Raw genomic sequence first — 54,751 nt, forward strand, 5'->3', positions numbered from 1 at the left:
GCTCCACTCGACCCTTGGCTACCACGCGCCGAGGGAGATCGAGAAAATCGCGGAAGCAGCTTAATAAAAGTGTCCGCTACGACTTGACCAGAACAGAATGGCCCCACGAAGAGACATCCGCCGCCCCTGCCATTTGCCAGCGGTTCGGGCTGCCGCTAACATCGGCCGGCCAGGCATGCTGCTGGCATGCCCCCGATACGCTCGATGCAGCGCAACGCAACTGGAGAATCACATGGCCAACAACGTCGATGTCACCAACGCCAACTTCGAGCAGGAAGTCCTCAAGGCCGACACCCCGGTACTGCTCAAGTTCTGGGCCCCCTGGTGTGGTCCGTGCAAGGTGATGGCACCGGTGGTCGACGAGGTCGCCGAGGAGCGCAGCGGCAACCTCAAGGTCGTCAGCATCAACGTGGACGACGCCCCCGAGATCGCCGCCGAGCAGGGCGTGCGCGGCGTCCCCACCGTGATGCTGTTCAAGTCCGGCAGCAAGGTTGCCTCCCTGGTGGGCGCCCAGTCCAAGTCCCAGCTGTCGCAGTTCATCGACCAGAACGCCTGATTGCCTGGCGCGTCGATCCGATGATCGCCCCGGCCCCGGCCGGGGCGATCGCGCTTCGGGGTCAGGGACCCGCCCCGTCGCCCTCGTCGCCGTCCCGCTCCGAGAGCGGGCGATCCGCTTCCTCCAGCGGCTGGTCATACCCCGGGCCCAGCAGGTGCGCGATCCAGCGGGTCTGGGGGTGGCTGTCCAGGGCGATCTTGAGCGTCATGGTCAACACCACCGACAGCAGCATCCCGGCGGCCCCGAAGACCCACCCCCACACCACCAGCGACAGGAAGGCGATGAAGGTGGAGAGGCCCAGGGCCCGCCCCATCCAGCGGGGCTCCACGATGTTGCCGAGCACGAAGTTGATGCCCAGGTAGGCACCGGACAGCAGCAGGGCATCGACCAGCCCACCCCCGGGCGACACCAGCAGCAGCAGCACCGGGGGAATGGCCGCGATGGCCGAACCGATATTGGGAATGTAGTTCAGGGCAAAGGCCAGCACGGCCCACAGCAGCGGGAAGTCGACCCCCACCAGCAGGCAGGCGACCCACACCAGCGCCCCGGTCACCAGGCTGATCAGGGTCTTCACCGCCAGGTAGCGCTTGAGGGTCAGGCTGAACTCGTTGAAGCGCTCCAGGCTGGGCGCCGGATTGCGCAGCGCCCGGGAGATCTTGTCGCGAAAGTTCAGGGTCTCGAAGAGCATGAAGACCACCAGCAGGCCCACCACCACGCTCTGCATCAGCAGGTTGCCCAGCTCCCCCAGCAGTCCCGGCACCGCACTGCCCAGCTGCTCCACATCCAGCAGTTCGGCGAGCCGGTCGGTGTCGATGGCCAACCCCATCCTCGCCAGGCCATCCAGCATGCCCAGGTAGTAGTCGTAGAGCTTCTCCTCGATGCCGGGCAGGGCCTCGACGAAGGTGCCGAAGCTGTTGACCAGCAGCAGGCCGAGCAGCGACAGCAGCCCGCCGATCACCACCAGGGTGAGCCAGACGGCCAGGCGCAGGCTCAGTCCCAGGCGGTTGAGCCACTGTATCGGGGCGGTGCAGACCACGGCGATGAAGACCGCCAGCAGCAGTGGCACCAGCAGGCTCGAGCCGGCCTTCATGCCCGACACGATCACCACCAGCGCCGCCAGCGCCAGCGTCAGGTTGAGGGGGATGATGCTCGGGGCATCATCGTCGGACAGCGACATCGAGAGAATCCTTGCGTCCCGGTAAGGCCACCATCATGCCCCCTGACCGCTTCGGCAACAATCACCCGGGCCGGGGCGTCGGTAGACTGACCGCGTCCATCGGCAGGCCCCCCGTCGATGGCAGGGGGCCTGAAGGCGATCGTGATCGAGTGGCGGTGATCAGCCGTTGATGGCCTCCACACCGCCCATGTAGGGGCGCAGCGCCTCGGGCACGTGGATCGAGCCGTCGGCCTGCTGGTGGTTCTCCATCACCGCCAGCAGGCAGCGCCCCACCGCCAGGCCGGAGCCGTTGAGGGTATGGAGCAGCTGCGGCTTCTTCTGTTCGGGGTGGCGGAAGCGCGCCTGCATGCGCCGCGCCTGGAATGCCTCGCAGTTGGAGACCGACGAGATCTCGCGGTAGGTGTCCTGGCTGGGCAGCCACACCTCGAGGTCATAGGTCTTGGCCGCGCCGAAGCCCATGTCGCCGGTACACAGCGTCACCACGCGATAGGGCAGTTCCAGCGCCTGGAGGATCGCCTCGGCGTGGCCGCGCATCTCCTCCAGGGCCTCGTAGCTGGTCGTCGGGTCGACCAGCTGCACCATCTCGACCTTGTCGAACTGGTGCTGACGGATCATCCCGCGGGTGTCGCGGCCGTGGGAGCCCGCCTCGCTGCGGAAGCACGGCGTGTGGGCGGTGAGCTTCACCGGCAGCGCCCGGTGGTCGAGGATCTCGTCGCGGGCGAAGTTGGTCAGCGGCACCTCGGCGGTGGGAATCAGGTGGTAGCCGCGCTCGTCGTCGAGGCGGAACAGGTCCTCGCCGAACTTGGGCAGCTGGCCGGTGCCGTGCAGCGACGCCTCGTTGACCATGTAGGGGACATAGCACTCCTCGTAGCCATGCTCGAGGGTCTGCTTGTCGAGCATGAACTGGGTCAGCGCCCGATGCAGCCGCGCGATGGGGCCCCGCATCACCGCGAAGCGCGCCCCGGTCAGCTTGGCCGCCAGGTCGAAGTCCAGGTGACCCCGGAGCGCCCCCAGGTCGACGTGGTCGCGCACCGTGAAGTCGAACTCGCGGGGCGTGCCCCAGCGAAGGAGCTCGACGTTGTCCTCCTCGCTCTCGCCCACCGGCACGCTCTCGTGGGGCAGGTTGGGCAGGCCGCTGACCACCTCGTCCCACTCGGCCTGCACCTCGGCCAGGCGTATCTTGGCGGCATCGAGGCGCTCCCCGAGGTCGGAGACCTCGTCGAGCAGCGGCTGGATGTCCTCGCCCTGGGCCTTGGCCTTGCCGATCGCCTTGGAGCGGGTGTTGCGCTCGTTCTGCAGGGACTCGGTCTCGGCCTGGAGCTCGCGACGCCGGGACTCCAGCGCCTCGAGACGGTCGGTATCGAGGGCGAAGCCTCGCTTGGCCAGTCGTTGGGCGACCATATCGAGGTCGCTGCGCAGCAGTTTGGGGTCGAGCATGGAATCCGGTCCGTTGCAGTCGGTGATGGAGAATGAAGAAGACAGGGGCAAACAGGCCGCCCATTGTAGGCAAAAGGCATCAGGGGCGCCACGCGCCGCCGCCAGGCGAGCCGACAGGGGCCGCCCGCGGGATGCGCGGCACCCGCCTGTCGCGGTAAAGTAGGAGCATTCCCCGCTTCCCCATGAAAGAGTGCCATGATCGCACGACTGGACACCGCTGACGCCAGCACCACGCCGGGGCTGGCCGCCCCCTACCTGCGTTTCCTGGAGGCCCTGCGCGACGCCGGCTTCGAGGGCGAGATCGCCCCGGACTATGCCGCCCGCACGGTGCTCGCCACCGACAACTCCATCTACCAGCGCCTGCCCCAGGCGGTGCTCTATCCGAAGCATGGCGAGGACCTGGCGCGCATCGCCCACCTGGCCGGCCAGGTGGAGCACCGCCAGGTGGCGCTCACGCCCCGGGGCGGCGGCACCGGCACCAACGGTCAGTCGCTCACCGACGGCCTGGTGGTGGACGTCTCCCGGCACATGAACCGGATCCTGGAGATCGACATGGAGGCCCGCCGGGTGCGGGTGCAGGCCGGGGTGGTCAAGGACCAGCTCAACGCGGCGCTCAAGCCCCATGGGCTCTTCTTCGCGCCGGATCTCTCCACCTCCAATCGCGCCACCATCGGCGGCATGATCGCAACCGACGCCAGCGGCCAGGGCAGCTGCGAGTACGGCAAGACCCGCAATCACGTGCTCGAGCTCGAGGTGCTGCTGCTGGGCGGCGAGCGGCTCGTCAGCCGCCCGGTGGAGGAGGCCGAGCTCGAGACGCTCTGCGCCCGCCAGGACGCCACCGGCCGCGCCTTCCGCACCGCCCGGGAGATCATCGACACCCAGGGCGAGCTGATCGCCGAGAAGTTCCCGCCGCTCAACCGCTGCCTGACCGGCTATGACCTGGCGCACCTGAGGGACGACCGGGGCCGGCTCGACATGAACAGCCTGCTGTGCGGGGCCGAGGGCTCGCTGGGCTTTCTCGACGAGGCGGTCCTCAACGTGCTGCCGATCCCGAAGCACTCGACCCTGGTCAACGTGCGCTACGCCGGCTTCATGGATGCCCTGCGCGACGCCAAGGCGCTCATGGCAAGTTCGGCCGGGCCCACCTCCATCGAGACGGTGGACGACAAGGTGCTGATGCTGGCCATGGAGGACTTCGTCTGGGACAGCGTGGCGGAGTTCTTCCCCGCTGGCGAAACCCCGGTGCGCGGCATCAACCTGGTGGAGTTCAACGACGACGACCCCGACCGCCTCGCCGAGCGCGTGGCCGCCTTCTGCCTCCACCTGGAAGCAGACGTGAGCGTCGCGCGCCTGGGCTTCACGTTGGCCTCCGGCCGTGCCGCCATCCAGCGCGTCTACGCCATGCGCAAGCGCGCCGTGGGCCTGCTGGGCAATGCCAGGGGCGAGAAGCGCCCGATCCCCTTCGTGGAGGACACCGCGGTGCCCCCGGAGCACCTGGCCGACTTCATTGCCGAATTCCGCGCAGCCCTGGACGCCCGGGGCCTCGAGTACGGCATGTTCGGCCACGTGGATGCCGGGGTGCTGCACGTGCGTCCCGCCATCGACATGAAGGACCCGGCGCAGGAGCGGCTGATCCGCGAGGTCTCCGACGAGGTGGCCGAGCTGACGAAGAAGTACGGCGGCCTGCTGTGGGGCGAGCACGGCAAGGGGGTGCGCTCGGAGTATGCGCCCCGATTCTTCGGCGAGCTCTACCCCAGCCTGCAGCGGGTCAAGGCGGCCTTCGACCCCCACAACCAGCTCAATCCGGGCAAGATCGCCACGCCGCTCTATATCCCGCCCGACGCCGCGGGTCCTGCTTCTATCCCGCCCGACGCCGCGGGTACTGCTTCTATCCCGCCCGACGCCGCTGGCAAGGCGTCTGACACCACTGCCACCATCCCGGCGGAGGCGGTCAAGCTGGTTGATCCCGGCCTGCTGACCATCGACGGCGTGACCACCCGCGGCCAGCTCGACCGCACCATCGATGAGCGGGTCTGGCAGGCCCACGCCGCCACCGTCTACTGCAACGGCAATGGCGCCTGCTACGACTACGACCCCGATGACGCCATGTGCCCCTCCTGGAAGGCGACCCGGGACCGGGTACACTCCCCCAAGGGGCGCGCCAGCCTGGTCCGCGAGTGGCTGCGCCTGCAGGGCGAGGCCGGCGTCGATCTGGTCGAGGCGGGGCGCCAGCAGCGGGTCGAGGGCGCCTGGGGCTTCGTGAAGCGCTTGCCGACGCGCACCCTCAATACCCTGCGCCGCAAGCGCGAGCAAGACTTCTCCCACGAGGTCTATGACGCCATGGCGGGGTGTCTCGCCTGCAAGTCCTGCGCCGGCCAGTGCCCGATCAAGGTCAACGTGCCCGACTCCCGCGCGCAGTTCCTGGAGGCCTATCATGGCCGCTACCTGCGGCCAGTGCGCGACTACCTGGTCGGCACCACCGAGTTCCTGCTGCCCACGCTCTCGCGCATGACGCCCGCCTACAACGCCCTGATCGGCAGCCGCCTGGTGGACCGCCTGCTGGCCGGTCCCGTCGGCCTGGTGGACAGCCCGCGGCTCTCCCGGGCCAGCCTGAGGAAGACCCTGGCCGCCTGGGGCGTGGCCGAGGCGACACCCACCTCCCTGGGCCGGCTCACCGAGGCCCAGAAGGCCCGCAGCGTGGTGATCGTCCAGGACGCCTTCACCAGCCACTTCGAAGCGACGCTGGTGCTGGACATCGTCGAGCTGCTCGGCCGGCTGGATATCCGGGTCTTCGTGGCGCCCTTCTCTGCCAACGGCAAGCCGCTGCACGTGCAGGGCTTCCTGGGCGCCTTCGAGCGCACCGCCGGGAAGCAGGCCCGTCGGCTGCGCACCCTGGCCGAGTTCGGCGTGCCGCTGGTGGGCATCGACCCGGCCATGACCCTCACCTACCGCCAGGAGTACGTGAAGGCCCTGGGGCCGGAGGCCGTGCCCGAGGTGCTGATGCTCCAGGAGTGGCTGGTGGCTCAGTCGCCCACTTTGGCCAGCTACCTCTCTTCCAGCGGCCGGACCCTGGACGACCCCGGCTACCGGCTGCTCTCCCACTGCACCGAGAAGACCAACGCCCCGGGCAGCCCCAGGGCGTGGCAGCAGGTGTTCGCCGCCTTCGGCCTCAAGCTCGAACAGGTGGCCACCGGCTGCTGCGGCATGTCCGGCACCTACGGCCACGAGGCGCGCAACCTCGAGACCTCCAGGACCATCTATGCCCAGTCCTGGCAGCCGGTGGTGGAGGAAGAAGCCAACGCCGGGAAACTGCTGGCCACCGGCTACTCCTGCCGCAGCCAGGTGAAGCGCTTCTCCGACACCGCCCTGCCCCACCCGCTGCAGGGGCTGCTGGAGGTACTGCGCCGGGCCGGCTGAACCGACAAGGCAGGCGCCCGCCGGGGAGAATTTCCGGTGGGCGTACACTCCAGCGCCCTGGCACTCACCTGACAGGAGGCGAAGTCATGAACCGCACCCTGATCCTGATCGGCCTGATCATCGTCGCCGTGGGCCTGCTCTGGCCCTGGCTGTCGCGGCTGCCGCTGGGGCAGCTGCCCGGCGATATCGTCATTCGCCGCGAGAACGCCTCGTTCTTCTTCCCCCTAACCACCATGATCCTGGCCAGCCTGGCACTGTCGGCGCTCCTCTGGCTGCTCAACCGATAGCAAGAATCTATCGCCCTGTCTCACTGCAAGCTCCTAGTCTGATACGTGGCATTCCGCTTACAACAAGATCAGAATCAGGAGCCTTGCCATGCCCCCTGCATGCCTGAAACGCCTCACCCTCGCAGTTTCCGTCGCCGGCCTGGCCGCCGCCGGCAGCCTGACAGCGGCCCTGGCCGATAACCACCAGCCCGCCTGGGCCCAGGGGAGGTCCGCCGAGATGGCCGACTCCCCGCTGGCCCCGCACGCCACGCCGCTGACCGTCACCGCCCGCGAGGACATCCCCCTCGACCACCTGCGCCTGCCGGACGGATTCAGCGCGGAGATCTGGGCCCACGGCATGCCCGGAGCCAGGATGATGGCCCGCGGCGACGAGGGCACCCTGTTCATCGGCACCCGCGGCATCGGCCGTGTCTATGCGGTGCTCGACAACGGCGGCGACGAACGCGAGCACAGGATCATCGCCGAGGGCCTGACCCAGCCCAACGGGGTCGCCTTCAAGGACGGCAGCCTCTACGTGGCGGCCATCAATCGTATCTTCCGCTACGACGACATCGAGACGCACCTGGCCAACGGCGAGCTCCCCGAGCCCGAGGAGCTGACCGAGGCCTTCGGCCTGCCCGACGACCAGCACCACGGCTGGAAATTCCTCGCCTTCGGCCCTGACGGACGGCTCTACGTGCCGGTGGGCGCCCCCTGCAACGGCTGCGAGGTCGACCCCGACACCCACGCCACCATCCACAGCTTCGAACCGGACGGGTCGGACATGCGCGTCGAGGCGCGCGGCGTCCGCAACAGCGTGGGCTTCGACTTCCACCCCGAGACCGGCGAGCTCTGGTTCACCGACAACAACCAGGACTGGATCAGCGAGCACGGACCCAACGACGAGCTCAACCGGCTCAGCGAGACCGGCGAGCACTTCGGCTTCCCCTACTGCCACGGCGTGGGCGTGATCGACCCCGAGCTCGGCGATGCCGACGCCTGCAACGGCACGACCCTGCCCGCCGCGACCCTCGATCCGCACAGCGCGCCCCTTGGCATGCGGTTCTACAGCGGCGACATGTTCCCCGAGGAGTATCGCAATGCCATGTTCATCGCCAGTCGCGGCTCCTGGAACCGCACCCTGAGCGCCGGCTACGACGTGCGGGTGGCGATGATCTCCTACGACGGCGAGCGGGCGGGCATGTCCCCCTTCCTGGTCGGCTTCCTCGACCCCCGGGAGAACACCTTCTCCGGCCGGCCGGTGGATGTCCTGCAGATGCCCGATGGCGCCCTGCTGGTCTCCGACGAGCAGAACGGGGCCATCTATCGCATCAGCTACGAGACACCGAGCTACATGGAGTGACCCCGATGCCAGCACCCCAGCGCGCGCCCTTGCGGCGCGCCCTACTGGCGTCCGGCACCCTCGCGGCCCTGCTCCTGATGCCGCCGGCGCTGGCCGATGTCTCGCCGGCGGCCGGGCTGCCCCTCGAGGAGCAGGTCGAGATCTGTGCCGCCTGCCACGGCAGCGACGGCAACTCGACCCGGGAACGGACGCCATCACTGGCCGGCCAGCCGCCACTCACCATCACCAACCAGATGATCTACTTCCGTGAACGCCTGCGCCAGGCGGAGGAGATGACGCCCCAGGCTCGCGGCCTCTCCGATGCCGAGATCCAGGCGCTGGCCGCCTACTATGCCGAACAACCGGTCGCCGCCCCCGCGGGGGAGCCCGACGCCGACCTGATGGCTCGGGGCAGTGAGCTCTCCCGAAGCCAGGGCTGTGCCAGTTGCCACACCGCCGACTACAGCGGCCGGGAGCAGATGCCCAGGCTTGCCGGCCAGCGGGAGGACTACCTGGTCCATGCCATGCGTGCGTACCGCGAGCGCACCCGGGGTGGTCCCGACACGACGATGATCGACATCATGCGCGGGGTGTCCGACGAGGAGATCGCGGCCCTGGCCCACTACCTGGCCCACGCCGGCCAATGAGCCTGCCACCGACTGCCCGGGATTTCCCGCCGGCAATGCAGCAACCACCTGGCCGGGTATGGGCAACGGTGAGTGTCGCCATGGAGCCCGCGGCCGGATGCAGCTTCTTCGCCGGGATGGAGTCGAGTTTCTGAGCTACTGTTCAATGCCAGATGCCCAGGTAATTGCCCCAGGGCGATGGAGCAACAGGGGTGGCCTGTCCGGGCCACCACAGCACCCTGCCCCGCTCGGACACGTGTCGCCCTGATCGGGTGCCGACTCATTCCAAAAGGGCAGGCCACAGCACGCCGTCACTACAACGCCAACAAGACAGGAGAAGTCACGATGTCTCCAGCACTCACCAATCCGTCGGCCTATGCCATCATCGCCGCCGCCCTGATCGCCGGGTTGCCGGCCTCGGCGATGGCCGGCAACCATGCCCCTACCCTGAGCCACAGCACGGTGCTGTCCGGCCTGGATAACCCGTGGGACATGGCCTTCCTGCCGGACGGCACCATGTTCTATACCGAGAAGTGCCGCGGCATGTCGGTGCGCCTGCCCAGCGGGGACGTCCACCACCTGCTGGGAATGAAGGATGCCGAAGGCTATGCCACCACCGAGAGCGATCTTGTCTGTCAGGGCCAGGCGGGGATGAACGGCGTCGCCGTCGATCCCGACTTCGATGACAACCGCTTCGTGTATGTCTACTCGGCATCCGAGATGTCAGAGCCACGCACGAATCGCGTGCTTCGGCTGACGGTCAACGGCGACTTCGATGACGTATCGGACCGCACCGACATCGTCGATGACATTCCCTACAAACCTGCCGCCACCGACCATCCGTTCGGGGATTCCGGCGCTCACAACGGCGGTCGCATCCGCTTCAGCCCGGATGATGGCTTCCTCTACGTCACCACCGGTGACAACCACAACAGTGAAATCCCCCAGTCACCCACCCAGCTCGGTGGCAAGGTGCTGCGCATCGACCGGGATGGCAATGCCGCGGAGGACAATGCTCCCCCGGCAGGGTTCGATTCCCGGATCTATACCTACGGCCACCGGAACGTCCAGGGCCTGACCTTTCACCCCGAGACCTCACAGCCGATCGTGACCGAGCATGGCCCCTGGCACTCCGACGAGGTCAATGCCCTGGTCAATGGCGGCAACAGCGGCTGGGACCCGCGCCCGAACATGGCCGGGCGGGGCGACTGCCCCGACAACTACTGCGGCTATGAACCCAACCAGATGGAGGGAATGAACCCGAAGGAGCGCGCTGCCTACATGCCGCTGACGGACACCAATGTCTACCCCAATGCCATGGTTCCCGCCTGGCAGAACAGTGGCCTTTCCCAGGGCATCAGCGGCACCGACTTCCTGACCGGTGACCAGTGGGGCGCCTGGAACGGGCGTCTCGCCGTCGGCTTCATGGGCATCGGTTTCGGGGGAACGGCGGTAGGACAGCGCATCAACCTGCTCGCCCTCCACGAAAGCGGCGAAGCCGTCACCGATGTGTCAGAAATGCATCTTCCCATGGGACCGGCCCGCTTCCGGTCGGTTGTCCAGGGGCCCGACGGCAACCTGTATGTCGCCGTGGATGAAGGCGAAATCCACCGCATCAGCCCGGAATAGCCCGCTCCAGTCTTCAATGCTCCATCTCAACCGCGAACCGCACTGCCCCAGGGCAGTGCGGTTCCTTTCAGAAGGTCACCGGAAAGATAACATGATGAAGATAGCGCTGCTGCTTGCCGCAACCGCGGCTCTGACCATCGGCACGGCTAGTGCCGGGGAGCCGGACGAGTCTGCCGGAGAATCGCTGTACGCAGGTTCCTGTGCCCAGTGCCACGGCCCCGGGGGAAAGGGCATGGCGAGCTTTCCCTCGCTTGCCGGCAGGGATTCGGATTACATCGCGTCGCGTCTCATGCAGTACCGCGACGGGGAAAGGGTGGGGGCCAATTCAGGCCTGATGATTCCGAATGCCGCGGGCCTGTCCGATGATGACATCGCCAATCTCGCGGCCTACATCTCGAGCGAATTCCAGTGACGCCTGCTCGATGTTCGCCCTGAGGGAACCCCCGGGCGGCACGTGTCGATCGATGCGAATATTGCAGGAGTGAGAGGAGGCCCGCGGAGCGGGCCTCCTGCCGTTGAGTCGACCAGAGTAGCGGTCAGAAGAACAGCCGCCGCAGCGCCTCGCCGGGATCGGCCTCGCGCATGAAGGCCTCGCCCACCAGGAAGGCATTGACGTCATGCTCGCGCATACGCAGCACGTCGTCGCGGGTATGGATACCGGACTCGGTCACCACGGTAACGCCGGCCGGGATGCGCGGCAGCAGCTCCAGGGTGGTATCGAGCCGGGTGTCGAAGGTATGCAGGTCGCGGTTGTTGATGCCCACCAGGGAGAGGTCGAGCTTCAGGGCCCGATCCAGCTCCAGGGCGTCGTGGACCTCCACCAGCACGTCCATGCCGAGTTCCACGGCCTGGCGGTGCAGGTCGGCCATCCGGGCATCGTCCAGGGCGGCGACGATCAGCAGGATGCAGTCGGCGCCGATGGCCCGCGCCTCGCTCACCTGGTAGCCGTGGGTGATGAAGTCCTTGCGGATCACCGGCAGGTCGCAGGCCTCGCGTGCCTCGATCAGGTAGTCCTCGTGGCCCTGGAAGAAGTCGGCGTCGGTGAGCACCGAGAGGCAGGCGGCACCGCCGGCGGCATAGCTGGCGGCGATCTCGGCGGGGCGGAAGTCCTCGCGGATCACCCCCCGGGAAGGCGAGGCCTTCTTGATCTCGGCGATGACCGCCGCGTCGCCCTCGGCGATCAGCCGATCGAGCGCCGCCACGAAGCCGCGCGGGGCGTCCTGCCTGGCGGCCAGGCGCAGCAGCTCGGCCTCGGAGACGGCCCGGGCGCGCTCGGCCACCTCCTCGTCCTTGCGGTCGAGGATGCGGGTCAGGATGGTGGGGGTCGCCCCCGGGGATGCGCTCATGGTATGACTCCTTGATGGGGGTGCGCTCACTGCAGGAAGACGCGGGTGAAGTTGGCCAGCTCCCTGAGCTTCTCCAGGGGAAGCTTCGAGGCCTGGGCGTCCTGGGCCATGGCGACGCCCTCCTCGAGGCTGTCGGCCACCCCCGAGGCGTAGAGGGCGGCCCCGGCGTTGAGCGAGACGATGTCCGCCGCCGGTCCCTCGCCCACCAGCGCCTGCTCCACCAGGCGCAGGCTGTCCTCGGCGGACTGCACCCGCAGCGGATCCAGCGACTGGCGCTCGATGCCGAGCGATTCGGGGGTAATCACGTACTCGCGTATCTCGCCCTCCCTGAGCTCGGCCACCAGGGTCGGCTGGGCCAGGGAGATCTCGTCGAGGCCGTCCTCGGCATGCACCACCAGCACGTGTCGGCTGCCCAGGCGGCGCAGCACCTCGGCCATCAGCGGCACCAGCTCCGGGGCATAGACGCCCAGCACCTGGTTGGGAGCGCCGGCGGGGTTGGTCAGCGGCCCCAGGATGTTGAACAGGGTGCGCACGCCCATCTCCCGGCGCGGGCCCACGGCGTAGCGCATCGCCGGGTGGTGGTTGGGGGCGAACATGAAGCCCACGCCCACCTCCTCGATGCAGCGCGCCACCTGGTCGGCGTCGAGGTCCAAGTGGATGCCGGCTACCGCGAAGAGATCGGCACTGCCCGACGACGACGACACGCCGCGGTTGCCGTGCTTGGCCACGTGGCCGCCGGCCGCCGCCACCACGAAGCTGGCCGCGGTGGAGACGTTGAAGAGGTTGGCGCCGTCGCCGCCGGTGCCGACGATATCGACCACGTTCTCGGCGGTCAGGTGCACCGGCTTCATCAGCTCACGCATCACCTGGGCCGCGGCGCTGATCTCCTCGGCGGTCTCGCCCTTCATGGCCATGCCCATCAGGAAGGCGGCGATCTGCGGATCGCTGGCCTCCCCGGTCATGATCTGGCGCATCACCTCATGGGTCTCGGCGAAGTTGAGGTTCTCGCGGCGCATCAGGGCGCCGAGGGCGTCTCGCATCTGCATCATGGCTCTCCTCGGCTCAGCGGCGCTTGAGAAAGTTGGCCAGCAGCTCATGGCCCTGGCGGGTGAGGATCGACTCGGGGTGGAACTGCACGCCCTCCACGTCGAGCTCGCGGTGGCGCAGGCCCATGATCAGCCCGGGGGTGACGTCATCGTCGTCGGTCCAGGCGGTGATCTCCAGGCACTCGGGCAGCGAGGCGCGATCCACCACCAGAGAATGGTAGCGGGTCACCTCCAGCGGGTCCTCGAGGCCTTCGAACACCCCCAGGCCCGAGTGGCGGATGGCCGAGGTCTTGCCGTGCATCACCTGGGGGGCGCGCACCACCTGGCCGCCGTAGACCTGGCCGATGGCCTGGTGGCCCAGGCAGATGCCGAGGATCGGCAGCCGTCCGGCGAAGTGGCGGATCGCCGCCAGGGAGATGCCCGCCTCGTTGGGGGTGCAGGGCCCCGGCGAGATCACCAGGTGGCTCGGCGCCATCGCCTCGATCTGCTCGAGGGTGATGGCGTCGTTGCGGTGGGTCGCCACCTCGGCGCCCAGCTCCCCCAGGTACTGCACCACGTTGAAGGTGAAGCTGTCGTAGTTGTCGATCATGCAGACTTTCATGGGTCTCTCCGGCGCCTTATTCGAGGTTGTCCAGGCCGCGCTCGGCCATGGCCACGGCGCGGAACAGGGCGCGCCCCTTGTTGAGGGTCTCCTGCCACTCCATCTCGGGCACCGAGTCGGCGACGATGCCGGCGCCGGCCTGGACGTGCAGCTGGCCGTCCTTGATCACCGCGGTGCGGATGGCGATGGCGGTGTCCATGTTGCCGTGCCAGGAGAGATAGCCCACCGCCCCGGAGTAGATGCCGCGCTTGACCGGCTCGAGCTCGTCGATGATCTCCAGCGCCCGGATCTTCGGCGCCCCGGAGACGGTGCCCGCCGGGAAGGTGGCGCGCAGGGCGTCCATGGCGGTAAGCCCCGGCGAAAGCCTGCCGGTGACATTGGAGACGATATGCATGACGTGGGAGTAGCGCTCCACCACCATCTCCTCGGTGACCTTCACCGAGCCGGTCTCGCTGATACGGCCGACATCGTTGCGCCCCAGGTCGATCAGCATCAGGTGCTCGGCGCGCTCCTTGGGATCGGCCAGCAGCTCCGCCTCCAGCGCCCGGTCCTCCTCCTCGCTGCGTCCGCGCTTGCGGGTTCCGGCGATGGGTCGCACCGTCACCTCGCCCTCCTCCAGGCGGGTGAGGATCTCCGGCGAGGAGCCGGCCACCTGGTGGTCGCCCAGGTCGAGGAAGAACATGTAGGGCGAGGGATTGAGGCTGCGCAGCGCCCGGTAGAGGTCCAGCGGGGCGGCGCGATAGGGAATCGACATGCGCTGGGAGGGTACGCACTGCATGACGTCGCCGGCCAGCACATACTCCTTGATGGTCTCCACCGCGGCCTTGAAACCCGCCTCGGTGAATCCGGAGGAGAAGTCGCCCTCCTCCACCGCGGCGCCGCCGGAGCCGGGGCTGATGGTGTTGAGGGTGGCGCTGCGCAGGCGGATCTCCAGCTCCTCCAGGCGCTGCACGGCGCGGCCGTAGGCCTCGGGCTCGGCGGGGTCGGCGTGGGTCCAGAGCGCGAGGCGCCCGGAGAGGTTGTCAAACACCACCAGCTCGTCGCAGACCATCAGCAGGATGTCCGGCACGCCCAGCGGGTCGGGCTTGGCCGCGGCCGCCGCGCTGCGCAGGCGCGGCTCGATGTAGCGGATGGTGTCATAGCCGAAGTAGCCCACCAGGCCGCCGTCGAAACGCGGCTGGTCGTCGAGGCGCGGCACCCTGAAGCGGCCCTGGAACTGCTCGATCCAGGCCAGCGGATCCTCGACCTCCGCCGCCCCCTGGAGCTCGTCATCCACATAGTGGCGCACGCTGAAGCCTCGCACCTCGATGCGCTCGCGGCTGGGCAGCCCGATGATGGAGTAGCGCCCCCACTTCTCACCGCCCTGCACCGACTCCAGCAGGAAGGACCAGGGGCGATTGGCCAGCTTCAGGTAGGTAGAGAGCGGCGTGTCGAGATCGGCCAGCACCTCGCGGGTGACCGGGATGCGGTTGTAGCCGGCGTCGGCCAGCTCGCGGAAGCGTTCGGGGGTCATCATGCCCGGAGTCCTCGGGGTAACGGGTTGGCAATGGCGGGCGCGGGCGCGCCGGGGGTCAGGCTCGGCAGGCGAGCGTCACCATCGCCAGCCGCCGCGGGCAGGCGAGCGGGGCAGGCATCGGGTGGGGGCCAGGGTGTCCGGCATCGTGCGGCTGATCATCGAGTGGCTTCCGCTTCTTATAGCAATAACGTATTGATTGGGCCGCGCTTATAGCATGAGCCGAAATCACGTTAAACGAGTTCCGCCAGCGATTCAACCACGCCGTCCGGCGCGCAGGCGCGCACCGGCTCGCCGTGGTTATAGCCGTAGGGGACCGCCAGGGTGCGAAAGCCGGCGGCCTTGCCTGCGGCGATGTCGTGGCGGGAGTCGCCCACCATCAGGCAGGCCTCCGGGGCCACGCCGAAGTGCTGCGCCACGTGGCGCAGTGGCGCCGCATGGGGCTTCTTCTCGGGCAGGCTGTCGCCGCCCAGGCAGAGCGCGAAGTGCGCCTCCAGCCCGAATCCCTCAAGAATGGGCGCGATAAAGGCGTGGGGCTTGTTGGTCACCAGCGCCAGCGGCAGCCCCCGGCGGCGCAGGCCCTCCAGGCAGTCGCGCACGCCGGGGTAGAGCCGGGTATGGGCGCCGGGATCGCGGCCGTAGTGCGTCAGGAACGCAGCGTGCGCCCACTCCAACAGGGCAGTGTCGGCAGCTTGCGAGGCGCCATCGGGTGAGGCGCCGGGGACAGCCCGAAGAGGGGGTCCTATGCCAGGGATGGCATCGGTAGCGCCCAGGGAGGGGTTCACAGCGCCCCCTCGCAGGGCTGTCGCCGGATCAGCCTCGCCGGCACCGGCGCCAGCATCATCGGCAAACCTCAGCGCGCGCTCCATCAACACCAGCGAGCCGTTGCCGACCCAGTCGCGCACTCGGGCCTCCCCGGCGGCGGGCAGGCCGAGGTCGGCCAGCGCCGCGTCCACCGCCAGCGCCAGGTCGGGCACCGAGTCGATCAGGGTGCCGTCCAGGTCGAAGGCGACCAGGCGAATGTCGTTCAGGATGGGGTGCATCGGCTCTCCTCGTGGTGTCCCGGTGCCGTGGCCCTGGCATCGAGCCAGGCCCGCTTGCCGGCGGCCGATAGCCGCTTGATCTCGGCCTCCCGCCGCAGCGCGTCGCCGTGGCTGCCCACCGGCTCGCGGTGGCGCAGGGTCAGGGGACCCTTGCCACGCAGCGCCTTGGCGCCGCGACCGGCGGCGTGCTCGGCCAGGCGCCGCTCCACGTCGGTGGTGATGCCGGTGTAGAGCGCCCCGCCCGCCGTCTCAAGCAGGTAGAGGTGCCAGACCGGCGCCTCGTGCGGCGTTGCCTGCTCGGCATTCACGGCCTCAGCGCACGCCGGCCAGCTGCTCGCGGAAGGCCTGCATCACGCCGTCGTAGCGGTGCGGATCCGAGTCGCTGCGCGCCTTGAACACCGCCGAGCCCGCCACGAAGGTATCGGCGCCGGCCCGGGCGATCTCGGCGATGTTCTCCACCTTGACCCCGCCATCGATCTCCAGGCGGATGTCGCGGCCGGAGGCATCGATGCGGCGGCGCGCCTCGCGCAGCTTGTCCAAGGTGCCGGGGATGAAGGACTGGCCGCCGAAACCGGGGTTGACGCTCATCAGCAGCACCATGTCCACCTTGTCCATCACGTAGTCGAGATACGACAGCGGCGTGGCCGGGTTGAACACCAGGCCGGCCCGGCAGCCGCCAGCACGGATCAGCTGCAGGGAGCGGTCGATGTGGTCCGAGGCCTCGGGGTGGAAGGTGATGATGCTGGCCCCGGCGTCGATGAAGTCGCCGATCAGCCGATCCACGGGGCGCACCATCAGGTGCACGTCGATGGGCGCGGTGACACCGTGCTTGCGCAGCGCCTCGCAGACCATGGGGCCGATGGTCAGGTTGGGCACGTAGTGGTTGTCCATCACGTCGAAGTGGACGATGTCGGCCCCGGAGGCCAGCACGTCGTCCACCTCCTCGCCCAGGCGCGCGAAGTCGGCAGAAAGGATCGAGGGAGCGATCAGGAAGTCGCGGGTCGCATCGGTCATGGGAGGGTCCAGGCGGTCGTTCACGAAGAGTGCGCATTCTAGCAGAGGCGCCCGGAGCCGGCAGCGCGAGGGGACGCCATGCCGCCGCAGAGAAATAGATCAAAATAGAATAAAAAATATCATTGTAATTACTATTGGTCGAACTTACCCTTCCGACAATGCCAACGAATGTCGGAGTGACTCCATGATCCTGCGCCCCCGTTTACCGCACGCCCTGCTCGCCATCGCCTTGGGAGCCGGCCTGGCCGGTCCCACCGCGGCGGCCGAGCGCGAGCTGCTCAACTCCTCCTATGACATCGCCCGCGAGCTGTTCGCCGCCGTCAACCCCGCGTTCATCGCCCACTGGCAGGAGACCCAGGGCGAGGAGGTGGCGGTCAGCCAGTCACACGGCGGCTCTTCCGCCCAGGCCCGCGCCATCCTCCAGGGGCTGCGTGCCGACGTGGTGACCTACAACCAGGTCACCGACGTGCAGGTCCTCGCCGACGGCGGCCTGGTCGACGCGGCATGGCAGGAGGCGCTGCCCAACAACGCCTCCCCCTACTACTCCACCACCGCCTTCCTGGTGCGCAAGGACAACCCCAAGGGGATCGAGAGCTGGGATGACCTGGTCCGCGAGGACGTCGGTATCGTCTTCCCCAACCCCAAGACCTCCGGCAACGGCCGCTACACCTACCTGGCCGCCTGGGGCTTCGCCGATGCAGAGTTCGAGGGAGATGAAGAGAATATTCAGGACTTCATGCGCACCTTTCTGGGCAACGTGACGGTATTCGACACCGGCGGCCGCGGCGCCACCACCAGCTTCATCGAGCGCGGCCTGGGCGACGTGCTGATCAGCTTCGAGTCCGAGGTCAACAACATCCGCGGCGAGTACGGCAGCGATGACTACGAGGTGATCGTGCCGCCGGTGAGCATCCTGGCCGAGTTCCCGGTCGCGGTGGTCGCCCCCAACGCCGAGCGCAACGGCAACCTTGACCTGGCCCAGGCCTACGTGGAGTACCTCTACGGCGAGGAGGCCCAGCGCCAGCTCGCCGGCTTCAACTACCGCGTGCACCACGAGGCGGTGGTCGAGGAGTTCGCCGACGCCTTCCCCGAGACCGAACTGCTGCGCGTCGAGGAAGTGTTCGGCGGCTGGGACGCGGCCATGGAGGACCACTTCGCCAACGGCGCCCTGCTCGACCAGCTGCAGCGCCGCTGACCCCACGGAACCCTCGGAGACGAGCCACGCCCATGAGCACCCGCGCCCTTCCCTTCGCGTTCGGCCGCACCCCCAGGCGGGTGCTGCCGGGGTTCGGCCTGTCGCTGGGCGTGAGCCTGCTGTTCATCTCGCTGGTGCTGCTGCTGCCGATGACCGGCCTGTTCGGCCAGCTGGCGGGGCTCAGCCTGGCGGAGTACTGGGCGATCATCAGCGATGGCCGGGTGGTGGCCAGCTACACGGTCACCATCGGCGCCGCCGCGCTGGCGGCGCTGATCAACGCCGCCTTCGGCCTGCTGCTGGCCTGGGTGCTGGTGCGCTACGACTTTCCCGGCAAGCGCCTGCTCGACGCCCTGATGGACCTGCCCTTCGCCCTGCCCACGGCGGTGGCCGGCATCACCCTGGCCACCCTCTACTCGAGCAACGGCTGGATGGGACGCCTGCTCGAGCCGCTGGGGCTGCAGGTCGCCTACACCTGGGTGGGCATCGCGCTGGCCATGGCCTTCACCAGCATCCCCTTCGTGGTGCGCACGGTGCAGCCGGTGCTCGAGGACCTGCCCCAGGAGGTGGACGAGGCCGCGCTGACCCTGGGCGCCACCGATGGCACCGCCTTTCGCCGGGTGATCCTGCCGCACCTGTGGCCGGCGCTGGTCACCGGCACCGGCCTGGCCTTCGTGCGCTCCCTGGGCGAGTTCGGGGCGATCATCTTCATCGCCGGCAACATGCCCTACGAGACCGAGATCACCGCCCTGATGATCTTCGTGCGCCTCCAGGAGTATGACTACGCCGGCGCCTCGGCCATCGCCTCGGTGGTGCTGTTCGTGTCGCTGGCGCTGCTGCTGGCGATCAACATCTGGCAGGGGCGCTTCGCCCGGCGCCTGCATGGAGGACGCGGCTGATGCAACGAATCGGTGATGCCCCGGCGGTGCGCCGGGCCCTGATCCTCGCCGCCGTGGCACTCGCGGCGCTGTTCCTGCTGCTGCCGCTGGTGGCGATCTTCGCCCAGGCCTTCGCCCAGGGCGTCGGCGTCTTCTGGAGCAACGTCAGTGACCACTACACCCTGCGCGCCATCGGCCTGACGCTGTTCATCACCGTGCTGACCATTCCGGTCTGCCTGGTGTTCGGGGTGGCCCTGGCCTGGCTGGTGACCCGCTTCAGCTTTCCGGGGAGGCGCCTGCTGCAGACCCTGATCGACATCCCCTTCGCAGTGTCACCGGTGGTGGCGGGCCTGATCTACCTGCTGCTCTACGGGCGCAACGGCTGGCTGGGCGGCTGGCTCGACGGTCACGACGTGCAGCTGATGTTCGCCTGGCCGGGCATCCTGATGGTGACCATCTTCGTCACCTGCCCCTTCGTCGCCCGGGAGCTGATCCCGCTGATGCAGGCCCAGGGCTCCCGCGAGGAGGAAGCCGCCGTGACCCTGGGCGCGCCGGGCTGGACCCTCTTCCGCCGGGTCACCCTGCCCAACATCCGCTGGGCGCTGCTCTACGGGGTGATCCTCACCAACGCCCGGGCGGTCGGCGAGTTCGGCGCCGTCTCGGTGGTCTCCGGGGCCATCCGCGGCCAGACCAACACCCTGCCGCTGCACCTGGAGCAGCTCTACCAGGACTACAACACGGTCGGCGCCTTCGCCAGCGCCTCGCTGCTCGCCCTGATTGCCCTGCTCACCCTGGCCGCCAAGGCCGGACTGGAATGGCGCGCCGCGCGCCAGGAGGCCCTCGCATGAGCATTCGCCTGCACAATATCGGCAAGCACTTCGGCTCGGGCCGCCAGCGCACCCGGGCGCTGGAGCCGATCAACCTCGACATCCAGGAGGGCGAGCTGGTCGGCCTGCTCGGGCCTTCCGGCTCGGGCAAGACCACCCTGCTGCGGATCATCGCGGGGCTGGAGAACCCCGACCGGGACGGCGGCGCCCGCATCCTGTTCGGCGACCGCGACGTCACCGACGTGCACGTGCGCGACCGGCGAATCGGCTTCGTCTTCCAGCACTATGCGCTGTTCCGCCACATGACGGTGTTCGACAACGTTGCCTTCGGCCTCACCGTGATGCCGCGCCGGAACCGCCCCACCAGCGGCGAGATCCGCGCCCGGGTCCACCGCCTGCTGGAGATGGTACAGCTGGAGTCGCTGGCCGGCCGCTATCCGGCGCAGCTCTCCGGTGGCCAGCAGCAGCGCGTGTCGCTGGCGCGCGCCCTGGCGCTGCGCCCCGACGTGCTGCTGCTCGACGAGCCCTTCGGGGCACTCGACGCCAAGGTGCGCCAGGACCTGCGCCGCTGGCTGCGCCACCTCCACGACGAACTGGGCTTCACCAGCCTCTTCGTGACCCACGACCAGGAGGAGGCCCTGGAGCTCTCCGATCGCGTGGCGGTGATGAGCAACGGCCGCATCGAGCAGATCGACACGCCGGACGACCTCTATCGCGCCCCGGGCAACCGCTTCGTCTTCGAGTTCCTGGGCGACGTGAACCATCTGGAGGGCGAGGTGCGCGGCGGCATCCTTACCTGCGGCGACGCGCGCCTCTCGGTGGAGCTGCCGGACGGCCCGGAGGAGCTGCTGCTGCGTCCCCACGAGGTGAGGCTGGTCGAGGCCCCGAGCCCGGAGGCCCGGCTGCCGGCCACGGTCACCGCCATCTCCCCGGTGGGGGCCGAGGTCCGCGTGGAACTCGCCGCCGACTGGATGGCCGCCCCCTGGCTCGCCACGGTGCGCCATGCCGACTACGAGCGCCTCGACCTGCGTCGCGGGCAGCGGCTCTACGTCGAACCGCGGCGCTGGCACCGCTTCCCCGAGGGCCGCGAGACCCGGCGGGACGCGCCCCGGGCCAGCCTGGCCTGAGGCCGATGACGCGGGAGGCTAGCGGTCCCAGGTCATCAGGGTCTCACTCTCGCCGGTGAGCGGCTCCACGCGCTCCTCCACGGGCTGGAATCCCAGGCGCCGATAGAAGGAGACGGCGCGGACGTTGCGCGAGTAGACACACAGGCTGAGGTGCGTCCGGGCCGCCATGGCGTGGGCGAGCAGGCGGGAGCCATGGCCGTAGCTCTGTACGTCGGGATCGATGAACAGCGCCTCGAGGTGGTCGTCATTCAGGGCGGCGAAGCCGATCACCCGCCCCTCCACCTCCAGCACGTGGACCTCGGCACGGGGCAGGTGGTCGCGAGCCATGGCCTCGTACCGGGACTCCCAGAACGCGGCGGGAATGAAGTCGTGGGCCAGGCGCGAGGCGCGCAGCCAGATATCGGCGAGGGTCGGGATGTCCTCGGGCGTGGCGGGACGTATCATGTCAGGCATCCATCGGGATTTGCCGATAGTGTAACCTCACGGCACGTGCCGTTGCCCCCCCGGATTTCCGGCGCCTGGTCGGAGGCGATATACTCCCTGCCAGGTTCCACCCCCGGCCGCCTGCCGGCACCCAGCCCCTCGGGAGACTCACCACCATGCCGCGTCGCCTCTTCCTCCGCCTCCTGGCCACCCTGCTGGCCGGCAGCTGGCTGGCCGGTTGCGCCAGCCCCCACTACCTGCAGCTCAACCCCCAGCGCAGCGCCGACGTCCCGGTGACGGGCAGTGGACAGGCGATCACCGTGATCGCCGTGGACGGGCGCGACAGCGAGGTGATCGGCACCCGCACGGGCAGTGCCATGTCGACGGCCACCATCACCGTCAATGCCCATGAGCTCGTACCGCGGCTGCAGCGCGAGGCCGAGCGCGCGGTCCGCGACATGGGCTTTCGCCCCACCACCGAGCGTGCCGAGGGTCGCCCCAGCCTGACCCTGACCCTCGACCATCTGGGCTACGAGCGTGGCCAGAGCCGCCCGGTGGTCGACGAGGCGCGCCTCGAGGCGGTGTTCATCGCCGAGGCGCGCAACGGCGGCAACACCTATACCGGCACCTATACCTCGCGCCGCACCCAGACCTACGCCGTGCGCCCCGATCGCGACACCAACACCCGCATGGTCAACGACCTGCTCTCCGACGGCCTGGACCGCGCCTTCCGGGACCCGGAACTGGGCCGCCTGCTGGCCCGCTGAGCCGGCACCGCCGCCATCACGCAACGAGGGCGCCCCATGGGGCGCCCTCGCCGTGTCCTGGCCGACCGGCCTCACCGCCGGCTACTCCACGGGACCACGCCGCACCAGGGCCCAGACGCTCTCGCGGAAGCCGCTGCGCGGCTCCGGCTCCCCGTCCTCCAGGTGGGTGACCCGGAAATTGGGCGCGAAGAGCTCACGCACCTCCTCGGCGGGGACGCTGAAGGGCGGCCCCGACGCCTCCTCGCCGGGAGCACGGGTCAGGCTGATCAGCAGCCCCCGTGCACCCGGCGGGATCAGCTGGGCCAGGTGGAAGGCGTAGCGCTGGCGAGTGGCCGGCGGCAGGGCGATCAGGGCGGCGCGATCGTAGAAGGCGCCGAGCTCCGCCGCCTGCTCGATGTGGAAATGGAAGAAGTCCCCCTGCCACAGCTCCACATTGCCCTGGCGACACACCTCGAAGACGCCCTGGCGATAGCGGGAGACCATGCCCGCGCCCTCCGCCACGAACTGCTCGATGGCCTCGGGCGCCAGTTCGATGCCCAGCACCGGGTGGTCATGCTGGCCGAGCCAGCGCATGTCCAGGCTCTTGCCGCACAGCGGCACCAGCACCTTGGTACCGGGCCGGGCGCCGAGCAGCGGCCAGTGACGAATCAGAGCCGGATGGGGGCGATCGCGGTGGAAGCCGATACGTCCCTCCCGCCAGCGCTCCCGCCATTCATTGGCCATGGTCTCCCCCGGGCTCAGAACCAGCGGTCGCGTTTCCGCCGACGGCGCGGCAGGTGGGGCACGATCAGCCCCACCAGCAGGCCCGCACCGGCCACCCCGCCACCGTACATGAAGTAGCGCATCAGCAGGTCCTCCTCCTGGGTATCCAGGCGCGCCTGCAGCTGGCGGACGCTCTGGCGCGACTGCTCGGCCTCGGCGTCGAGCTCGCGGTTGCGTGCCTCCAGCTCGGCGATGCGCGCCTCGCGGGTCTCCAGGGTCTCGCGCTGGGCAGCGGTGCGGCTCTCCCACTGCTCGTTGATGCCCTCGAGCTCGGCGGACAGCTCGGCCACCTGCTGTTCGAGTGCCGGCAGGCGCACCTGGGCGCTGGGGGTCTCCTGCAGCTCGTTGGAGAGCACCCAGACGGTATTGCCGTCGGCGTTCTCGACCCGCGAGTAGTCACCGCTGGTCTCCAGCACGCTGACAGGCTCGCCGGCGGTCAGCGTGCCGACGATGCGGTAGCCGTCGGTGGGACCGCTGCGCACATAGGTGGTGAGGGAGTCGGAGACCCAGTGGGTCGCCTCGGTCTGCTGGGCCTGCAGTGGCAGGGCGAGGAGCCCCAGGGCCACGCCCAGGCTGAGTCGTTTGAAGTCGTGTTTGGTCATGCCGTCGTCCTGGCTAAAGCTGGTGGGGTTCCACGCTGACGCGACCCGTGGCCACCGTCGGCTTCCTGCCCACGGCGACGCGATGAGACGGAGTGTCTGTCCACAGCTCCTGTGGACAACTGCCGGGAAAACCGCTGGACAGCCGACGCCAGGCCCGCGGGGGCGGCCGCCGGCACGGCCTGGTCACTCTCTGACCAGGCGGCACCCCTGGCCCCGTGGCTCAGCGGTCCTGCCGGGAGGGTGGCGCGAAGGGCCGCGGGAACTCGGCGACCCGCCCCTCGCTCTTCACCGCCCGCGGCGGCCCCTCGCGCTCCACCTCGTCGATGCGCACGATGGCGTTCAACGGCAGGTAACTGCGGCTGACCCCGTCGAAGGTCCGCCGCAGCTTGTCGGCAGAGGGGTCCACCACCAGCTTGGAGGCATCCTCGAAGACGAATTCCTCGACCTCGATGAAGCCCCACAGGTCACTCTGGAAGATCTCGCGAGCATAGAGCTCCCAGACCTCCCCCTGCTGGTGGAAAACCACCCGATAGATCGGCTTTGCCGCCATGGTGCTGAGTGTTCCTCGACACGGTATTCCGACACGAGGCGCAAGAGTAGCATACTCCCGGGGAGTGCGGCCCATGCTGGCTCCCCCGCCCGGCGGCGCGTACAATACCGGGCTACTTTTCTCAAGGCACGGCCCACTCTCTCTTATGGCGAAGAAACTCTTCATCAAGACGCACGGCTGCCAGATGAACGAGTACGACTCCGCCCGCATGGCGGATCTGCTCGGTGAATCCCACCGGCTCGAGCTCACCGACGACGAGCGCGAGGCCGACGTCATCCTGCTCAACACCTGCTCGATCCGCGAGAAGGCCCAGGAGAAGGTGTTCCACCAGCTCGGCCGCTGGAAGAAGCTCAAGGAGGCCAACCCCGACCTGGTGATCGGGGTCGGCGGTTGCGTGGCCAGCCAGGAAGGCGAGGCGCTGCGCAAGCGCGCGCCCCACGTCGACATGGTGTTCGGCCCCCAGACGCTGCATCGGGTGCCGGCCATGCTCGATTCGCGCCAGCAGGAGCAGATCTCGGTGGTGGACGTCACCTTCCCGGAGATCGAGAAGTTCGACCACCTGCCCAAGCCCAGCGCCGACGGCGCCACCGCCTTCGTGTCGGTGATGGAGGGCTGCTCCAAGTACTGCACCTTCTGCGTGGTGCCCTATACCCGCGGCGAGGAGGTCTCCCGGCCCTTCGAGGCGGTGATGGACGAGGTCATCCACCTGGCCGACCAGGGGGTGCGCGAGATCAACCTGCTGGGCCAGAACGTCAACGCCTATCGCGGCGAGAACCAATTGGGCGACGAGATCGACCTGGCCGAGCTGATCGCCTGCGTGGCCGCGGTGGAGGGCATCGACCGCATCCGCTTCACCACCTCCCACCCGGTGGAATTCTCCGACAGCCTGGTGGAGGCCTATGGCGAGATCCCCGAGCTGGTCAGCCACCTCCACCTGCCGGTGCAGGCCGGGTCCGACCGGATACTCGCCGCCATGAAGCGCGGTCACACCGTCGAGGAGTACGTCGAGAAGATGGAGCGCATCCGCGCGCTGCGCCCCGACATCAGCTTCTCCTCCGACTTCATCGTCGGCTTCCCCGGCGAGACCGAGGAGGATTTCGCGGCCACCATGGACCTGATCCATCGCATCGGCTTCGACCACTCCTTCAGCTTCGTCTACTCGGCGCGCCCCGGCACCCCGGCGGCCGGCCTGGTGGACGACACCCCGGAGAGCGTCAAGAAGCAGCGCCTGGCGATCCTCCAGGAGCGCATCAACCAGCAGGCGATGCAGATCAGCCGCCGCATGGTGGGCAGCACCCAGCGCATCCTGGTCACCGGCTTCTCGCCCAGGGACCCCGGCCAGCTCTCCGGGCGCACCGAGAACAACCGGGTGGTCAACTTCCGCGCCGCCAACCCCATGGAGCTGATCGGCTTCTTCGTCGACGTGGAGATCACCGAGGCGCTGCCCAACTCCCTGCGTGGTGAGCTCGCCTCGCCCGAGATCCACTGACGCCAGGCGCTGACAGCGAGGAGCGCCGGGGGCAGGCCAGACTCCTCTTCCCCTTGTGCTCTGCGCCTCTCGCCATGCTGCCATCATTGCCCCGGCCGCTGCCGGGGCAGTAAGCTGCCCTAAATCCAACTTCCATGGGACCCGCCAGTCTTGAGCCAGCCATCCTCCCAGGCCAACCGCATCATCACCCTCACTCTCGAGCCCAATGACCCGCGCCGCCTGGCCAACCTCTGCGGCCAGCGCGACGAGCACCTCAAGCTGGTGGAGGCGCGCCTGGGCATCACCCTGCGCAACCGCGGCAACATCTTCCAGCTGGCCGGGCCCATCCATCGGGTCAAGGCCGCCGCCAACCTGCTCGAGCACCTCTACCGCGAGACCGAGGCCAGCGACCTGGAGCCGGACACCGTTCACATGTTCCTGCAGGAGTCCGGCCTCGAGGCGCTGGAGGAAGAGGAAGGCGTCGAGGCCGACGGCGAGGTGCTGCTGCGCACCCCCCGCACGCTGATCAAGCCCCGCGGGCTCAACCAGCAGGGCTACGTGCAGAGCATCCGCGCCCACGACATCAACTTCGGCATCGGCCCGGCCGGCACCGGCAAGACCTACCTCGCCGTGGCCGCCGCGGTGGAGGCCCTCAACCAGCAGGAGGTGCGTCGCATCCTGCTGGTGCGCCCCGCGGTGGAGGCCGGCGAGAAGCTCGGCTTCCTGCCCGGCGACCTGGCCCAGAAGATCGACCCCTACCTGCGCCCGCTCTACGACGCCCTCTACGAGATGATCGGCTTCGAGCAGGTCGCCAAGCTGATCGAGCGCCAGGTGATCGAGATCGCCCCGCTGGCCTACATGCGCGGGCGCACCCTCAACAACGCCTTCATCATCCTCGACGAGAGCCAGAACACCACCCGCGAGCAGATGAAGATGTTCCTCACCCGCATCGGCTTCGGCTCCACCGCGGTGATCACCGGCGACGTGACCCAGGTCGACCTGCCCCGCGGCCAGAGCTCGGGGCTGATCCAGGTGCTCGACGTGCTCAAGGGCACGCCCGGCATCGGCGTCACCCACTTCGCCGCCAAGGACGTGGTGCGCCATCCGCTGGTGCAGCGCATCATCGAGGCCTATGACCACTTCGAGGCCGAGCAGGAAGCCGCCGAGCGCGCCCGCAAGCAGGCCCGGGATCAGGAGCGGGAGGCGCTGCGCCTGGAACGCCAGGAGCGTCAGGAGCGCATCGACCGCGAGCGCGGCGAGTCATGAGCCTCCCCCGGGTCGACCGCCAGGTGGCCATCGAGGCCGAGGGACTGCCGGCCCAGGCCGATCTCGAGGCCTGGGTGGCCGCCGTGCTGTCCCGCCACGACGTGCCCGCCGACAGCGAGCTCACCGTGCGCCTGGTCGATGCCGCCGAGAGCCAGGCGCTCAACCGCGACTACCGCGGCAAGGATCGCCCCACCAACGTGCTCTCCTTCCCCTTCGAGTGCCCCCCCGGGGTCGCCCTGCCGCTGCTCGGCGACCTGGTGATCTGCCACCCGGTGGTGGCCCGGGAAGCCGCCGAGCAGGACAAGTCGCTCGCCGATCACTACGCTCATATGGTGGTGCACGGCACCCTGCACCTGCTGGGCCATGATCATCTCGAGGATGACGAGGCCGAGGCGATGGAGCAGCTCGAACGCGAGATTCTCGCCGAGTTCGGCATCGCCGACCCCTACCGTCACGACCCGGGCGAGGCCCCGGGCGCCGATTCCGAGGACAAGAGAACCGACGCATGAGCGAAGACCGATCGAGCGGCCAGGGCAACAAGTCCTGGCTCGAGAAGTTGTTCAGCGCCCTTTCCAGCGACAGTGACGAACCCAGCTCCCGCGGCGAACTGCTGGAGTTCCTGCGCCAGGCCGCCAGCCGCCTGAAGCTCGAGCAGGACGCCATGATGATCATCGAGGGCGCCCTGCAGATCAGCGACCAGCAGGTCCGCGAGGTGCTGATCCCGCGCTCCCAGATCACCGCCATCGCCCTCGACCAGCCGCTGGAGGAGTACCTGCCGGTGATACTGGAGACCGGCCACTCGCGCTACCCGGTGATCGGCGAGAACCTCGACGAGGTCAAGGGCATCCTGCTGGCCAAGGATCTGCTGCCGCTGCTGCGCGGCGGCCAGGAGAACGGCCGGCCGTTCCGCCTCGAGGAGGTCGTGCGCCCGGCGCTGTTCGTGCCGGAGTCCAAGCGCCTCAACAGCCTGTTGAAGGAGTTCCAGGACACCCACAACCACATGGCGATCGTGGTGGACGAGTATGGCGGTACCGCCGGCATCGTCACCATCGAGGATATCCTCGAGGAGATCGTCGGCGAGATCGAGGACGAGCACGACGCCGATGAGGAGGAGGATATCCGCGAACTGGGCGAGGGCCGCTTCGCCATCCGCGCCCTGACCCCCATCGAGGATTTCAACGAGCGCTTCGCCACGCGCTTCTCCGACGAGGAGTTCGACACCCTCGGCGGCCTGGTGATGCAGCGCTTCGGTCACCTGCCCGGACGGGGCGAGCATACCGAGATCGGCGGTTGGCGCTTCACCGTGCTCAACGCCGACAACCGCCGCATCCGGTTGCTGGAGGCAGAGCCCTGCGACGGACCGGACGACGACTAGTCCCGCCCCCAAGGAAGGTCATGATGCACCAGCTGCGCTTCTCCCCGGCCCTCGGCTGCCTGATGGCAGTGATCGCCGGGGGGCTCACCACCCTCACCGCCTCCCCCTTCGAGCTCTGGTGGCTCGGCCCGGTCGCCGTGGGCCTGGTCTACCTGGGCCTCCATGCCCTGTCGCCCGCCCGGGCCGCCCTGCGGGGCTGGTGCTACGGGCTCGGGCTGTTCGGCTCCGGGGCCTCCTGGGTCTATGTGTCGATCCACGACTACGGCTATACCGGCGTGCCCCTCGCCCTCTTCCTCACGGCCCTGTTCGTGGCCAGCATGGCCCTGTTCCCGGCCGTGACGCTGTGGCTCTATCGGCGGCTGTGCGGGCCGCGCCTGGCGGCGCTGAGCTTCGCCGGCGCCTGGGTGCTGGGCGAATGGCTCCGGACCTGGCTGTTCACCGGCTTTCCCTGGCTGCTGCTGGGCTCGGCCCACGTGGACTCGCCGCTGGCCCCTTGGGCGCCCGTCGGCGGCGTCTACCTGCTGTCACTGATCACCGCCCTGACCGGCACCCTGGGCGTGCAGTTTCTGATGCGCCGCTGGTGGGCCGCCGCCCCAGTGGCCGCCCTGTGGCTCATTCCCCTGGCGCTGCCCACCCAGTGGACCCAGCCCACCGGCGAGCCGCTGCGGGTCGCGCTGCTCCAGGGCAACCTCCCCCAGCTGATCAAGTGGACCCCGGAGGGGCAGCGCGTCGCGGCCAATACCTACAGCGAGCTGACCCGCGCCCAGCCCGATGACCTCGACCTGATCGTCTGGCCCGAGGCCGCCCTGCCGATGTTCGAGGAGGAGGCCCGGCCGATCCTGGAGCGCGTGCAGTCCAACCTGTCGCCCGACACCGCCCTGCTCACCGGCATCCTGCAGCGCGACGGCCGGGGCCTCTACTTCAACAGCGTGATCGGACTGGGCAACGCCGAGGGCCAGTACCGCAAGGAACACCTGGTGCCCTTCGGCGAGTACCTGCCGCTGGAGAACCTGCTGCGCGGCACCATCGCCTTCTTCGACCTGCCCATGCCGGCCATGACGCCTGGCCCGGCCCGGCAGGCACCGATCCTGGCGGCCGGCACCTCCATCGGCAATGCCATCTGCTACGAGATCATCTACGCCGACCTGGTGGCCGAACGCGCCCGGGAGAGCGAGCTGCTGCTGACGGTCTCCAACGACACCTGGTTCGGCCGCTCCATCGGCCCCCTTCAGCACCTGCAGATGGCCCGCCTGCGCGCCCTGGAGAACGGCCGCTACCTGCTGCGGGCCACCAGCAACGGCGTCACCGTGATCGTCGACCCCTCGGGGCGGGTCACCGCCCGCGCTCCCCAGTTCGAGGTGGCCAGTATCACCGGCCAGGTACAGCCCATGACGGGCCTGACCCCCTTCACCCGCAACGGCAGCTGGCCGACCTGGCTGCTCGCCGCGCTGCTGATGCTGACGGGGGTCCGGCTTCGCCGGGAGCGCCTAGCGCCTAGCGCCTAGCGCCTAGCGCCTAGCGCCTAGCGCCTAGCGCCTAGCGCCTAGCGCCTAGCGCCTAGCGCCTAGCGCCTAGCGCCGCAGGATGATGCCACTGCCGAGTGTGACGTCAACGAAGAACCCCCGCCGGATGCGATCCGCGGGGGTTCTCGTTATCTACCTCAACACCAGCCGCCCGTTGACGAGCGGCTGGGCGCTAGGCGCCGGGCGCTCGGCGCTTACTGCTCCCCGAGCACCTCGGGGATGGTCATCCTGACATAGCGCCCCGGGGCAGGCTCGAGGATGTCCAGCTCGCCCTCGCCGGGCTGACGCGCCGGCACCATCTTCTCCGGGTCGGCGTAGCCGTTCCCGGTGATCCACGCCTGCCAGTGTGGCCACCAGGAGCCCTCTTGCTGCTGGGCCCCCTCGAGCCACTGCTCCGGGGTCTCGGGCAGTTCGTCATTGGTCCAGTAGCCGTACTTGTTCTTGTGCGGCGGGTTGACGATGCCGGCGATATGGCCGGACCCGCCCAGCACGAAGGTCACCGGCCCCTTGGGCAGCAGGGCGCCGTAGTAGGTGCTGTTCCACTTGGCGATGTGATCCTCGCGGGTGGAGATGAAGTAGCTCGGGGTCGACACCTTGCGCAGGTCGATCTTGACGCCGTCGAGCTCGATGCCGCCCGGCTCCACCAGGCGGTTCTCCATGTACATGTGGCGCAGGTACCAGCCATGGGTCGCCGCCGGCAGGTTGGTGCCGTCGGTGTTCCAGTAGAGCAGGTCGAAGGGCGCCGGCACGTCCCCCTTCAGGTAGTTGCTGATGTAGAAGGACCAGAAGAGGTCGTTCTCGCGCAGCAGGTTGAAGGAGAAGGCCATGACGCGGCCGTCCAGGTAGCCGTCGCGCTCCATCTTCGCCTCGATCCCCTGAAGCACCGGCTCGCTCAGGAAGACGCCGATCTCGCCGGGGTCGCGGAAGTCCTGGAGGGTGGTCATGTAGGTGACCGACTTCACCTTGCGCCCGCGGCGGGTGCTGGTGAGGTAGGCGACCGTGGAGGCCGCCAGGGTGCCGCCCACGCAGTAGCTCATCAGGTTGACCGACTTCTCGCCGGTGGCCTGCTCGATGGCCCCCATGGCGGCGATGGGGCCGAGCTGCATGTAGTCGGCCCAGGTCAGGTCGCGCTGCTCGGGGCCGGGGTTGCGCCAGGAGATAAGGAAGACGGTGTGGCCCTGCTCCACCAGCCACTTGACCAGGGAGTTGTCCTCGCGCAGGTCGAGGATGTAGTACTTGTTGATCCAGGGCGGCATCACCAGCAGCGGTGTCTTGAAGACCTGCTCGGTGGTGGGCGTGTACTGGATCAGCTGGATCAGCTCGTTCTCGTAGACCACGGCCCCGGGCGTCACGGCGATGTTCCTGCCGACCTCGAAGGCGCTGCGATCGGTCATGGTGACGTTGAGCCCCTCGGCGGAGTTGGCCAGGTCCTCGCGCAGCCGGGCCAGGCCGTCGATCAGGTTCTGGCCCCGGGTCTCCTGGGTCCTGCGCATCACCTCGGGGTTGGTGGTGACGAAGTTGGTGGGCGCCATGGCATTCACCAGCTGGCGGGCATAGAAGCCCAGCCGCTGCTTCTGCCCTGCCGGCAGATCGAGGCCGTCGACCAGCTCCTCCACCAGCCGCTGGAACAGCAGGTACTGCTGCATGATCGCCAGGTAGTAGGGGTCCTGGGTCCAGGCCTCGTCCTTGAAGCGACGATCGCCCTTCTCGGGCGTCACCAGCGGCTCGACCGACTCGCCGGCCATGGCCCGCAGGCCGTTCTGCCACAGCTGGAACTGGTCCTGCATCAGCCGCGCCTGGGTCTGCCACAGCTGGGGCGGGTTGCCCATCAGCGACTCGGCGGCCGCCTGGAAGCTGTCCCGCATGTCCCCATAGACGGAGTCGGCGGCGTCGCTGGGCACCATGCGCTCCAGCAGATCCCCCATCAGGGCGCGGTACTCCTCGCCGATCTCCCTGAGCTGGGCGTTCCACGCCTCCAGCTCGGCCTGTGTCGGTGCTTCAACCCCTGGCTGCATTGACCCCTCCTGACGCTCCGGACGCCCTGGCGCCGGTCACGAATAGCACGATCCGCCACGCCCGTGACGGGGTGGCGGCTTGAACAGCGGCGCTGCTCGGGCGCCGTCGGAAACCCGCTTTACCGCGGGGCTCAGCTCTTGCTGCCGCCGCGGGAGGACTGGCTGGTCGCCTTGGCCGGCGCACCGCCCTTCGGCTTCTCGCCGCCGGCGGCCTGGCTGGCGGCCTGCTCGGCCAGCTTGGTCTGCTCGGCGAACAGCTTCTCGAGCTCGGCCTTGAACTCGAGGCTCATCTCGGACAGCGCCTTGGCATCGGCCAGCATCTGCTGAGAGAGCTCGCTCATCATCTCCGCCTGGCGGGTGCTGAAGTCCTTGAGGCCCTCGGCATCGCTGACCTCGCTGGCATCGCGAAGACGCTCGGTGCCCAGCTGGCTGTAGCGCTTCATGGACTCCATCTGGTACTGGGTCATCTTCTCCATGTTGTCCAGCATCAGTGAGTTGAGCTTGCGCATCGGCTCGAAGAACTGGCGAGTCTGCTCGTTGAAGGCGTCGGTCATCTTGTCCTGCATGGTGGTCTCTCCATGGATTGCGACATCGTGGGCGTAGCGCCCCATCGATAATGTTGCACTGCACAAAGCCTAGTCTGCCCGCCGTCAGGTTGCAAGACGATGAAGGTCCAAGGCCGGCCGTGGATCAGCTCTCGCGCTTGGTGCGCGAACGGGCGCTGGCGGTACTCTTGCGGGCACTTCCGGCCTTGGCGGCTCCGGTGCCGGCACTCCCCTTCCCGGACGACGCACCCGAGGAGGAGGCGCTGTCCCGGGACGCCTTCGCCTCGCTCGACGCGGCCTGGGTCGCGCCCTGGCCGGCCTGGCGCAGCATGTCGAGCATCATCTGCTGGTAGCTGCCGAAGCTCGACAGGCCCTGGGAGAGCCCCTGGGTGAGGCCCTGGGGCAGGCCGGACTGCTGCAGGAAGGGCTGCATCAGGCTCATCGGGTCATACCCTTCCACGCCGGACTCCATCTGCTTCTGGATACGCTCCAGCAGGTCCCTCTGGAAGGCCTCCACGTCGGGCAGGCCCAGCGCCTGGCGGAACTCCTCGGGGGTCAGGTCGAACTCGACATTGATCTTCATGGCGGTGCTCTTTCGGGGGACGGGAATGGTGTGCCTGGATGCAGTGTAGCAGCCATGGCCGGCCGGCCCAGTCGCTGCCGCCTCAGCGCAGGCGCGGGGTCGAGACGCTGACCTCGGCGTTCTGGCCACGGTGACGCAGCAGGTGGTCCATCAGCGTCAGGGCCATCATCGCCTCGGCGATGGGCGTGGCACGGATGCCCACGCAGGGGTCGTGGCGCCCCTTGGTGACCACCTCGACGGGATGGCCGTGGACGTCGATGCTGCGACCCGGGGTAGTGATGCTGGAGGTGGGCTTGAGCGCCAGGTGGGCGATGATCGCCTGGCCGCTGGAGATGCCGCCCAGCACGCCGCCGGCGTGGTTGGAGAGGAAGCCCTCGGGGGTCATCTCGTCGCGGTGTTCGCTGCCGCGGCTCGCCACGCTGGCGAAGCCGTCGCCGATCTCCACCCCCTTCACCGCGTTGATGCTCATCAGGCCGTGGGCCAGCTCGGCATCGAGCCGGTCGAACACCGGCTCGCCGAGGCCCGGGGGCACCCCCTCGGCCACCACCGTGATCTTCGCCCCCACCGAGTCCTGGTCGCGGCGCAGCTGGTCCATGTAGGCCTCGAGCTCAGGCACGCGGTCCGGGTCGGGACAGAAGAAGGGGTTGGCGTCCACCGCCTCCCACTGCTTGAAGTCGATGGCGATCGGGCCCAGCTGGCTCATGTAGCCGCGTACCGCAATGCCCTGCGCCGCCAGGTACTTCTTGGCGATGGCCCCGGCCGCCACCCGCATGGCGGTCTCCCGGGCACTGGAGCGCCCGCCGCCGCGGTAGTCGCGGATGCCGTACTTGTGGTGGTAGCTGTAGTCGGCGTGGGCCGGGCGGAACTGGTCCTTGATGTTGCCGTAATCCTTGGAGCGCTGGTCGGTGTTCTCGATCAGCAGGCCGATGGCGGTGCCGGTGGTGACCCCCTCGAAGACCCCGGAGAGGATCCTCACCCGGTCCGGCTCGCGACGCTGGGTGGTGTGGCGCGAGGTGCCGGGGCGGCGGCGGTCCAGGTCGCGCTGCAGGTCCGCCTCGCTGAGCGGCAGCCCCGGGGGGCAGCCATCGACGATGGCGCCCAGCGCCGGGCCGTGGCTCTCGCCGAAGGTGGTGACGGTGAACAGCTTGCCGAAGGTATTGCCGGACATGGGCGCTCCTCCCGGAAATTCAGGGGTCTGGGGATCAGGCGAAGGACGCCGCATGGGCGTCGAGTTCATCGGCGGTCAGGGCGAACACGCCCTGGCCGCCGCGCTCGAATTCGAGCCACAGGAAGGGCACCTCGGGGAAGGCGGCCTCCAGGTGGCGGTCGGAGTTGCCGACCTCGACGATCAGCACGCCGCCGTCGGTCAGGTGGTCGCGGGCCTCGCGCAGGATGCGCCGCACGATGTCCAGGCCGTCGCTCCCGGCCCCCAGCGCCAGCGAGGGCTCGTGGCGAAACTCGGCGGGCATGGTGGCCAGGTCGCGGGCATCCACGTAGGGCGGGTTGGAGACGATCAGGTCATAGCGCCCGGGCAGGCCATCGAAGAGGTCGGACTCGACGGCGCGCACCCGTTCTCCCACGTCGTGGCGGGTGATGTTGATCCGCGCCACCTCCAGCGCTTCGCCGCTGATGTCGGCGAGGTCCACCTCGCAGGTGGGCATGTGCAGCGCCGTGGCGATGCCGATGCAGCCGGAGCCGGTGCAGAGGTCGAGCACCCTGGCGGGCGGCTCCCCGGGGAACCAGGCGGCGAAGCCGTGTTCGATGAGCTCGGCGATGGGCGAACGCGGGATCAGCACCCGCTCGTCGACGCTGAACGGGACACCGGCGAAGAAGGCCTCGCCCAGCAGGTAGGGCAGCGGCCGGCGCGTGGTGATGCGGCTGCGCACCAGGGCCACGATGCGGCCGCGCTCCATGGGCAGCAGGCGCGCATCGAGCACGCCCGGGTCGACGTTCCACGGCAGGTGCAGGGCGCCCAGCGTCAGCGCCACCGCCTCGTCCCAGGCCGAATCGGTCCCGTGGCCATAGAAGAGCCCGGCCAGGTGGAACTCGCTGGCCGCCCAGCGCAGGCAGTCGCGCAGGGTGATGAGCCCGCCGCGCAGGTCGGCGTCGGAGAGCTGGAGCGTCGAGTGGGGGGCGTCGTTGCAAGCGGCCACGTGGCATCCTGTGGTTGGCGGGCGGGAGAGCCGATTGTAACCGCCAGGGCGGTTCACAGCCACGCCGCGCTGGTTATACTGTGCGCCCCTGCCGCCACCACAGCAGCCCTGCCATGAGCCGAGATCGCCACCGCCCCGACGACGAGGAGATCGGCGCCTTCCGCCAGGCCCTTCAGGAGGCCGGCGTGCGTCCGATCAAGCGCAACCGCGCCGACCCCGGCCGGCCGCGCAGGCGCGACGCCTCGGCCGAGGCGCGCCGCGCCGCCGCCGAGGCCGCCCGGGACGACACCGGCACCGGGCGGACCTCCGACGGCCGGGTGGAACCGGTTCGCCCCTCGGAGTACCTGGACTTCGCCCTCCCCGACCTGCCGTGGCGGACCCGCAGCCAGCTCAAGCGCGGCCAGATCGCCTGGGAGATCGGGCTGGACCTGCACGGCCATACCCTCGAGGAGGCCCGGGCCGAGCTTGAGGCCTTCCTCCGCGAGGCGGCCGCCGAGCGGCGACGCTGCGTGATGGTGGTCCATGGCAAGGCCTGGGGAACCAGCAGCGACTACCCGGTGATCAAGAGCCACGTGAACGCCTGGCTGCGCGAGTGGCCCGGCGTGCTGGCCTTCTGCTCGGCCATCGAGGCCGACGGCGGCACCGGAGCGCTCTACGTGCTGCTGCGCCGGCGCGGCAACGCGGCCTGAGCCGGCCTCAGGGCGCCTCGCCGGAAGGCTCGACCGGCGCCGTGATCGGGTCGACGACGATTTCCCGGCTGCCCCATCCCGGGTGGCGCCGCCCCTCGAAGCGGTCCAGCGCCTCCACGGCCAGGTGGCGGCCGAGCATGATCAGCGCCTCGGCGCGGTGAAACTCGTAGGCGCCGCACACGGTCTTGGGCACCTCGATCAGCACGTCGGGCGGATAGCCGGCCACCTTGTACTTGGCGAGCGCCGCCTGGGTGATGTCGAAGGAGGCCAGCACCATGTCGAGCCGCCCCCACTCGCGCCGCCGCACCTGCTCGTCATCCTCGCCCGCATCCGCACGGGCAGTGTTGTTGCCCAGGCCCTCGAACCAGCGGCTGGCCGCGCCGCGCACCTCCTCGATCCAGCCGCCGAAGTCGATGCCTCGGGCGTCCCGGGCCTCTTCCCGGGCCCGCTCCTCGGCCGCCTGCTCGGGGGGCAGCAGCTCCTCCAGGGTGACCGGACGCGGGCTGTGGGCCGTGACGTTGACGGCCAGCACGAAGTCGGCATCGGCCGCCACGGTGGGGATGATCGGCAGCGGGTTGAGCAGGCCGCCATCCACCAGCACCTGCTCTCCACGGTGCACCGGGGTGATCACGCCGGGGACCGCGATGGAGGCGCGGATCGCCTCGAGCAGCGAGCCGCTCTGGAACCATACCTCGCGCTGGCGGGTCAGGTCGGTGGCCACGGTGGTCACCGGGATCGCCAGGTCCTCGATACGGGTATCGCCGATCAGGCTCTCCAGCTTGCCCATCACCTTGTTGGCGCGCATGGCGCCCATGGGGCTCCAGGTGACGTCCACCAGCCGGAGCACGTCGAAGTAGTCGAGGCGGCAGACCCAATCGCGGTAGCCCTGCAGCTGGCCGGCGGCATAGACACCGCCCACCAGCGCGCCCATCGAGCAGCCGGCGATCGCCACCACCTGGTAGCCCCGCGCCTCCAGCTCATCGATCACGCCGATGTGGGCGTAGCCGCGCGCCCCGCCGCTGCCCAGCACCAGCGCCACCCGCTTGCCGTCGCGTTTCGCCGGCGTCTCGTGCTCGTTCATCGCCCGTCCTCCTCGTTGACCCGCACCGGCATCGCCCGGTGCCAGTCGGCGATCGCCTCGGCAACCGCCTCCACCGCCTGCGGCTCCAGATGCAGGTGGTGCCCGCCGTCCAGGACCCGGCGATCGAGCCCCGGCATCGCCCCGCGGGCCAGCCGGGCCCGTTCGGCCTCGCCGAGGATCCCGGTCGTCCCTTCCACCAGCAGGGCCGGGCAGCGGATCGCCGAGAGCATCGCCAGCCCCTGTTCGGGGCAGAAGCGGACCGGCGAGGGGCGCAGCAGGCGACCATCGGTGCGCAGCTGGACGTGGCCGTCATCCCGCGCCGCCAGGTTGCGCGCCACCAGCGGACGCGCCGTCTCGGCATCGATCGGCGTGGCACCCCCCGCCACCCGCGCCGCCACGGCACTCTCACTGTCAGGATAGCGCGGCGTCGGCGACAGGGGGCGCCGGTGGCCCATCAGCCCCCGGCGCAGCTGGGCCGGCGCCTGCTCCGCCGGCGTGGTGAGGGTGCCCAGGCCATCGAGGAGCGCCAGCGCCTCGACCCGCTCGGGCAGCGCCGCGGCGGTCAGGCAGGCAACGCCGGCGCCCATGGAGTGGGCCAGCAGCGTCACCCGCGCCAGGCCGAGCGCCTCCGACGCGTCGAGCAGGTCGTGGCAGTAGTCCCAGATCGCATAGTCGCCCGGCAGGGGCGCGGAGTGCCCATGGCCGGAGAAGTCGATGGCCACCACGCGGATTCCCAGCCGGGCCACCAGCCGCGGTGCCAGGCGGGAGAAGCTGGCCGCATTGTCGAGCCAGCCGTGCAGGGCCAGCCAGGTCGGCGCGCCCTCCTCGCCCCAGGCCAGGGCGGCCAGCCGCCCGTCGGCGAGCCGCAGGGGACGGGCATCGGTCATGGGCGCTCCCCCAGCAGGCGCCCGAGGGTCTCGAGCAGGGCGTCACGGGTCTCGTCGGGGAACTCCAGGGGAAACATGTGCGAGCCCGGCACCGGGGTGACCGGCACCCCTTGGCGCTCGAGGCGGCGACGGCGCCGCGGGGTCAGCAGGTCGGAGTCGCGGCCGGCCAGCACCGCCGCCGGCACCCGCAGGCGCCGCGGCAGGGTCCCCAGGTGATCGGGCAGGTGGCGAAAGATCTGCACCTCGATCTCGGGGTCATAGACCAGCACCGCACTGCCATCGTCCAGCAGCCGGGTGCCGCCCTCGACGTAGTCGCGCAGGGCCTGGTCGGTGAAGCGCCGGAACAGCCCCCGCCGGCGCAGGTAGTGCAACATCGCCTCCCGGTCGGGCCAGACGGCGCGGCGCCCCAGGGTCTTGCCGGCCGGGGTGATGCGGTCCACGAAGCCGAGGCGCTTGGCGAGCTTCATGCCCCAGGCATCCATCCCCAGCATCAGCGGCGGGTCCAGCATCACCACGCAGCGGAAACGCTCGGGGGCGGCCTCCGCCGCCATGGCCATCAGCACGCCGCCCATGGAGTGGCCCACCCCGATCACCGGCGTCTCGAAGCTGGCCAGGTGGGCCAGCAGCTCATCGCGCAGGGCGAGCCAGTTGTGGCCCACCGGGAAGTCGGGATGGTGCCCCAGGCGATCCAGCGGATGCAGGTCGAAGCGCTCCGCCAGGGGCGCCAGGAAGCTGCGATAGCAGACGCCCGGGAAGCCGTTGGCGTGGGCGAAGAGCAGTGGGGAGCGCGAGGCGCCTTCGGTTCGGGTCATGGCATGGGCTCGTCCGGGTCGTGGGGGCCAGCGGCCGCGTCTGGCGGTAGCAGGCTAACGGGATTACCATGATCCGCCAAGTCACCCGACCTCCCCGACCCGACTGGAGCCCCCGTGAACGAGCCCCGCAAGCCCGAGCGAGACACCCGCAACCGCAACCGCATCTTCTTCACCACCGTGCTGGTGGCGGTGGTCGTCGGCCTGTGGCTGGCCCGCTAGGGCAGGCGCCGACGGATGAACCTTACCGCCCTCTTCCTCCAGACCCTCGAGGTCACGCTGCCGGTGTTCGCCATGGTCTTCGCCGGCCTGGTGCTCAAGCGCGTCGGCTGGATCGATCAGGCCTTCGTCGCTACCGCCTCGATGCTGGTGTTCAAGGCCACCATGCCGACGCTGATCTTCCTGAGCATCATCAAGGCCGACCTGGATGCCACCCTCAACCCGAGGCTGCTGGCCTTCTTCGCCCTGGCCACCCTGGGCAGCTTCCTGTTCTGCTGGGCCTGGGCGATCCTGCGGGTGCCGAGGGAGGAGCGCGGGGTCTATGTCCAGGGCGCCTTCCGCGGCAACTGCGGCATCGTGGGCCTGGCGCTGGCGGCCGGCATGTACGGCGACTATGGCCTCTCCGCCGGCGGCCTGCTGCTGGGGGTGGTGATCCTCACCTACAACGCCTTCTCGGTCATCGCGCTGGCCAGCTACCAGGAGGCCCACCGTGCCGACTGGCGCAGCATCCTCTCGCACATCGTGCGCAACCCGCTGATCCTCGCGGTGGTGGCGGCGATCCCGGTGGCGGCCCTGGAGCTGCGCCTGCCCGGCTGGCTGATGACCTCCGGCGAGTACTTCGCCTCGCTCACCCTGCCGCTGGCACTGATCTGCATCGGCGCGACCCTGTCCCTGGGGGCGATCCGGGAATCGGGCCGCCTGGCCACCGGCGCCAGCCTGCTGAAGATGGTCACGGTGCCGGTGCTGGCCACCGCCGCCGCCTGGCTGGCCGGCTTCGAGGGCCGCGAGCTCGGCATCATGTTCCTGTTCTTCGCCAGCCCCACCGCCGCCGCGGCCTTCGTGATGGCCAGGGCCATGGGCGGCAATGCCGTCCTGACCGCCAACATCATCGCCCTGACCACCCTGATGGCCAGCCTGACCATCACCGTGGGCGCCTTCGCCTTGAAGGTGGCGGGGCTGATCTAGCTCAAGCCGGCAGGACCAGCGCCGCCTGGGGTATCACTCAAGGCTGTTCCGGCGACAGGCCTACGCGGGGGCGCTATGAATACGTCCCTGTACGCTACTTCAGCCATCCCTGGTCCTCAGACCCCCTCTACGACCTGTCCCCGGCGCCTTTCGCTTATCGCACTGTCGGCGTCAGGTCAGAGGGCGTGGTGAAGCGCACCAGCCGGGCGCAGCCCGCGGCCCAGACGTCGGCCTCGAGTTCGGCGACGGCCGCGGTGGGAAAGCCGAGCCCACGGTCGGCGCGGCCTTCCACCAGCCGGCCGGTCAGCGCGCCCACCAGCGGCATGTGGCTCACCAGCATCAGCGGCCGCCCCTCGGGCTGCTCGAGCAGCCAGTCGGCCACCGCCGCGGGGTCGTCGTCGGGGGTGATGATCGGCAGTGTCTCCGCGGCAGCGCCCAGCGCCTCGCCGATGATGGCGGCGGTATGGCTGGCGCGACGGTAGGGGCTCGAGAGCAGCCGCAGCCCGGCAAGGTCGGAGCGCCCAGCCAGCCAGGCGGCTACCCGCCGCGCCTCGACACTGCCGCGGCCGGTGAGCTCGCGCTCGGCGTCCGGCCGCCCCGGCCCCGCCTCGCCGTGGCGCATGACCAGCAACCGTTCAGCCATGCCGCCCTCCGGTCTCCCGGTGGGCCTGCTGCACGTCCTCGCGGGAGAGGATGAACTCCACGTCGCTGCTCTGCTCGCCGAGCATCAGCATGCGCGCCATCTCCTTGGCCGGCACCCCCTTGAAGAGCACCTGGTAGAGCCCCTCGGCGAGCGGCATGTAGACGCCCTCCTGGCGCGCCCTGTCGCGCACCAGCCGCACGGTGTTGACCCCCTCGGCCACCTGGCCCAGCGCCGCCACCGCCTCGTCCAGGGTGCGCCCCTCGCCCAGGGCATGGCCGACACGGTAGTTGCGCGAGAGGGCCGAGGAGCAGGTCACGATCAGGTCGCCGACCCCGGCCAGCCCGAGGAAGGTCATGGGGTTGGCGCCCCGGCAGACGGCGAAGCGGCTCATCTCCGCCAGCGCCCGGGTCATCAGCATGCTGCGGGTGTTCTCGCCCATGCCCAGCGCGGCAGCCATGCCGGCGGCAATGGCATAGATGTTCTTCAGCGCCCCGCCCAGCTCGACGCCGTGGCGATCGTTGCTGGCATAGACCCGGAAGTAGTCGCAGCCCAGGGCGGTCTGGACCCGGGTGCGGGTCTCGGGATCGTCGCTGGCAATCACCGTGGCGGTGAGCTGCTTCTGGGCGATCTCCGAGGCCAGGTTGGGGCCGGAGATCACCCCGATATGGGGAAAGCCGGTCTCCTCCTCCAGGATCTGGCTCATCAGCTTGAAGCCCTCCTCCTGGATCCCCTTGGTGGTGCTGACGAGTATCTGGTCGGGGCGGAGCCAGGGGCGCGCCTGGCGCACCACGTCCCGGAACGCCTGGGAGGGAATCGCCACCAGCACCAGGCCCGCGCCCTCCAGCACCTCGGCCATGTCGGTGGACGCCACCACCGCGGGGTTGATCGCATAGTCGGGCAGGTAGCGGCCGTTGCGGTGCTCGCGCGTGATCTGCTCGGCCAGATCGGGGTCGCGCAGCCACTGGCGCACCCGGGCGCCGTTGTCGGCGGCGATGCTGGCCAGGGCGGTGCCGAAGCTGCCGCCCCCCAGCACCGCCACGTTCATCTGTTCCTCTGCCATGGTCGGCCCCGCCTGTGTTCGCTGAAATCGGATGGATGGAATCGGGGTGTAGGGAGAGGTGATTGTAGCGAAAAAGGGGCCCGAATCGTCAGCCGATTCGGGCCCCGTGACGCACCATCTCTGTCAGCCGGCAGCACCGGCCGACGTCCGGCGGCCTAGTCGATGTGCGACAGCAGCGAATCGATGCTCTCGCGGGCATCACCGTAGAGCATGCGCGTGTTCTCCTTGAAGAACAGCGGGTTCTCGATGCCCGAGTAGCCGGTGCCCTGGCCACGCTTGCAGACGAAGACGACCCGCGACTTCCACACCTCGAGCACCGGCATCCCGGCGATCGGGCTGTTGGGATCCTCCTGGGCCGCCGGGTTCACGATGTCGTTGGAGCCGATGACGATCGCCACGTCCGTGCTGGGGAAGTCGTCATTGATCTCGTCCATCTCCATGACGATGTCGTAGGGCACCCTGGCCTCGGCCAGCAGCACGTTCATGTGCCCCGGCAGGCGGCCGGCCACCGGGTGGATGGCGAAGCGTACCTCCTTGCCGGCGGCGCGCAGCTTGCGCACCAGCTCGCTGACCGCGTTCTGGGCCTGGGCCACCGCCATGCCGTAGCCCGGCACGATGATCACGCTGTCGGCGTTGTTCAGCGAGCTGGCCACGCCGGCGGCATCGATGGCCACCTGCTCGCCCTCGATCTCGGCCGCCGGCCCCTTGCTGCCGCCGAAGCCGCCCAGGATCACGCTGACGAAGTTGCGGTTCATCGCCTTGCACATGATGTAGGAGAGGATCGCGCCGGAGGAGCCCACCAGGGCGCCAGTGACGATCAGCAGGTCATTGGAGAGCGTGAAGCCGATGGCCGCCGCCGCCCAGCCCGAGTAGCTGTTGAGCATCGACACCACCACCGGCATGTCGGCACCGCCGATGCCCATGATCAGGTGCCAGCCGATGAAGAACGACAGCGCCGCCAGCACCAGCAACGTCCAGAAGCCGGCGCCGTTGAGGTAGAGGATGGCCAGCAGCAGCGAGAGCGCGGCGGCACCGGCGTTGAGCTTGTGCCCGCCGGGCAGCTGCCGGGGCTTGCCGTCGACCTTGCCGGCCAGCTTGCCGAAGGCGACCACCGAGCCGGTGAAGGTCACCGCGCCGATGAAGATGGCAAACACCACCTCGATCTGCAGGAAGGTCAGCTCGTCCGGCGCCTTGGTCGCCACCAGGGCGGCGAATGCCGAGAAGCCCTCCATGGAGGCGCCGGCGGCCTTGGCCGCCGCGACCCGCATCCGCTCCAGGTCGGCGCTCCAGGCCACGAACACCGCCGCCAGGCCGACGAAGCTGTGCAGCGCCGCCACCAGCTGGGGCATCTCGGTCATGGCGACCCGCTTGGCCACCACCCAGCCGATGGCCGAGCCGATGAGGATCATCGGGATCATCAGCCAGTAGGCCCCGATCCCCGGCCCGAAGGCGGTGAAGAACACCGCCACGGCCATGCCGACGATGCCGTACCACACCGCCCGCTTGGCCTTCTCCTGGTTGCTCAACCCCCCCAGGGAGAGGATGAACAGCACACTTGCCGCAATTGCCGCGGCAGAAACGAATCCTTGACCCAACATGTCGTGTCTCCGCGGTTCAGGACTTCTGGAACATGGCCAGCATCCGGCGTGTCACCAGGAAGCCGCCCACGATATTGATGGTGGCGATCAGCACCGAGATTGCCGCCAGGATCACCACCACCGCACTGCCGGAGCCGATCTGCAGGATGGCGCCGAGGATGATGATGCCCGAGATGGCATTGGTGACCGCCATCAGCGGGGTGTGCAGCGAGTGGCTGACGTTCCAGATCACCTGGAAGCCGACGAAGCAGGCCAGCACGAAGACGATGAAGTGCTGCATGAAGGAAGCCGGGGCGATCTGCCCGAGCAGCAGCATCAGCGCGCCCCCCACCCCGAGCAGGGTGACCTGGCGCTTGGTCTGGGCCTTGAAGGTCGCGAGTTCGGCGGCCTTCTTCTCCTCCGGCGTCGGCGCCTTCTCCTTGGGCTTGGGCTTGGCCGCGGCAATGGCCTTCACCTTGGGCGGCGGCGGCGGGAAGGTGATCTCGCCGGCGTGGGTGACCGTGGCGCCGCGGATCACGTCATCCTCCATGTCGTGGACGATGGCCCCATCCTTCTCGGGGGTCAGGTCGGTGAGCATGTGGCGCAGGTTGGTGGCGTAGAGCAGCGACGACTGGGTGGCCATGCGCGAGGGGAAGTCGGTGTAGCCGACCACCACCACGCCGTTGTCGCTCACCACCCGCTCGTCGGCCACGGTCAGGTCGCAGTTGCCGCCCTTCTCGGCGGCCAGGTCGATGATCACCGAGCCCGGCTTCATGGCCTTGACCATGTCCTCGAGCCACAGCTTGGGGGCCGGCCGCCCCGGAATCAGCGCCGTGGTGATGACGATGTCGATCTCGGGCGCCTGCTCGCGGAAGCACTCGAGCTGCTTCTCGCGGAACTCGGGGCTGGAGGGCGCCGCATAGCCGCCGCTCTCGGCGCCATCCTGGCTCTCGTCGAAGTCCAGGAACAGGAACTCGGCCCCCATGGACTCTATCTGCTCGGCCACCTCGGGACGCACGTCGAAGGCGCGTACCACGGCCCCCAGGCTGGTGGCGGTGCCGATGGCGGCCAGCCCGGCGACGCCGGCACCGATCACCAGCACCTTGGCCGGCGGCACCTTGCCCGCGGCGGTCACCTGGCCGGTGAAGAAGCGTCCGAAGTGGTTGCCCGCCTCGATCACCGCGCGATAGCCGGCGATGTTGGCCATGGACGACAGGGCGTCCATCTTCTGGGCGCGCGAGATGCGCGGCACCATATCCATGGCCACCACGGTGGCGCCCTTGGCACGGCACTTCTCGAGCAGTTCCTCGTTCTGGGCCGGCCAGAAGAAGCTGATCAGGGTCTGCCCCTCGCGCAGGCGCTCGGCCTCCGCCTCGCTGGGCTCGCGGACCTTGATCACCACCTCGGCCTCGGACCACAGCGCCTCGGCGCCGTCGACCACGGTGACACCGGCATTGCGGTAGGCGTCGTCGTCGAAGCCGGCCGCCTCGCCGGCGCCGCTTTCGATCAGGCAGGCGTGTCCAAGCTTCTGGATGAACTGCGCGCTGTCAGGGGTCAGCGCGACGCGCGCCTCGCCCTTGGCGAGTTCCCTGGGTGCACCAATCTTCACGTTGGATCTCCCGGTTGGTTATTGAATTCTTGCATGGGTCAGACCGTTTATTCATACCCGACGATGCTGCAATGCACAACCTTCGACGCTTCATCGAAGACCCTAGCACTGTAGCAGTATCGCGCTGAATGGCCGGTACAAGTTGGACCACGAACATTGACGGCAGGGAGCAGGGAAGGCAAGTGACAGAAGCGTACAGGCCGCCCGGAGGCGGCCTGCAGAGGGGAAGTTGACCCGGTGGAATCAGGCGCCCAGCAGGGCGTTGAGGCGCTTGACGTAGGCGGCGGGGTCGTCGAGGTGACCGCCCTCGGCGATGATCGCCTGGTCGAGCAGCACATGGGCCAGGTCGCCGAAGAGCTCGTCCCCGGCGCCCTCGAGCCTGGCCACCAGGGCGTGCTCGGGGTTGAGCTCGAGGATCGGCTTGACCTCGGGAAGCGGCTGGCCGGCGGCCTCCATGATGCGGCGCATCTGGAAGCCCATCTCGTGCTCGGGCAGCACCACGCAGGCCGGCGAGTCGGTGAGGCGATGGGTCACCTTGACCGCCTGGACCTGCTCGCCCAGCGCCTCCTTGACCCGCTTGACCAGCTCTTCCTTGGCCTTGGCGGTCTCCTCCTGGGCCTGTTTCTCCTCCTCGCCCTCGATCTCGCCGAGGTCGAGCTCGCCCTTGGCCACGTCGACGAAGCCCTTGCCGTCGTACTCGTGGAGGTGGCTCATCAGCCACTCGTCGATGCGGTCATGGAGCAGCAGCACCTCGATGCCCTTCTTGCGGAAGATCTCCAGGTGGGGGCTGGACTTGGCCGCGTTGAAGCCGTCGGCGACGATGTAGTAGATCTTCTGCTGCCCCTCCGGCATGCGCTCGACATAGTCGGCCAGGGACTGGTCCTGGGTGGCGCTGTCGGTGTGGGTGGTGGAGAAGCGCAGCAGGCCGGCGATCTTCTCGCGGTTGGCGAAGTCCTCCGCCGGCCCCTCCTTGAGCACGCTGCCGAAGGTGTTCCAGAAGGTCTGGTAGGCCTCCTGGTCCTTGGTCAGCTTCTTGAGCATGTCCAGCGCGCGCTTGGTCAGCGCGGACTTGATCTTCTCGACCTTGGGATCCTGCTGGAGCAGCTCCCGGGAGACGTTGAGCGACAGGTCGCGGGTATCCAGCACGCCCTTGATGAAGCGCAGGTAGAGCGGCAGGAACTGCTCGGCGTCATCCATGATGAAGACGCGCTGCACGTAGAGCTTCACGCCCCGGGCGCCGTCACGCTCGTAGAGGTCGAAGGGCGCCCGGCCCGGCACATAGAGCAGGCTGGTATATTCGAGCTTGCCCTCGACCTTGTTGTGGCTCCAGGTGAGCGGGTCCGAAAAGTCGTGGGCGACGTGCTTGTAGAAGGCCTGGTACTCCTCGTCGGAGATCTCGCCCTTGGGACGCGACCAGAGCGCGGTGGCCTCATTGACGGTCTCCCAGGTGACGGTCTCGCTGCCCTCGATCTCCTTGCCCTCCTCGTCACGGGCGGTTTCGACCCTGGGCATGCGCACCGGCACCTCGATATGGTCGGAGTACTTGCGCACCAGGCTCTGCAGGCGGAAGTCGTCGGCGAACTCCCTGGCATCGGCCTTGAGGTGCAGCACGATCTCGGTGCCGTGGGCTTCGCGCTCGACATCGGCCACGGTGAACTCGCCCTCGCCCTTCGAGCGCCACTCGACCCCTTCCGCCGTGTCGCTGCCCGCCTTGCGGGTGCGCACCGTGACCTCGTCGGCGACGATGAAGCCGGAGTAGAAGCCGACCCCGAACTGGCCGATCAGGCGGGCATCCTTCTGCTGCTCGCCGGAGAGCTGCTTGAGGAAGTCGGCGGTGCCGGAGCGGGCGATGGTGCCGAGGTTCGAGATCACCTCGTCGCGGCTCATGCCGATGCCGTTGTCGCGCACGGTGACGGTGCCCGCCTCGGCGTCGTGCTCGATCTCGATGCGCAGCTCGCTGTCGCCCTCATAGAGCGCGTCGTTGTCCAGCGCCGCGTAGCGCAGCTTGTCGCAGGCATCGGCGGCGTTGGAGATCAGCTCGCGCAGGAAGATCTCCCGGTTGGAGTACAGGGAGTGAATCATCAGGTGCAGCAGCTGCTTGACCTCGGTCTGGAAGCCGAGGGTTTCTTCATGCGTGGCAGTGGTCATGTGTCTCGGACCCTCATCGACATGTCGGGGTGGCAACGCCACCGGTTGATCACTGCCGTCGATATGGGGACAGGGGCGGCATTTTCAACCGCCGGGGTCCTCGGGGCCGCCCCGGCCGGGGTCGGCCAGCACGAAGTGCAGCCGGGCGGTGGCCACCGGCGCCGACGCCTCCTGCTGCCAGGCGCTGACCTGCACGTTGGCCAGCCGCCGCCCCTCGCGCAGCAGCGAGCAGCGCGCGAAGGTGGGCACCGTGCGGGCGGTGCGCAGGTAGTCGATGGAGAGGTCGACGATGCGTGGCAGCCGCGGGGAGCGGGTCGCCAGCATCAGGTCCAGGGTCGCCGCGGTCTCCATGAAGGCGGCCACCACGCCGCCGTGCAGCGCCGGCAGCAGCACGTTGCCGACGTTGCCGCCCCAGGGCTCGAGCCGGAAGCGGAGCCCCTCGCCGTCCGGATCCGGCTCGGCGCTCACCCCGATGCGTCTCGCATAGGGAATCAGCGCCAGCCAGGCGGCCACATCGGCATCGGCCCGGGTCCGTTCCAGCCACTGCACGTCGTCGAAGCCTTCAGGCATGGGGAGCCTCCTCGGCGAACAGCGCCTCGGCGAGGCCCGGCGGGGTGTTGCGGGGCCCCAGGCGCACGAAGTTGCCGATGCCCCGCGCCACCGGACGCTCCGCCTCCTGCCACAGGGTGCCCTCGGTGAAGACCACCGACTCGGTGACCCGCACCACGTGCGCCTCGGCATGGAGCGCCACCCCGGCGACGGCCGGGCGAAAGTGGTCGATGCGCAGGTCCAGGGTGGGGCACACCTCCGGGGCCGGCAGGGCGCGCAGCACCGCCGAGCCGCAGACGGTGTCGAGCAGCATGGTCAGCACGCCGCCATGCACCAGGCCCCGGGCGCTGTCGCCCAGCAGGTCATCGCACCACGGCAGGCGCATCAGGGTCCGCTCGGCAGTCACCTCGAGCACCTCGAGCCCCAGCTCGCGGGTATGGGGAATCACCGTCACGAAGCGGGTCAGCGCTCGCCGCCAGGCATCGGGAGATCGATCGGGATAGGGCGTCACGCCGGGGCTCCTCCAGGCATTCCAACAAGCGTTTGATATGGTCAACCACAGCCTAATCGGCCGGCCCGGCGGGCACAAGGCGGCCAGCGACCGACACCGCGCACGGTTTCTCCGTTTCCCCCTACCCAAGGGCGCATGGATGGGCCAGGATACGGGAAGTTGGTGTTTGCTCACGGAGGCCTCCCCCAATGCGCCATCGTCACTCCCTCATGACGCGCGGCGTCCGGCGTGTCGGCACCCTGCTGGCCGCCCTGACCCTGTCGCTGCCCCTCGCCCTGCCGCTGGCCCAGGCCGATGATCGCGCCCTGCGCGAGGCCCTCGAGGCCGCCCGCAACCAGCAGTGGGACCGGGTCGACCCGGCCGCCATCTCCGGCCACCCGCTGGCCGGCTACGTGGAGTACCATCGCCTGCGCGGCCGGCTGCCCCAGGCGGAGCCCGGCCAGGTGCTGGACTTCATCGAGCGCCACGCCGACTCGCCGCTGGCCGGATGGATGCGCGGCCAGGCCATCGCCCAGTACGGCTACGCCCGCCGCTACGGCAGCCTGCTGGCGGTGGCCGACGGCGTCCCCGAGGGGATCGCACGGCAGTGCTACTACTATGCCGCCCTGCTGGGCCAGGACCCGCGCGCCGCCGCCGAGGGGGGCCGCGAGCTATGGCATGTCGGGCGTTCCCAACCGGACGCCTGCAACCCGCTCTTCGACACCCTCCGCGAGCGCGGCGAGATCACCGCGGTCGACGTCTGGGAGCGCAAGATGCTGGCGTGGCAGGCCGGCGAGAACGGCCTCGCGAGCTACCTGGGCCGCCTGCTCGATGCCCGCTGGGACGAGGCCCGGGCAGCCGCGGAACGGCTGCAGAAGGACTACGCCGCGGTGACCCGCGTCCCCACCTGCCTCGGGCCGGAGTGTCGGGGCAGCGGCGCCCTGTTCGCCGCCGCCATGCACGGCTTCACCCGCGCCGATACCGAGGCCGCCCTGGAGGCGTGGCGCAAGATCGCTCCCCACCTCCCGATCGAGGCCAACCATCGCGATGCCATCGAGCGCGACCTGGCGTTCTACTCCCTGGTACGCGACATCCGCCAGAACCGCGGCTGGACCGACGAGGTACTGCCCCGCCTGGCCGATGCCCAGCTGCTGGAGCTGCGGGTCCGCGCGGCCCTGGCGGAACGGGACTGGCGGGGCGTGGTGCAGTGGATCGAGCGGATGGACGGCGAGACCCGCGACGACAGCCGCTGGCACTACTGGTACGCCCGCGCCCAGGAGCAGCTCGGCCGTGACGACGTGGCGCGTGACGCCTATGCCCGGGCCGCCGAGGGCCGCAGCTTCTTCGGCTTCATCGCCGCCGACCGGCTGGGGCAGCCCTACGCCCTCAACCTGGAGCGCAACGGCTTCGACGACAGCTTCCGGGAGGAGGTGGCGCGCTGGCCGGCGGTCCAGCGCACCGAGGCGCTGCTGCGCATCGACGAGAAGGGGCTCGCCGCCAGCGAATGGTATGACGCCGTGGCCCGGGCCACCCCCCGCGAGGCACGGGCCCTCGCCGACTACGCCCAGCGCCGCGGCTGGCACGCCAAGCTGGTGCAGACCACCATCACCGGCCGGATGTGGGATGCCCTGGACTGGCGCTTCCCCGAGGCCTATCGCGAGCACTTCCTTCACTGGGGCCGTCAGACCTCCGTCGACCCCTACCTGCTGATGGGCATCGCCCGCCGCGAGAGCGCCTACAACCCCGAGGCCCTCTCTCCCGCCGGGGCGCGGGGGCTGATGCAGGTGATGCCCGGCACCGCCACCCAGCTGGCCCGCCAGCTCGGCATCCGCGACCCCGGCGCCTACGGGGTGCTCGACCCCGAGCTCAACATCCGCCTGGGCAGCACCTACATCCGCGACATGCTCGACCGCTACAGCGGCAACCGGCTGGCCGCCGCGGCCGCCTACAACGCCGGCCCCGGTCGCGTCGACCGCTGGCTGGCCGATGCCCCGGAGGAGTTCGACCTGTTCGTCGAGAGCATCCCCTTCCGCGAGACGCGCAACTACGTGCAGGCGGTGCTCTCCTACCGGGCGATCTTCGAGAGCCTGGCCAACGGCGGCGACAGCCGCGGCGTGTCGATGCTCACGCCGACGGAGAAGACCATGCGCTATGACCGCTCGCTGCTGGCCAGGAACTGAACGGACCGTTCTCGCGAGCCAACAGGCAAACCGCCCCGGCCATGGCCGGGGCGGTCTCGTTAGGGAACACCCGATGGATCAGCTCGGAGGGCGCTCCAGCGCCAGCTTGACGCCGAAGGCGACCAGCACCGCCCCGGTGGCGCCGTTGAGCCAGCGGGCGAAGGCGCGGCTGGCCAGCAGGCGCCCGGCACCGCCCACCATCAGCGCCACCCCCACCTGCCAGATATTGGCGATGACGAAGTGCACCCCGGCCAGGAACAGCGACTTGGCTAGCGCCGGGTCGCCCGGCGCGATGAACTGCGGCAGGAAGGCCATGTAGAAGACCACCGTCTTGGGGTTGAGCACGTTGGAGAGCAGGCCCTCGCGCAGCGGCCGCCAGGCGGGAACGGCCTGTCGCTCGCCGCTCACGCCCGCCACCGGCAGCCCCTGGCCACGGCGGGCCGCCAGCAGGCCCTGTACGCCCAGCCAGATCAGGTAGCCGGCCCCGGCCAGCTTGAGCAGGCCGAAGGCCCAGGCCGACTGCAGCAGGATCAGCGAGATCCCCAGTGCCGAGACGGCCGCATGCACGAAGAGTCCGCAGCAGATCGCCAGGCTGGTGAGAATGCCGTCGCGCACCCCGCCCCGGGCGGTGTTGCGGATCACCAGCAGGGTGTCGACCCCGGGGCTGACGGAGAGCAGGGTGATGGCCACCAGGAAGGGCCAGAACTGGGCGTCGATCAGCATGGAGGCGGTGATTCCTTGCCAGGGGTGGGAACGGCGGCGCAAGGCTTGCCGCCCGTCGGGTTTCGATCTACAGTGATTCTGCGGCTGATGGACCGTCCATGCCCGGGTGACCCGGTTGACGCCATCAGGGTGCTGTAGCACCATCCGTCGCGTTGGTCAGCAAGTAAAAAGTCGTCAGTTGTACTTCGATTCCTTCGATACACCCGGTGGCACTTCTTCCTTGTCTTGCCCACGCAATTCGGGCCCGCGAACGCATCGCGAGCCTGGCACGATCATTACAGTATGTTAAGGAAATCGACAATGGCAACTGGCACTGTCAAGTGGTTCAACGACACCAAGGGCTACGGCTTCATCTCTCCGGACGACGGCGGTGATGACCTGTTCGCTCACTTCTCCGAGATTCAGGCTGACGGCTTCAAGACCCTGCAGGACGGCCAGAAGGTCACCTTCGAGGTCACCCAGGGCAAGAAGGGCCTTCAGGCCTCCAACATCCGGGTTGCTGACTGATCCCAGCGCCCGGCGGGTGTCGTCCACCGGGCGACACCGCTGACCAGGAAACAGGAAGGCCCACCTATCGGTGGGCCTTTTTCGTGGGTGTCCGGCGGGCACGCCTCAGGGCTCGTCGAACTCCATCGGCTCGAGCTCGAGCTCGCTCTCGTCGAACTCCATGGGCTCCAGCGGCGGCGTCTCCTGCTCCACCTCGTCGAACTGCTCCTCCAGGCGGCGCTGCGCCTCCTCGAAGCGTCGCTCCTGCTCGGCGATGATCTCGTCGACCTCGCTGCGTGACGGCCCGGCGGTGCCCTCCTCCTGGATGCTGGACTCGAACTCGAGCCCCTCGTCGAAGGCATCGGTGTCGCCCTCCATCGGCTCCGGCACCACGGCCTCCTCCTCGGCCACCTCGAACTGCTCGTCGATGCGCCGGCTGGCCTCCTCGAAGCGACGCTCGGTCTCCTCGATGATGGCATCGATGTCATCGGCGGTGGTCTCGCCGGGCAGCGCCGCGCCCTCGTCCAGCGTCTCCGCCGGCGACTCGCCCAGGGTGGTCTCGGCATCGGCCTCGACGTCTGCGGGCTCGGCATCCGCCGGGGCGACCTCCGCGGCCTCCTCCTCGGGTGCCTCGGACTCGAAGGCCGGCTCCTCGCCGGGCAGCGGCTCGTCGGCCGGTGGCGGCGCTTCGACGTCACTCGCCGCCGGGGGCTCCTGGGGCTCGGCGTCCGCCGGCTCGTCGCCGTTGCCGCATCCCGCCACGCCCAGGGCCATGAGCAGCGCCAGCAACGCGGGCTTCCAGGGTCTCTTCACCATGCTCTCTGCACTCCTGATTCGGGAGCGGCCCATTGCACCAGAGCCGCCCGGCTTCCGCAAGGCAGCGTTCAGGTGGCAAACAGCTGCCCCTGGATATCGCGGAAGGCCTTGAACTCGATGGCGTTGTTGCTGGGGTCGCGGAAGAACATGGTGGCCTGTTCCCCGGGCTCGCCACGGAAGCGGATATAGGGCTCGATCTCGAAGGTCACGCCGGCGGCGGTCAGCCGGTCGACCAGCGCCTCCCAGTCGGCCATCTCCAGCACCACGCCGAAGTGCGGCACCGGGACGCCGTGGCCGTCCACGGGGTTGCGATGATCGTCGATCCCCCGCTCGCCCAGGGCCGGGTTCAGGTGGCAGACGAACTGGTGGCCGAAGAGGTTGAAGTCGACCCAGGTGTCGCTGGAGCGACCCTCCGGGCAGCCCAGCAGGTCACCGTAGAAGCGCCGCGCCTCGTCGAGGTCGCGGACCTGCACGGCGAGATGGAAGGGAGTCAGCATCGTGATGGCCTCCTAGGGGTCATGGGGATCAGGAATGGCGTCGCCACAGGGCGCACCCTCATCTTGCCGCGCCGTGGCGCCCTTGGCCAGTCGCCTCCCGCAGGGGCAGCGGACAGCCCAGCGTCCAGGCCACCGCACGCAGCAGCTCCGCCTCCTCGGGCGCGATATGGCCGTCGTGTTCCACGCAGCACACCATGGCCGCCAGCAGGGGCGCCCGCTCGGCCTGGGCCAGGCGCACCAGCCGGCCCAGGGCCCAGTCCAGGTCCGCCGCCGAGGGCGCCTCGCGCACCAGGTCCAGGGAGACCCCCAGCGCCCGGCCGGCCTGCTCCAGCGACTCCGCCTGGGCCTCGGGGGAGCCCTGGCCGGCCCGGGCCAGGGTGGAGAGCAGCAGCGACAGCGGCCCGGCCAGGTCGCGAAGGTGGCGGTCGCGCCGCGCCCGCCGCTCGCCCTCGATGCCCGTCAGCACCAGCCGGTGCAGCGCCCACTGCAGGGGCCCGGGTGCCGTCTCCGCCGCCATCAGCCCGGCCAGGCACTGCCGGAAACGGGCGAACTGGGCCGCCGAGAGCTGGCGCAGCACCGGCAGCGCCAGCTCGATGAGCGGCAGGCGGTCGCCCGGCGCGAGGGTCGCGAGGGGCGCCTCCAGGGCCTCCAGCTCGTGGAGCACCTCGGGCAGGGCCTGCTGGTCCAGCACCCGTCGCTGGGCCTCGCGACTCGCCGGGTCGGCCCCCATCAGGATGCCGTAGACCAGCGCTCGCGCGGCACAGGGCTGGTGGGCGGCGTCGACCAGCCGCTCGTCGAGATGGGCCAGCCGGCGCCGGGCGCTGGCCAGGGACTCGGCATCGGGCCGGCCGACGCTGGCCACCACCGCCCCGGCCAGCGCCGCTCCGCCGAGGGCCCGCCCCAGGTCCTCCCGCCGCGACTCTCCCTGGCCGGTGCCCGCCGCGGGCTTTGCCGGCGCGGCCTTCGGGGTCGGCGCGAACGGCTCGGGCAGGCTGCCGTCCCAGCGCGGCAGCACGCGGCGGATGCGCGCCTCCAGCGGCGGATGGGTCGCCGTCCAGCGGGACAGGTGGCGCACGCCGCTGCCGAAGTAGAGGTGGCTGAACTCGGCCGCCTGGGGAGACATCAGCCGCGAGCCGAGCCGGTAGGCGGCCAGGGTCTGCAGGGCCCTGCCGATCCCCTCGGGGTTACGGGTGTACTGCACGGCGCTGGCGTCGGCCAGGAACTCCCGCTGGCGGCTGACGGCAGACTTGATCAGGTTGCCGCACAGGGTGCCGGCATAGCCCACCAGCATCAGCGCCGCCCCCAGGCCGAACAGCGCCACGTGCCCGCCGCCGCCGCGCCGCGAGCTCCGCCCCCGCCCCCCGGCAGCGGCCCCGCGCAGCAGCAGCCGCCCCACCAGGCCGATCACCAGGATGCCGTGAAGCAGGGCCACCAGGCGCAGGTTGAGGCGCATGTCGCCGTGCAGGATATGGCTGAACTCGTGGGCGATGACCCCCTGCAGCTGCTCGCGGTCGAGGTGCTCGATGGCCCCGCGGGTCACGCCGATGGCGGCGTCGTGGGGCTCGTGCCCGGCGGCGAAGGCATTGATGGCGGCATCCTCCAGCAGGTAGACCGCCGGCACCGGCATGCCCGAGGCGATGGCCATCTCCTCCACCACGTTGAGCAGCTGCCGTTCATTGGCATCGCGGGCATCGGGGTTGAGCAGCCGGCCGCCCAGCGCCTCGGCCACTACCGAGCCTCCGGCACGCAGCTGAAGGTGGCGCACCAGGCCCCCTGCCACCACCACCGCCAGCACGCCGAGGGCCACCAGGCCGAACAGCTCGGGTTCCAGGGCCCGGGCGAGCGGGTCGGTGCCCATCACCTGGCCGTCGAACAGCACCACCGCCAGCGCCACCAGCACGCTGGCCACCACCACCAGGCCGGCCACGGCGAGCAGCAGCAGCAGGACCAGGCGGCCGGTCAGGCGCCGGGCACGGTCCTGGGCGCGGAAGAAGTCCATGGATCGCTCCCGTTCAGAAGCTCACGCGAGGCGCGGCCTGGATCTCGGCGCTGTCCTCGAACTCCAGCAGCGCGGCATCCTGCTTGTGGCCGAAGGAGGCCGCCAGGACCACCGGCGGGAAACTCTGCTTGTAGGTGTTGTACTGCATCACGGCATCGTTGAAGGCCTGGCGGGCGAAGGCCACCCGGTTCTCGGTGCTGGTCAGGGTCTCGGAGAGCTGCTGCATGTTCTCGGACGCCTTGAGGTCGGGGTAG

The 54,751-nt window shown here is 69.4% G+C and carries 54 protein-coding genes (1 of these 54 cut by a window edge); 21 read left to right on the plus strand and 33 right to left on the minus strand.

What is annotated here, in order from left to right; genetic code table 11:
• Nucleotides 1–232 precede the first annotated feature (232 nt).
• A complete protein-coding gene (trxA, locus tag BDK63_RS10030; RefSeq protein ID WP_183331473.1) occupies nt 233–556 on the plus strand; it encodes a thioredoxin in 324 nt (107 codons plus the stop codon).
• Between the two features lie 61 nt (nt 557–617).
• On the opposite strand, the gene BDK63_RS10035 is transcribed toward trxA, so the two are convergent.
• Nucleotides 618–1,733 carry an AI-2E family transporter gene (locus BDK63_RS10035; RefSeq protein ID WP_183331475.1) on the minus strand — a complete coding sequence of 372 codons (1,116 nt, stop codon included), beginning with the start codon at nt 1,731–1,733 and terminating at the stop codon, nt 618–620.
• Nucleotides 1,734–1,892: 159 nt separating this feature from the next.
• Nucleotides 1,893–3,170 (minus strand): serine--tRNA ligase, encoded by a 1,278-nt coding sequence (serS, locus tag BDK63_RS10040; protein WP_183331477.1) that lies wholly within the window; start codon nt 3,168–3,170, stop codon nt 1,893–1,895.
• 195 nt (nt 3,171–3,365) lie between these two features.
• Between serS and BDK63_RS10045 the strand changes: the two genes are divergently transcribed.
• The 6 genes from BDK63_RS10045 to BDK63_RS10070 all read left to right on the plus strand — a co-directional run bounded on the left by BDK63_RS10045 (nt 3,366) and on the right by BDK63_RS10070 (nt 10,862).
• Complete coding sequence (locus BDK63_RS10045) at nt 3,366–6,587, plus strand: FAD-binding and (Fe-S)-binding domain-containing protein (RefSeq protein ID WP_183331479.1); 3,222 nt, start codon at nt 3,366–3,368, stop codon at nt 6,585–6,587.
• Between the two features lie 86 nt (nt 6,588–6,673).
• The gene (locus BDK63_RS10050; RefSeq protein WP_183331481.1) at nt 6,674–6,874 is read left to right on the plus strand and encodes a DUF2905 domain-containing protein; all 201 of its coding nucleotides are present in this window, start codon (nt 6,674–6,676) and stop codon (nt 6,872–6,874) included.
• A gap of 88 nt (nt 6,875–6,962) precedes the next feature.
• Nucleotides 6,963–8,216 carry a PQQ-dependent sugar dehydrogenase gene (locus BDK63_RS10055; RefSeq protein ID WP_183331483.1) on the plus strand — a complete coding sequence of 418 codons (1,254 nt, stop codon included), beginning with the start codon at nt 6,963–6,965 and terminating at the stop codon, nt 8,214–8,216.
• 5 nt (nt 8,217–8,221) lie between these two features.
• Nucleotides 8,222–8,842: a c-type cytochrome gene (locus BDK63_RS10060; protein WP_183331485.1), complete on the plus strand. Its 621-nt coding sequence runs from the start codon at nt 8,222–8,224 to the stop codon at nt 8,840–8,842.
• A gap of 324 nt (nt 8,843–9,166) precedes the next feature.
• Entirely contained in the window at nt 9,167–10,450 is a 1,284-nt protein-coding gene (locus tag BDK63_RS10065; RefSeq protein WP_183331487.1) for a PQQ-dependent sugar dehydrogenase, read from the plus strand.
• Between the two features lie 91 nt (nt 10,451–10,541).
• Complete coding sequence (locus tag BDK63_RS10070; protein ID WP_246386024.1) at nt 10,542–10,862, plus strand: c-type cytochrome; 321 nt, start codon at nt 10,542–10,544, stop codon at nt 10,860–10,862.
• A 124-nt stretch (nt 10,863–10,986) separates the two neighbouring features.
• Here the strand turns inward: BDK63_RS10070 and trpC are convergent, their stop codons facing one another.
• The 7 genes from trpC to rpe form a co-directional block, all read right to left on the minus strand.
• Nucleotides 10,987–11,796 carry an indole-3-glycerol phosphate synthase TrpC gene (trpC, locus tag BDK63_RS10075; protein WP_183331489.1) on the minus strand — a complete coding sequence of 270 codons (810 nt, stop codon included), beginning with the start codon at nt 11,794–11,796 and terminating at the stop codon, nt 10,987–10,989.
• A 26-nt stretch (nt 11,797–11,822) separates the two neighbouring features.
• Complete coding sequence (trpD, locus tag BDK63_RS10080; RefSeq protein ID WP_183331491.1) at nt 11,823–12,842, minus strand: anthranilate phosphoribosyltransferase; 1,020 nt, start codon at nt 12,840–12,842, stop codon at nt 11,823–11,825.
• 16 nt (nt 12,843–12,858) lie between these two features.
• Nucleotides 12,859–13,443, minus strand: coding sequence for an anthranilate synthase component II (locus tag BDK63_RS10085; protein ID WP_183331493.1), 585 nt, complete (start codon nt 13,441–13,443; stop codon nt 12,859–12,861).
• Between the two features lie 16 nt (nt 13,444–13,459).
• A complete protein-coding gene (gene trpE / locus BDK63_RS10090; protein WP_183331698.1) occupies nt 13,460–14,956 on the minus strand; it encodes an anthranilate synthase component I in 1,497 nt (498 codons plus the stop codon).
• 233 nt (nt 14,957–15,189) lie between these two features.
• Nucleotides 15,190–15,999 (minus strand): phosphoglycolate phosphatase, encoded by an 810-nt coding sequence (gph, locus tag BDK63_RS10095; RefSeq protein ID WP_183331495.1) that lies wholly within the window; start codon nt 15,997–15,999, stop codon nt 15,190–15,192.
• Entirely contained in the window at nt 15,984–16,307 is a 324-nt protein-coding gene (locus BDK63_RS10100; RefSeq protein WP_343065306.1) for a GIY-YIG nuclease family protein, read from the minus strand. Before BDK63_RS10100 ends, gph begins: the two co-directional genes overlap by 16 nt.
• Before the next feature lie 4 nt (nt 16,308–16,311).
• Entirely contained in the window at nt 16,312–17,013 is a 702-nt protein-coding gene (rpe, locus tag BDK63_RS10105; RefSeq protein WP_183331497.1) for a ribulose-phosphate 3-epimerase, read from the minus strand.
• Between the two features lie 184 nt (nt 17,014–17,197).
• Between rpe and cysP the strand changes: the two genes are divergently transcribed.
• From cysP to BDK63_RS10125, 4 genes are read left to right on the plus strand one after another with little or no spacing between them, the layout of a single operon-like run.
• Nucleotides 17,198–18,208: a thiosulfate ABC transporter substrate-binding protein CysP gene (gene cysP, locus BDK63_RS10110; RefSeq protein ID WP_183331499.1), complete on the plus strand. Its 1,011-nt coding sequence runs from the start codon at nt 17,198–17,200 to the stop codon at nt 18,206–18,208.
• Nucleotides 18,209–18,240: 32 nt separating this feature from the next.
• On the plus strand, nt 18,241–19,104 hold the full coding sequence (cysT, locus tag BDK63_RS10115; RefSeq protein ID WP_183331501.1) for a sulfate ABC transporter permease subunit CysT: 864 nt from the start codon (nt 18,241–18,243) through the stop codon (nt 19,102–19,104).
• Nucleotides 19,104–19,931: a sulfate ABC transporter permease subunit CysW gene (gene cysW, locus BDK63_RS10120; protein ID WP_183331503.1), complete on the plus strand. Its 828-nt coding sequence runs from the start codon at nt 19,104–19,106 to the stop codon at nt 19,929–19,931. Before cysT ends, cysW begins: the two co-directional genes overlap by 1 nt.
• Nucleotides 19,928–21,037 carry a sulfate/molybdate ABC transporter ATP-binding protein gene (locus BDK63_RS10125; RefSeq protein ID WP_183331505.1) on the plus strand — a complete coding sequence of 370 codons (1,110 nt, stop codon included), beginning with the start codon at nt 19,928–19,930 and terminating at the stop codon, nt 21,035–21,037. The genes cysW and BDK63_RS10125 overlap by 4 nt, the downstream gene beginning before the upstream one ends.
• 18 nt (nt 21,038–21,055) lie before the next feature.
• Here the strand turns inward: BDK63_RS10125 and BDK63_RS10130 are convergent, their stop codons facing one another.
• Nucleotides 21,056–21,481, minus strand: coding sequence for a GNAT family N-acetyltransferase (locus BDK63_RS10130; RefSeq protein WP_183331507.1), 426 nt, complete (start codon nt 21,479–21,481; stop codon nt 21,056–21,058).
• 155 nt (nt 21,482–21,636) lie between these two features.
• On the opposite strand from BDK63_RS10130, the gene BDK63_RS10135 reads away from it, so the two are divergent.
• Nucleotides 21,637–22,227 carry a YajG family lipoprotein gene (locus tag BDK63_RS10135; protein WP_183331509.1) on the plus strand — a complete coding sequence of 197 codons (591 nt, stop codon included), beginning with the start codon at nt 21,637–21,639 and terminating at the stop codon, nt 22,225–22,227.
• An 81-nt stretch (nt 22,228–22,308) separates the two neighbouring features.
• On the opposite strand, the gene BDK63_RS10140 is transcribed toward BDK63_RS10135, so the two are convergent.
• From BDK63_RS10140 to BDK63_RS10150, 3 genes are all read right to left on the minus strand, one after another.
• The gene (locus BDK63_RS10140; protein ID WP_183331511.1) at nt 22,309–22,950 is read right to left on the minus strand and encodes a class I SAM-dependent methyltransferase; all 642 of its coding nucleotides are present in this window, start codon (nt 22,948–22,950) and stop codon (nt 22,309–22,311) included.
• A 14-nt stretch (nt 22,951–22,964) separates the two neighbouring features.
• Complete coding sequence (locus BDK63_RS10145; protein ID WP_183331513.1) at nt 22,965–23,591, minus strand: TIGR04211 family SH3 domain-containing protein; 627 nt, start codon at nt 23,589–23,591, stop codon at nt 22,965–22,967.
• A 220-nt stretch (nt 23,592–23,811) separates the two neighbouring features.
• Entirely contained in the window at nt 23,812–24,141 is a 330-nt protein-coding gene (locus tag BDK63_RS10150; RefSeq protein WP_183331515.1) for a DUF1820 family protein, read from the minus strand.
• A gap of 145 nt (nt 24,142–24,286) precedes the next feature.
• Here BDK63_RS10150 and miaB point away from each other — a divergent pair, with 145 nt between their 5' ends.
• The 5 genes from miaB (at nt 24,287) to lnt (ending at nt 29,755) form a co-directional block, all read left to right on the plus strand.
• Nucleotides 24,287–25,630, plus strand: coding sequence for a tRNA (N6-isopentenyl adenosine(37)-C2)-methylthiotransferase MiaB (gene miaB, locus BDK63_RS10155; RefSeq protein WP_183331517.1), 1,344 nt, complete (start codon nt 24,287–24,289; stop codon nt 25,628–25,630).
• A 150-nt stretch (nt 25,631–25,780) separates the two neighbouring features.
• Nucleotides 25,781–26,875, plus strand: coding sequence for a PhoH family protein (locus tag BDK63_RS10160; protein WP_183331519.1), 1,095 nt, complete (start codon nt 25,781–25,783; stop codon nt 26,873–26,875).
• Nucleotides 26,872–27,384, plus strand: a complete 513-nt coding sequence (ybeY, locus tag BDK63_RS10165; protein WP_183331521.1) for an rRNA maturation RNase YbeY — start codon at nt 26,872–26,874, stop codon at nt 27,382–27,384. Before BDK63_RS10160 ends, ybeY begins: the two co-directional genes overlap by 4 nt.
• Nucleotides 27,381–28,250, plus strand: coding sequence for a CorC family transporter (locus BDK63_RS10170; RefSeq protein WP_183331523.1), 870 nt, complete (start codon nt 27,381–27,383; stop codon nt 28,248–28,250). Before ybeY ends, BDK63_RS10170 begins: the two co-directional genes overlap by 4 nt.
• A 20-nt stretch (nt 28,251–28,270) precedes the next feature.
• On the plus strand, nt 28,271–29,755 hold the full coding sequence (gene lnt, locus BDK63_RS10175; RefSeq protein WP_425485953.1) for an apolipoprotein N-acyltransferase: 1,485 nt from the start codon (nt 28,271–28,273) through the stop codon (nt 29,753–29,755).
• Between the two features lie 212 nt (nt 29,756–29,967).
• Here lnt and phaC read toward each other — a convergent pair whose 3' ends face one another.
• From phaC to prmB, 5 genes are all read right to left on the minus strand, one after another.
• Nucleotides 29,968–31,788, minus strand: a complete 1,821-nt coding sequence (phaC, locus tag BDK63_RS10180; RefSeq protein ID WP_183331525.1) for a class I poly(R)-hydroxyalkanoic acid synthase — start codon at nt 31,786–31,788, stop codon at nt 29,968–29,970.
• A gap of 131 nt (nt 31,789–31,919) precedes the next feature.
• On the minus strand, nt 31,920–32,354 hold the full coding sequence (locus tag BDK63_RS10185) for a phasin family protein (protein ID WP_183331527.1): 435 nt from the start codon (nt 32,352–32,354) through the stop codon (nt 31,920–31,922).
• 124 nt (nt 32,355–32,478) lie between these two features.
• The gene (locus BDK63_RS10190) at nt 32,479–32,916 is read right to left on the minus strand and encodes a hypothetical protein (protein WP_183331529.1); all 438 of its coding nucleotides are present in this window, start codon (nt 32,914–32,916) and stop codon (nt 32,479–32,481) included.
• Nucleotides 32,917–32,998: 82 nt separating this feature from the next.
• On the minus strand, nt 32,999–34,084 hold the full coding sequence (gene aroC / locus BDK63_RS10195) for a chorismate synthase (RefSeq protein WP_183331531.1): 1,086 nt from the start codon (nt 34,082–34,084) through the stop codon (nt 32,999–33,001).
• A 34-nt stretch (nt 34,085–34,118) separates the two neighbouring features.
• A complete protein-coding gene (gene prmB / locus BDK63_RS10200) occupies nt 34,119–35,069 on the minus strand; it encodes a 50S ribosomal protein L3 N(5)-glutamine methyltransferase (RefSeq protein WP_183331533.1) in 951 nt (316 codons plus the stop codon).
• Nucleotides 35,070–35,182: 113 nt separating this feature from the next.
• On the opposite strand from prmB, the gene BDK63_RS10205 reads away from it, so the two are divergent.
• Nucleotides 35,183–35,758 carry a Smr/MutS family protein gene (locus BDK63_RS10205; RefSeq protein ID WP_183331535.1) on the plus strand — a complete coding sequence of 192 codons (576 nt, stop codon included), beginning with the start codon at nt 35,183–35,185 and terminating at the stop codon, nt 35,756–35,758.
• A 7-nt stretch (nt 35,759–35,765) separates the two neighbouring features.
• On the opposite strand, the gene BDK63_RS10210 is transcribed toward BDK63_RS10205, so the two are convergent.
• The 3 genes from BDK63_RS10210 to BDK63_RS10220 are packed head-to-tail and all read right to left on the minus strand — an operon-like array spanning nt 35,766 to nt 38,538.
• Nucleotides 35,766–36,839, minus strand: coding sequence for a patatin-like phospholipase family protein (locus BDK63_RS10210; RefSeq protein WP_183331537.1), 1,074 nt, complete (start codon nt 36,837–36,839; stop codon nt 35,766–35,768).
• Nucleotides 36,836–37,726 carry an alpha/beta fold hydrolase gene (locus BDK63_RS10215; RefSeq protein ID WP_183331539.1) on the minus strand — a complete coding sequence of 297 codons (891 nt, stop codon included), beginning with the start codon at nt 37,724–37,726 and terminating at the stop codon, nt 36,836–36,838. The genes BDK63_RS10210 and BDK63_RS10215 overlap by 4 nt, the downstream gene beginning before the upstream one ends.
• Nucleotides 37,723–38,538, minus strand: coding sequence for an alpha/beta fold hydrolase (locus BDK63_RS10220; RefSeq protein WP_183331541.1), 816 nt, complete (start codon nt 38,536–38,538; stop codon nt 37,723–37,725). Before BDK63_RS10220 ends, BDK63_RS10215 begins: the two co-directional genes overlap by 4 nt.
• 234 nt (nt 38,539–38,772) lie before the next feature.
• Here BDK63_RS10220 and BDK63_RS10225 point away from each other — a divergent pair, with 234 nt between their 5' ends.
• On the plus strand, nt 38,773–39,720 hold the full coding sequence (locus tag BDK63_RS10225; protein ID WP_183331543.1) for an AEC family transporter: 948 nt from the start codon (nt 38,773–38,775) through the stop codon (nt 39,718–39,720).
• Nucleotides 39,721–39,874: 154 nt separating this feature from the next.
• On the opposite strand, the gene sixA is transcribed toward BDK63_RS10225, so the two are convergent.
• The 7 genes from sixA to BDK63_RS10260 form a co-directional block, all read right to left on the minus strand.
• Complete coding sequence (gene sixA, locus BDK63_RS10230; RefSeq protein WP_183331546.1) at nt 39,875–40,363, minus strand: phosphohistidine phosphatase SixA; 489 nt, start codon at nt 40,361–40,363, stop codon at nt 39,875–39,877.
• Complete coding sequence (locus BDK63_RS10235) at nt 40,356–41,423, minus strand: NAD(P)H-dependent glycerol-3-phosphate dehydrogenase (protein WP_183331548.1); 1,068 nt, start codon at nt 41,421–41,423, stop codon at nt 40,356–40,358. Before BDK63_RS10235 ends, sixA begins: the two co-directional genes overlap by 8 nt.
• A gap of 155 nt (nt 41,424–41,578) precedes the next feature.
• Nucleotides 41,579–43,021 (minus strand): NAD(P)(+) transhydrogenase (Re/Si-specific) subunit beta, encoded by a 1,443-nt coding sequence (locus tag BDK63_RS10240; RefSeq protein WP_183331550.1) that lies wholly within the window; start codon nt 43,019–43,021, stop codon nt 41,579–41,581.
• Between the two features lie 16 nt (nt 43,022–43,037).
• Nucleotides 43,038–44,609: a Re/Si-specific NAD(P)(+) transhydrogenase subunit alpha gene (locus BDK63_RS10245; protein WP_183331552.1), complete on the minus strand. Its 1,572-nt coding sequence runs from the start codon at nt 44,607–44,609 to the stop codon at nt 43,038–43,040.
• Between the two features lie 243 nt (nt 44,610–44,852).
• Nucleotides 44,853–46,757 carry a molecular chaperone HtpG gene (gene htpG / locus BDK63_RS10250; RefSeq protein ID WP_183331554.1) on the minus strand — a complete coding sequence of 635 codons (1,905 nt, stop codon included), beginning with the start codon at nt 46,755–46,757 and terminating at the stop codon, nt 44,853–44,855.
• Nucleotides 46,758–46,841: 84 nt separating this feature from the next.
• Nucleotides 46,842–47,327, minus strand: a complete 486-nt coding sequence (locus BDK63_RS10255; protein WP_183331556.1) for a PaaI family thioesterase — start codon at nt 47,325–47,327, stop codon at nt 46,842–46,844.
• Entirely contained in the window at nt 47,320–47,817 is a 498-nt protein-coding gene (locus tag BDK63_RS10260; protein ID WP_183331558.1) for a hotdog fold thioesterase, read from the minus strand. Before BDK63_RS10260 ends, BDK63_RS10255 begins: the two co-directional genes overlap by 8 nt.
• Nucleotides 47,818–48,026: 209 nt before the next feature.
• On the opposite strand from BDK63_RS10260, the gene BDK63_RS10265 reads away from it, so the two are divergent.
• Nucleotides 48,027–49,976 (plus strand): transglycosylase SLT domain-containing protein, encoded by a 1,950-nt coding sequence (locus BDK63_RS10265; RefSeq protein WP_183331560.1) that lies wholly within the window; start codon nt 48,027–48,029, stop codon nt 49,974–49,976.
• A 78-nt stretch (nt 49,977–50,054) separates the two neighbouring features.
• Here the strand turns inward: BDK63_RS10265 and BDK63_RS10270 are convergent, their stop codons facing one another.
• Nucleotides 50,055–50,699, minus strand: a complete 645-nt coding sequence (locus tag BDK63_RS10270) for a LysE family translocator (protein ID WP_183331562.1) — start codon at nt 50,697–50,699, stop codon at nt 50,055–50,057.
• Between the two features lie 300 nt (nt 50,700–50,999).
• Between BDK63_RS10270 and BDK63_RS10275 the strand changes: the two genes are divergently transcribed.
• Nucleotides 51,000–51,206, plus strand: coding sequence for a cold-shock protein (locus BDK63_RS10275; protein ID WP_183331564.1), 207 nt, complete (start codon nt 51,000–51,002; stop codon nt 51,204–51,206).
• Nucleotides 51,207–51,311: 105 nt separating this feature from the next.
• Here the strand turns inward: BDK63_RS10275 and BDK63_RS10280 are convergent, their stop codons facing one another.
• From BDK63_RS10280 to BDK63_RS10295, 4 genes are all read right to left on the minus strand, one after another.
• Nucleotides 51,312–52,001, minus strand: coding sequence for a hypothetical protein (locus BDK63_RS10280; RefSeq protein WP_183331566.1), 690 nt, complete (start codon nt 51,999–52,001; stop codon nt 51,312–51,314).
• Nucleotides 52,002–52,069: 68 nt separating this feature from the next.
• Nucleotides 52,070–52,498 (minus strand): VOC family protein, encoded by a 429-nt coding sequence (locus BDK63_RS10285; protein WP_221202586.1) that lies wholly within the window; start codon nt 52,496–52,498, stop codon nt 52,070–52,072.
• A 58-nt stretch (nt 52,499–52,556) separates the two neighbouring features.
• Entirely contained in the window at nt 52,557–54,497 is a 1,941-nt protein-coding gene (locus BDK63_RS10290) for a M48 family metallopeptidase (RefSeq protein ID WP_183331568.1), read from the minus strand.
• Nucleotides 54,498–54,510: 13 nt separating this feature from the next.
• On the minus strand, nt 54,511–54,751 hold the end of the coding sequence (locus tag BDK63_RS10295; RefSeq protein ID WP_183331570.1) for a LemA family protein. Its footprint extends 356 nt past the window's final position; the window shows 241 of its 597 coding nt (coding positions 357–597); its start codon lies off the right edge, out of view; it ends in the stop codon at nt 54,511–54,513.

Origin of the sequence: Halomonas campaniensis (assembly GCF_014193375.1) — a bacterium.
Taxonomy (GTDB): Bacteria; Pseudomonadota; Gammaproteobacteria; order Pseudomonadales; family Halomonadaceae; genus Halomonas; species Halomonas campaniensis.

What these genes read in the sequence shown, in the direction of transcription:
- BDK63_RS10145 (WP_183331513.1), bottom strand. Translation starts at nt 23,591, where the DNA reads ATGACCAAACACGACTTCAAACGACTCAGCCTGGGCGTGGCCCTGGGG.
- BDK63_RS10255 (WP_183331556.1), bottom strand. Translation starts at nt 47,327, where the DNA reads ATGCCTGAAGGCTTCGACGACGTGCAGTGGCTGGAACGGACCCGGGCC.
- BDK63_RS10280 (WP_183331566.1), bottom strand. Translation starts at nt 52,001, where the DNA reads ATGGTGAAGAGACCCTGGAAGCCCGCGTTGCTGGCGCTGCTCATGGCC.
- BDK63_RS10215 (WP_183331539.1), bottom strand. Translation starts at nt 37,726, where the DNA reads ATGACCGATGCCCGTCCCCTGCGGCTCGCCGACGGGCGGCTGGCCGCC.
- BDK63_RS10275 (WP_183331564.1), top strand. Translation starts at nt 51,000, where the DNA reads ATGGCAACTGGCACTGTCAAGTGGTTCAACGACACCAAGGGCTACGGC.
- BDK63_RS10135 (WP_183331509.1), top strand. Translation starts at nt 21,637, where the DNA reads ATGCCGCGTCGCCTCTTCCTCCGCCTCCTGGCCACCCTGCTGGCCGGC.
- serS (WP_183331477.1), bottom strand. Translation starts at nt 3,170, where the DNA reads ATGCTCGACCCCAAACTGCTGCGCAGCGACCTCGATATGGTCGCCCAA.
- cysT (WP_183331501.1), top strand. Translation starts at nt 18,241, where the DNA reads ATGAGCACCCGCGCCCTTCCCTTCGCGTTCGGCCGCACCCCCAGGCGG.
- BDK63_RS10150 (WP_183331515.1), bottom strand. Translation starts at nt 24,141, where the DNA reads ATGGCGGCAAAGCCGATCTATCGGGTGGTTTTCCACCAGCAGGGGGAG.
- BDK63_RS10130 (WP_183331507.1), bottom strand. Translation starts at nt 21,481, where the DNA reads ATGATACGTCCCGCCACGCCCGAGGACATCCCGACCCTCGCCGATATC.
- BDK63_RS10140 (WP_183331511.1), bottom strand. Translation starts at nt 22,950, where the DNA reads ATGGCCAATGAATGGCGGGAGCGCTGGCGGGAGGGACGTATCGGCTTC.
- BDK63_RS10220 (WP_183331541.1), bottom strand. Translation starts at nt 38,538, where the DNA reads ATGACCCGAACCGAAGGCGCCTCGCGCTCCCCACTGCTCTTCGCCCAC.
- BDK63_RS10125 (WP_183331505.1), top strand. Translation starts at nt 19,928, where the DNA reads ATGAGCATTCGCCTGCACAATATCGGCAAGCACTTCGGCTCGGGCCGC.
- aroC (WP_183331531.1), bottom strand. Translation starts at nt 34,084, where the DNA reads ATGTCCGGCAATACCTTCGGCAAGCTGTTCACCGTCACCACCTTCGGC.
- miaB (WP_183331517.1), top strand. Translation starts at nt 24,287, where the DNA reads ATGGCGAAGAAACTCTTCATCAAGACGCACGGCTGCCAGATGAACGAG.
- BDK63_RS10185 (WP_183331527.1), bottom strand. Translation starts at nt 32,354, where the DNA reads ATGCAGGACAAGATGACCGACGCCTTCAACGAGCAGACTCGCCAGTTC.
- BDK63_RS10290 (WP_183331568.1), bottom strand. Translation starts at nt 54,497, where the DNA reads ATGGACTTCTTCCGCGCCCAGGACCGTGCCCGGCGCCTGACCGGCCGC.
- ybeY (WP_183331521.1), top strand. Translation starts at nt 26,872, where the DNA reads ATGAGCCTCCCCCGGGTCGACCGCCAGGTGGCCATCGAGGCCGAGGGA.
- cysP (WP_183331499.1), top strand. Translation starts at nt 17,198, where the DNA reads ATGATCCTGCGCCCCCGTTTACCGCACGCCCTGCTCGCCATCGCCTTG.
- BDK63_RS10085 (WP_183331493.1), bottom strand. Translation starts at nt 13,443, where the DNA reads ATGAAAGTCTGCATGATCGACAACTACGACAGCTTCACCTTCAACGTG.
- BDK63_RS10060 (WP_183331485.1), top strand. Translation starts at nt 8,222, where the DNA reads ATGCCAGCACCCCAGCGCGCGCCCTTGCGGCGCGCCCTACTGGCGTCC.
- gph (WP_183331495.1), bottom strand. Translation starts at nt 15,999, where the DNA reads ATGCACCCCATCCTGAACGACATTCGCCTGGTCGCCTTCGACCTGGAC.
- cysW (WP_183331503.1), top strand. Translation starts at nt 19,104, where the DNA reads ATGCAACGAATCGGTGATGCCCCGGCGGTGCGCCGGGCCCTGATCCTC.
- BDK63_RS10065 (WP_183331487.1), top strand. Translation starts at nt 9,167, where the DNA reads ATGTCTCCAGCACTCACCAATCCGTCGGCCTATGCCATCATCGCCGCC.
- BDK63_RS10190 (WP_183331529.1), bottom strand. Translation starts at nt 32,916, where the DNA reads ATGAAGATCAATGTCGAGTTCGACCTGACCCCCGAGGAGTTCCGCCAG.
- BDK63_RS10225 (WP_183331543.1), top strand. Translation starts at nt 38,773, where the DNA reads ATGAACCTTACCGCCCTCTTCCTCCAGACCCTCGAGGTCACGCTGCCG.
- BDK63_RS10240 (WP_183331550.1), bottom strand. Translation starts at nt 43,021, where the DNA reads ATGTTGGGTCAAGGATTCGTTTCTGCCGCGGCAATTGCGGCAAGTGTG.
- trxA (WP_183331473.1), top strand. Translation starts at nt 233, where the DNA reads ATGGCCAACAACGTCGATGTCACCAACGCCAACTTCGAGCAGGAAGTC.
- BDK63_RS10285 (WP_221202586.1), bottom strand. Translation starts at nt 52,498, where the DNA reads ATGCTGACTCCCTTCCATCTCGCCGTGCAGGTCCGCGACCTCGACGAG.
- BDK63_RS10270 (WP_183331562.1), bottom strand. Translation starts at nt 50,699, where the DNA reads ATGCTGATCGACGCCCAGTTCTGGCCCTTCCTGGTGGCCATCACCCTG.
- BDK63_RS10235 (WP_183331548.1), bottom strand. Translation starts at nt 41,423, where the DNA reads ATGGCAGAGGAACAGATGAACGTGGCGGTGCTGGGGGGCGGCAGCTTC.
- BDK63_RS10265 (WP_183331560.1), top strand. Translation starts at nt 48,027, where the DNA reads ATGACGCGCGGCGTCCGGCGTGTCGGCACCCTGCTGGCCGCCCTGACC.
- trpD (WP_183331491.1), bottom strand. Translation starts at nt 12,842, where the DNA reads ATGCAGATGCGAGACGCCCTCGGCGCCCTGATGCGCCGCGAGAACCTC.
- BDK63_RS10205 (WP_183331535.1), top strand. Translation starts at nt 35,183, where the DNA reads ATGAGCCGAGATCGCCACCGCCCCGACGACGAGGAGATCGGCGCCTTC.
- BDK63_RS10055 (WP_183331483.1), top strand. Translation starts at nt 6,963, where the DNA reads ATGCCCCCTGCATGCCTGAAACGCCTCACCCTCGCAGTTTCCGTCGCC.
- trpE (WP_183331698.1), bottom strand. Translation starts at nt 14,956, where the DNA reads ATGACCCCCGAACGCTTCCGCGAGCTGGCCGACGCCGGCTACAACCGC.
- BDK63_RS10170 (WP_183331523.1), top strand. Translation starts at nt 27,381, where the DNA reads ATGAGCGAAGACCGATCGAGCGGCCAGGGCAACAAGTCCTGGCTCGAG.
- lnt (WP_425485953.1), top strand. Translation starts at nt 28,271, where the DNA reads ATGATGCACCAGCTGCGCTTCTCCCCGGCCCTCGGCTGCCTGATGGCA.
- BDK63_RS10210 (WP_183331537.1), bottom strand. Translation starts at nt 36,839, where the DNA reads ATGAACGAGCACGAGACGCCGGCGAAACGCGACGGCAAGCGGGTGGCG.
- sixA (WP_183331546.1), bottom strand. Translation starts at nt 40,363, where the DNA reads ATGGCTGAACGGTTGCTGGTCATGCGCCACGGCGAGGCGGGGCCGGGG.
- BDK63_RS10070 (WP_246386024.1), top strand. Translation starts at nt 10,542, where the DNA reads ATGATGAAGATAGCGCTGCTGCTTGCCGCAACCGCGGCTCTGACCATC.
- BDK63_RS10045 (WP_183331479.1), top strand. Translation starts at nt 3,366, where the DNA reads ATGATCGCACGACTGGACACCGCTGACGCCAGCACCACGCCGGGGCTG.
- BDK63_RS10035 (WP_183331475.1), bottom strand. Translation starts at nt 1,733, where the DNA reads ATGTCGCTGTCCGACGATGATGCCCCGAGCATCATCCCCCTCAACCTG.
- htpG (WP_183331554.1), bottom strand. Translation starts at nt 46,757, where the DNA reads ATGACCACTGCCACGCATGAAGAAACCCTCGGCTTCCAGACCGAGGTC.
- BDK63_RS10050 (WP_183331481.1), top strand. Translation starts at nt 6,674, where the DNA reads ATGAACCGCACCCTGATCCTGATCGGCCTGATCATCGTCGCCGTGGGC.
- trpC (WP_183331489.1), bottom strand. Translation starts at nt 11,796, where the DNA reads ATGAGCGCATCCCCGGGGGCGACCCCCACCATCCTGACCCGCATCCTC.
- phaC (WP_183331525.1), bottom strand. Translation starts at nt 31,788, where the DNA reads ATGCAGCCAGGGGTTGAAGCACCGACACAGGCCGAGCTGGAGGCGTGG.
- rpe (WP_183331497.1), bottom strand. Translation starts at nt 17,013, where the DNA reads ATGACCGATGCGACCCGCGACTTCCTGATCGCTCCCTCGATCCTTTCT.